This window comes from Marmoricola endophyticus (assembly GCF_014644415.1).
In the GTDB taxonomy this organism is placed as follows: Bacteria; Actinomycetota; Actinomycetes; order Propionibacteriales; family Nocardioidaceae; genus Marmoricola; species Marmoricola endophyticus.
In genome coordinates this window covers 1,822,559-1,878,663 of the sequence record NZ_BMKQ01000001.1, presented here as the reverse complement: position 1 = coordinate 1,878,663, position 56,105 = coordinate 1,822,559, and the positions used below count along the sequence as shown (strand labels likewise).

The following is a 56,105-nucleotide window of genomic DNA, read 5'->3' as shown; positions in this document are numbered from 1 at the left end:
TTCGACGATGTCGCCAGCAACCACAGGTTCACCGGCGGGTTGTACCGAGGGTTCGGCACGGCCGCCGGGCACACGTCGTCGTTCGGCATCAAGACCGGGACCGCGGCGTACGGCGCGGGGGGTGGCGAGTTTATCCGCCAGGTCACCGACGGCGACCCCGGTGTCGACTACGACAAGATCGGCGGCAAGGCGGCAGGTGGCGCGTTGTCCAAGCACATGGGGTCGGGCTGGTCCAGCCCGGCGGGCAAGGGCATCTCCAGCCTGATCGCCCACTAGTCGGCGCGGACCGCGCTCGCCGCTCACGCGGTCGAGCGCGGTCCGAACTTCGCGACGCTGCCGCGATGGAGGTGCCACGATGGGGTCAAGCGCCGGCTGGTGCACCGCACGAGCCGGCGACCGCACGCGGGACCAGGGGATTTCGTCATGATCGAGCGCGTCATCAAGGGTCTGATGGACAAGGGGGTCCTCAGGGAGCCCTCGGAGTTCGAGCAGGTCAGCAACGACCCCGTCGAGCCGCGCGCGACCCGGTCGCTGGCCTGCGACGTGCTGGTCGTCGGCCTCGACCCCGATCGTGGCCGCACCTCGGACGGGGCGGACTGGGCGGTCAGGGCGGCTCTGCTGGTGGAGCTGCGCCTGGAGGGACGCATCGCGGTCGAGGGCACGGGCAAGAAGGCCATGGTGAGCGTCGTCGACCCGCATGCGCTGGGGGACCACGAGCTGGATCGCGCGCTGCGCAGGCTGAACAAGGGCCGCGCCGCGAAGGTGGTGCGGGAGGCCGGACTCCTCCCGCGTGCGGAGGACCTGGTGGGGCGCCTGCTCGGAGAGGGCCTGCTCGTCGAGGAGTCGTCCACGCGGTTCGGCATGCTCACCAAGCGTCGCCTCGTGCCTGCTCCGACCGCCGGGAGGCAGGCGCTGCTCGACCGTGTGCACAGCACGCTGCGGACAGGCAGGGCGCCGGACGAGCGGACGGCACTGCTCGTCGCGGTGCTCGATGAGCTGGTGCCGTACCGCTGCTTCGTGGCTGCCTCCGACATCAAGGCCTCGCGCCGTGCCGGTGAAGCGGTGGTCGCGCAGACGCACGAGGACTACCGCGTCCTGATCGACGCCGTCAGGTCCGCGCGGGAGAAGGACGACTCGGGCGGAGACATCTCGGCCGTCTAGCCGAGAGGACTCTCCGCGGCCCGGTGTGCGGCATCCTCGGCTGACGCGAGCGACGTGCAACGCCTCCGACTACTGTCGCGGAGTCGGCTGGGGGTCGTCGGAGCAGGTGAGGCGCGCGTTCTTCTCCTTGCAGTCGTAGCGGGGATCCCCGTCGATGACGATGACTCGCTGCGACGTGCCGTTGACCCTGTTGTTGTCCATGAAGTCGATCTTCTCGACATATCGCTTGTTCAGCTCGGACTTGAGGTCCTGGGTGCCCTCGTTCGACCACCTCAACACCAGTACGAAGACGACGACGATGATGGCGAGGACGACGACCAGCAGAGGCCAGAAGAATCGCTCCAGCCAAGAGACCTGTCGAGCTTCTTCCACGTCCGGACCTCCACGCTCTGCGCTGCCCGGTCCGACCGACCGGTTCCGATCTGGTGCGACGACCGCGGTCGCCACCGTCTCGGTGGTCTACCGCCCGACCACGGCTGGGGCCCGTGCACCCTCGGCGACGACAAGGGCGTTGTCAAGTCCCCCGCCGGGAACGACCAGTCGGTCGCACTGCTTTCCGTCAAGCGCGAGACTAGCTAAGTTCCGGCGCACGTGGTGGGGCTCGCCATCAGCGGCGAGGTGCCAACCAGAGGGGGACGATCCACGATGTTCGACCGGTTTCGCAAGGCCAGGGAGTTCGCCGAGCAGCACGAGAAGGCCTTCGCCGACGCGCAAGCGCGTGGCGAGCCCTCGCTGGCACGCCAGGCGCTGGCGGTGGCGATCAACCCCGCGAACGGCACGGTGTGGAACGGGGGCAGGCTCGTCGCGCCCTGCGCCCTTCTCATCGAGCTGGTCTCAGAGGGGCGGCTCGGCGTGTCCGGCACCGGGACGAAGGCACGCGTCGAGATCATCGATCCCTCGCCGCTCGGCGACGAGGACCTCGACGAGGCGCTGGTGACGATCGGAACCGGGATCGAGTCGACGAAGGTCACCTCGCTGCTCGGTGTGCTCCCCCAGACGAAGGCCGTCCTGCAGCGCATGGTGCTCGCTGGTCAGCTCGCGGAGGACGAGCGCAAGCGACTGGGCCTCTTCACCGTGCGCCGCTACTTCCCGACTCCGCTCTCGCGACGCGACGAGCTGGCGGGGAGGGTGCGGGCAGCGCTGACGAGCGACTCGCCTCCCGATCAGCGGACCATCATGCTCGTGGGCTCTCTGGTGGGTGTTCACCCGAGGGTGTGCGTCGGCAGGGGTGAGGTGAACGAGGCCTATCGCCGGCTCCCGGAGGTCCGTGCGCTGCTGGGTGAGGGGGAGCGGGCGATCGTGTCGGCGGCAAGGGAAGCGCAGGCGAAGGCCAACTCGAGCTGAGCTGGACCGGTTGATGACGATCAGTGTGCGCTCGCCGCGTGTGCTCGTGGTCGCGCAAGACGGTGCTGCCCTGTCCACGTCACGGGCGTCCACGCTGGTGCGGGAGTCCCGGGCGCTGTCGAGGACCTGCTCGGCGAGCTCGGGAACGACGAGCGCCAGGACCGCGACGGCGACCGGCCAGGAGGAGCGTGCTGGAGAACGGCTGCTCGACCTGGGAATGACCGACCCTGGACCTCCGTTGTGTCCAGTGCGAACAGTTGAGTTGAAGCGACTCAAGTCCTTTGACACACTGGCAGCCGTGACGATGACATCGTCACTGACAGACCACAGACGCAACCCATCGGCTCCGCCCACGCCGCGGAGCCTGCACACGGAGGTAGCACCACATGGCACGTGCGGTCGGTATCGACCTGGGGACGACGAACTCCGTCGTCTCCGTACTCGAGGGTGGCGAGGCCACCGTCATCTCGAACGCCGAGGGCGCGCGCACGACGCCGTCCGTCGTCGCGTTCTCCAAGTCCGGCGAGGTGCTGGTCGGGGAGGTGGCCAAGCGTCAGGCGGTCACCAACGTCGACCGGACCATCCGCTCGGTCAAGCGCCACATGGGCACCGACTGGACCACCAAGGTCGACGACAAGTCGTTCAACGCCCAGCAGATCAGCGCGTTCATCCTGCAGAAGCTCAAGCGCGACGCGGAGTCGTACCTCGGCGAGGACGTCACCGACGCGGTGATCACCGTGCCGGCGTACTTCTCCGACTCCCAGCGCCAGGCGACCAAGGAGGCCGGCGAGATCGCGGGCCTGACCGTCAGCCGGATCGTCAACGAGCCGACCGCGGCGGCGCTCGCGTACGGCCTGGACAAGGGCGAGACCGACCAGACGATCCTCGTCTTCGACCTCGGCGGCGGCACGTTCGACGTGTCCCTGCTGGAGATCGGCGAGGGCGTCGTGGAGGTCAAGGCGACCAGCGGCGACAACCACCTCGGTGGTGACGACTGGGACGCCAAGATCGTCGACTGGATGGTCAAGAAGTTCCAGTCCAGCAACGGCGTCGACCTGAGCAAGGACAAGATCGCCCTGCAGCGGCTGCAGGAGGCCGCCGAGAAGGCGAAGATCGAGCTCTCCTCCTCGAGCGAGACCACGATCCACCTGCCCTACATCACCCACGGTGAGTCCGGGCCGCTGCACTTCGAGGAGAAGCTGACCCGCTCGGAGTTCCAGAAGGCCACCGCCGACCTGCTCGAGCGGACCAAGAAGCCGTTCCAGGCCGTCATCAAGGACGCCGGCGTCTCGCTGTCCGACATCGAGCACGTCGTGCTCGTCGGCGGCTCGACCCGGATGCCCGCCGTGACCGACCTGGTCAAGGAGCTGACCGGCAAGGAGCCCAACAAGGGCGTCAACCCCGACGAGGTCGTCGCCATCGGCGCGGCCCTGCAGGCCGGCGTGCTCAAGGGCGAGGTCAAGGACGTGCTCCTGCTCGACGTCACGCCGCTGAGCCTGGGCATCGAGACCAAGGGTGGGGTGATGACCACGCTGATCGAGCGGAACACCACCATCCCGACCAAGAAGTCCGAGGTCTTCTCGACCGCCGACGACAACCAGCCGTCGGTGGAGATCAAGGTCGCGCAGGGCGAGCGCCAGATGTGGGCGCAGAACCAGCCGCTGGGCAACTTCGAGCTGACCGGCCTGCCGCCGGCTCCGCGCGGGGTGCCGCAGATCGAGGTCACGTTCGACATCGACGCCAACGGCATCGTCAACGTCTCGGCCAAGGACCGCGGCACCGGCAAGGAGCAGTCCATGACGATCTCCGGCGGCTCCGCGCTGTCGAAGGACGAGATCGACCGGATGGTCGCCGACGCCGAGCAGTACGCCGACGAGGACCGCAAGCGCCGCGAGGCCGTCGAGGCCCGCAACCAGGCCGACGGGCTGGTCTACCAGACCGAGAAGTTCATCGCCGACAACGACGAGAAGCTCTCCGACGACCTCAAGACCGAGGTCCAGGGTGACGTCGACGCGTTGAAGAAGGTCCTCGAGGACGAGGAGGCCGACGTCGACACCATCAACGCGGCCGTCGCCAAGGTCGGCGAGTCCAGCCAGAAGCTCGGCGCGGCGCTGTACGCCGACGCCGGGGCCGAGGGTGCCGAGGGCGCTCCCGGTGCCGAGGGTGCCGCGGACGCGGCCGGTGACGACGACGACGTCGTCGACGCCGAGATCGTCGACGAGGACGCCGACGACAAGGGTGAGAGCAAGTGACCCAGGACCCGACCAACCCCGAGGGGGAGCCGCAGGACGCGGCTCCCCCCGCCGGGGAGGCGCCGGCGGACGCGGGCGCCGCGTCCGGCGAGGGCACCTCCGGTGTCGACAACTGGGTCGAGGAGGGTGGCCCGCTGGAGCCGCAGGACGTGACCGAGGCGCCCGACGGCGCCGAGGGGGCCGACCAGGCCACCACGCAGCTCGCCGAGCGGACCGCCGACCTGCAGCGCCTGCAGGCCGAGTACGTCAACTACAAGCGGCGGGTCGACCGGGACCGGGAGCTCGTCCGCGAGAACGCGACGTACACCGTCCTCTCCTCGATGCTCCCCGTGCTCGACGACATCGACCGGGCCCGCGAGCACGGCGAGGTGACCGGCGGATTCAAGGCCGTCGCCGACTCGCTCGACCGGGTGGTGACCGGGCTCGGCCTGGTCCGCTTCGGCGAGCCGGGCGAGGAGTTCGACCCCAACCAGCACGAGGCGCTGATGCAGCGCGAGGACGCCGAGGCGACGTCGACCACGGTCGAGAACGTCGCGCAGGCGGGCTACCGGATCGGCGAGCGCGTCGTCCGAGCCGCCAAGGTGACGGTGGTCGGACCTGCCTGAGCGCCTGGGTGCGGTGGACGAGCCGCGTGTCGGCGAGGAGCAACACGACTCAGCTGTACAGGGAGAGAGGAGGTGACCCGCGATGAGCAGTGCGGACTGGGCGACCAAGGACTTCTACGCCGTCCTGGGTGTGCCGAAGGACGCTGACGCGTCCGCGATCAAGAAGGCGTACCGCAAGCTGGCGCGGGAGAACCACCCCGACTCCCACCCCGACGACGCCAAGCGGCTCGACCGGTTCAAGGAGGTCGCCGAGGCGTACGACGTCGTCGGCGACAAGGCCAAGCGCAAGGAGTACGACGACCTGCGCGAGCAGGTCGCCTCGGGTGGCTTCGGGGGCGGTTTCGGCGGGGGAGCCGGCGGCGGCTTCCCCGGCGGGTTCGGTGGCGGCTACGGCCGCGGCGGGACCAGCGGCCAGGGCTTCCCCGGCGCCGACCAGGGCTTCGACATCTCCGACCTGTTCGGTGGGATGTTCGGCGGCGGCGCGGCCGGCGGCGGCGCCGGCCGTCGTACCCGTGCGGCGCAGCCTCGACGGGGCGCCGACCTGGAGACCGAGACGACCATCGCGTTCGCGGACTCGGTCGAGGGCACGACCCTGAAGCTGCGGCTGAGCAGCGACGCGCCGTGCACCACCTGCCGCGGGACCGGCGGCAAGCCGGGCACCAAGCCGCACGTCTGCCCGACGTGCGAGGGTGCGGGCTCGGTGGCCAGCGTCAGCGGCGGGTTCATGATGAACGAGCCGTGCCCGCAGTGCCACGGCCGCCAGCTGGTGTACGACGAGCCGTGCCCGACCTGCCACGGCACCGGCCGCGGGGTCTCCGACCGCACCGTGTCGGCCCGCATCCCGGCCGGGGTCAAGGACGGGCAGAAGATCCGGCTCAAGGGCAAGGGGACCGCCGGTGAGAACGGCGGTCCGGCCGGCGACCTGATGGTCACGGTCCACGTCCGCAGCCACGCGGTCTTCGCCCGCAAGGGCGACAACCTGACCGTCGAGGTGCCGATCACCTTCGACGAGGCGGTGCTCGGGGCCGAGGTCAAGGTGCCCACCCTGGGGGGCGCTCCGGTGACCCTCAAGGTCGCGCCCGGCACCCCGAGCGGGCGCACGATGCGGGTCCGCGGTCGCGGGGTCCACCGCAAGGACAACACCCGCGGCGACCTGCTGGTCACCGTCGAGGTGCAGGTCCCGGGCGCGCCGACCACTGCTCAGCGCGAGGCCGCCGAGGCCTTCCGGGCCGCGAGCGACGGCGCCGACCCGCGGGCCGCGCTGTTCGCCTCCGCCGGGACCGGTGCGTGATGGCCCGCGAGCCGCAGGCGCCCGGTCCGGGGGTGCCGGTCTACGTGATCAGCGTGGCCGCCGAGCTGACCGGGCTGCACCCGCAGACGCTGCGGACCTACGACCGGATCGGCCTGGTCAGCCCGGGCCGGTCCGGCGGCGGCGGCCGGCGCTACTCCCTGCGGGACATCGAGCTGCTGCGCGAGGTCGCGGAGCTGACCGCCACCGGCATCGGGCTCGAGGGCGTGAAGCGGATCCTCGAGCTCGAGCACCAGGTGGCGGCGCTGCAGTCGCGCAACGCGGAGCTGCGGCGCCGCGCCGACCGCCTCCAGCAGGCGCTGGACACCGCCGTCGGCGCCCTGCGCGAGCACCGTCCCAACCTGCCTGCGCTCCGCCCGAGCGCCCCGTCGCCCTTCGAGGACCGTCCGCCCCGTTGAGTGGTGCCCCCTACCGGGTCGAGTGGTGCCCCCTACCGGGTCGAGTGGTGCGTCGTGACCGTCAGCTGGAGCCGGCGCTGACCGACGCGGCCGTGGCTGCGGAGATCGCGGCGACGGTGGCCGCCATCGCGGCGTCGATGGAGTCCTTGACCGCCTTCGCGGCCCACTCGCCCTCGGCGATCTGCTTCGCCCGGCTGCGCACCTCGCGGTTCGACAGGCTCGGGTCGGTGACGACCCTCGGGGCGTGGTCGATGGCGGAGAGCAGCGCGATCAGCGCACCCGTACGCGGGTCGGTGACGTGCCCGGTGCCCAGTGCCGTCGTCAGGGTGCTGCGCAGGCTCTGCTCGTACGACGCATCGGCGGCTGGCCACGTCGGGTTGGGAATAGGCCGAGCACCTTCCCCTCGTGCTTCTCCACGAGCCCGCGGTCCGCGAGACGTTCGGCCACCCGCTCCTTCGAGCCCTTCCCGAGCCGCTCGACGAGGGCCTTCGGGCTGCGCGCCTTCTCCTCGACCACCGCGAGTGCCCCGCCGAGCAGCGGGTCCTCGACCGCGGTGCCCGTGGTGCGTACCGTCGCCGACCCGAGGAGGCCCTGCTTCGGCTCGAGCTGCACCGCCTCGGCGAGCACGAGGTCGACCAGGAGGGCGCCGCCCAGGGCGACGGGGAGGTGGCTGGCCTTCGCGGGCCGGCCGCTCTCGTCGTCGAGCAGCAGCAGGAGAAGGTCCTCGGCGATCAGCATGTCGCCATCCTGCGCCCGAGTCCGTCCGCTGCGCATCGGTCGTACGGCTCGTCCCCTCTCCGTCGCTCGGCGGAGCCAGTGAGTCCTGCCGTGTCCGGTCGGCGGGGGACGGCGGACGTCACGTCGCGGTAACCTCCGCCGAACGCGTGTGGCGAAAGGCGGTGCGCCGGGGTGGTTCCCGTCCTCGAGATCGACTGGTTCCTGCGCGACGCCGACTGGCTGCACGTCGCGACGATCCCGGTGTTCACCGGTGTCGTCGGCTACCTGATCAACTGGACCGGGCTGATCATGCTGTTCAACCCGATCCGCTTCCACGGCGTACGCATCCCCGGCATGCGCGAGCTGGCCAGCCTGCTGCCGCGCAAGGTGCAGGAGGTGCCAGGGCTCGCGCAGGGCGGCCTCGGCTGGCAGGGCATCATCCCCGCCCGCGCGGCGAAGATGGGCTCGATCGCGGTCGACAAGGCGATCTCCAAGCTCGGGACGCCGGCGGAGTTCTACCAGCAGCTCGAGCCGGACCGGATCGCCGAGCACATCGTGGAGACGTTCCGGCCCGACGTCCCGGGTCTGGTCGACCAGGTGATGCGCTCGGAGCGACCGCGCTTGTGGCGCGACCTGCCCAGGCCCATCAAGGAAGCCGTGTACGCCCGCGTGCAGGACCAGCTGCCGCGGATCATCGGCAAGGTCACCGACCAGATCGGCGTCCACATCGACCAGCTGCTGGACCCCAAGCTGATGGTCATCGACCACTTCGAGAAGAACCCGAAGCTCGTCGTCTCCATCTTCCGGGACTTCGGCCAGCGGGAGCTGAACCTGATGGTGCGCTTCGGCTTCGTGTTCGGCTTCCTGCTCGGTGTCCCGGTCGCCGTCGTCGACCACTGGTTCGGCCAGTGGTGGCTGCTGCCGGTGCTCGGCGTGGTCGTCGGCTGGGTCACCAACGCACTCGGCATGTGGCTGATCTTCGAGCCGCCGGAGCGCGAGCGCATCCTCGGCGTACCCGTGCAGGGGCTGTTCCCGCGCCGCCAGGACCAGGCCGCGGAGGTGTACGCGCAGATCATCGCCGACGACGTGATCACGCTGCAGAACATCGGTGACTTCCTGCTCAACGGGCCCTCCGGCGACCGCACCCGTCGGCTGCTCGCCGATGCGTTGCGCCCGGCGATCGACCGGGCGGCGGGACCGCTGCGCGGTGCCGTCCGCGTCGTCGTCGGCACCCGGGAGTACGACACCATCCGCGAGGCCGTCACCCGCGAGGCCGTCGGTCGGACGATCACGCCCTTCCAGGACCCCGAGTTCTCCAAGGAGCAGGGCGAGAAGGTCCGTACGCTGATCGCCCAGCGCACCAAGGAGCTCCCCGCCACCGACTTCGTGGAGATGATGCGAGCCGCGATCCGTGAGGACGAGTGGATGCTCTACGCCCACGGGGCCATCATGGGCCTGGCCGGTGGGTTCCTCCACCTGGCGATGTTCGGCGTCGGAGGGGCGTGATGAGTGCGAGCCAGGAGCGGCGCAACGGCCGCTACGACGAGTACCTCCCCGCGCTGCCGCCGATCGAGCTGGACAAGATCGCCGAGTCCGTCCCCGGGCTCGCCCGGCTGGCCGCCGGCGCCTGGTTCAACACCGGCAAGTGGGGTCTGGTCGCCGGGTTCCGGCTCAGCCGTCGCATCGCCCAGGCCGTGCGGGACCCGGACACCGCGGCCGAGCTGGCCCGCGAGCTCGGGGTCGGTGTCGGCGTCGTGGTCGAGGTCGGGCGCCAGCTCGCCGAGGGTGTCGCGCTGCCGCGTGCGCTGGCCCTGGCCACCCGACCGCTGGTGCAGGCCGAGGTGATGCCGGAGGACCCCGCAGCTGCGACGCCAGCGGTCGCGGCTCCCCGCGACGCGACCCGGGAGCGGCTGCGCGAGCGCGGCGAGGAGCTTCTGCTCCGCTCGCGCGACGTCGAGGCGGACGCCCAGGCGCACCCCGCGTACGACCGGATCCTGGACGAGCTGTCGCCCGACGAGGCGCGGGTGCTGGCCCACCTCTACCGCGCCGGCCCGCAGCCGGCCGTCGACGTACGCACCGGCGGGCCCGCGGGCATGATGTCGTCGCGGCTGATCGCACCCGGCCTGACGATGATCGGCTCGCGCGCGGGGCTGCGCTACGCCGACGACGTCCCCGCCTACCTCAACAACCTGTTCCGACTCGGGCTGGTGTGGTTCTCCCGCGAGAGCCTCTCGGACCCGGCGCCGTACCAGGTCCTCGAGGCGCAGCCCGACGTCCTCGAGGCGCTGCACTCGGTCAAGATGGCCAAGGTCGTGCGCCGCAGCATCCACCTCACGCCGTTCGGCGAGGACTTCTGCCGCACGGCGCTCGCCTCGGACGACGACCCCGTCGAGGTGCCTGCGCACGAGGCGCCGCCGGAGAAGTAGCGCGGCGCGCTCGGCGCATCTGGAGCGCACAGATCCTCAGACTTGAGTGGAACAGACTCAAGTTTCCTGACGTTGTCCTAGTGACGCGCCGGAGCCCCTGCGCGATCATCGACTTCTCGCACGAGCAAAGGACCCGCGCGCATGGACGCTTCCAAGTTCACCACCCGCAGCGTCGAGGCCATCAACGCTGCCCAGACCTCCGCCACCACCGCCGGCAACGTGCAGACCGAGCCGCAGCACCTGCTCGCGGCACTGATGCGCCAGGAGCGTGGCATCGCGCCGACGCTGCTGGACAAGGCCGGCGTCGACCCCGCCGCGGTCGGCCGCGCGGCCGAGGACGCGCTGTCCCGGCTGCCCAAGGCCTCCGGCTCCTCGGTGCAGACGCCCGGGGCCTCGGCCTCGCTGACCCGCGTGCTCGCCCAGGCGATCACTCTCGCCGAGTCGATGGGCGACGACTTCGCCGCGACCGAGCACCTGCTGCTCGCCCTGGTCGAGGTCGACAGCCCCGCCCGCACGCTGCTCACCGACGCCGGTGCCGGCGCCGAGGCCCTGCGCGCCGCGGTGACCGCGATGCGCGGGGACCGCAAGGTCACCAGCCAGGACGCGGAGGCGACGTACGAGGCGCTGGAGAAGTACGCCGTCGACCTCACCGCGCGTGCCGAGGAGGGCGGGCTCGACCCCGTCATCGGCCGCGACTCCGAGATCCGGCGCGTCATCCAGGTGCTCTCGCGCCGCACCAAGAACAACCCGGTGCTGATCGGCGAGCCCGGCGTCGGCAAGACCGCCGTCGTCGAGGGCCTCGCGCAGCGCGTGGTCGCCGGCGACGTGCCGGACAGCCTCAAGGGCCGCCGCGTGCTCAGCCTCGACCTGGCCGCGATGGTGGCCGGCGCGAAGTACCGCGGCGAGTTCGAGGAGCGGCTCAAGGCCGTCCTCGACGAGATCAAGTCCTCGGCCGGCCAGGTGATCACCTTCATCGACGAGCTGCACACCGTCGTCGGTGCGGGCGGCGGCTCCGAAGGGGCGATGGATGCGGGCAACATGCTCAAGCCGATGCTGGCCCGCGGCGAGCTGCGGATGATCGGCGCGACCACGCTGGACGAGTACCGCGAGAACATCGAGAAGGACCCGGCGCTCGAGCGCCGCTTCCAGCAGGTGTACGTCGGCGAGCCGTCCGTCGAGGACACCGTCGCGATCCTGCGCGGGCTGCAGGAGAAGTACGAGGCCCACCACGGCGTCACCATCACCGACGCGGCACTGGTCGCGGCGGCGATGCTCTCCGACCGCTACATCACCGGACGCCAGCTGCCCGACAAGGCGATCGACCTGATCGACGAGTCGGCCTCGCGGCTGCGCATGGAGATCGAGAGCTCGCCGGTCGAGATCGACGAGCTGCGCCGGCAGGTGGACCGGATGCGGATGGAGGAGCTGGCGCTGGAGCGCGAGACCGACGACGCCTCCCTGGACCGGCTCGAGCGGCTGCGTGGAGACCTCGCCGACCGCGAGGAGACGCTGCGCGCGCTCGAGGCGCGCTGGGAGACCGAGCGGGCCTCGCTCGAGGGCGCCGGCGAGCTGCGCAAGCAGCGCGACGCCCTGCGTACCCAGGCCGAGCGGATGCAGCGCGAGGGTGATCTCGGCGGTGCCTCGGAGATCCTCTACGGCCAGATCCCGGCCATCGAGCAGCAGATCGAGGCCGCCGAGTCGGCCGAGGCGGAGGTCACCGACCGGCTGGTCAACGAGAACGTCGGGCCGCAGGAGATCGCGGACGTCGTCGAGTCCTGGACCGGCATCCCCACCGGCCGGCTGCTGGAGGGGGAGACCGCGAAGCTGCTGCGGATGGAGGACATCATCGGCGAGCGGCTGATCGGCCAGCGCGCCGCGGTGAGCGCGGTCAGCGACGCCGTACGCCGCTCCCGCGCGGGCATCTCCGACCCGAACCGGCCCACCGGCTCGTTCCTCTTCCTCGGGCCGACCGGGGTCGGCAAGACGGAGCTGGCCAAGTCGCTCGCGGACTTCCTCTTCGACGACGAGCGGGCCGTCGTCCGCATCGACATGAGCGAGTACTCCGAGAAGCACTCGGTCTCGCGACTGGTCGGTGCACCTCCCGGGTACGTCGGCTACGACGAGGGCGGCCAGCTCACCGAGGCCGTACGCCGCCGGCCGTACTCCGTCGTCCTGCTCGACGAGGTCGAGAAGGCCCACCCCGAGGTCTTCGACATCCTGCTGCAGGTCCTCGACGACGGGCGCCTGACCGACGGTCAGGGTCGTACCGTCGACTTCCGCAACACGCTGCTGATCCTCACCTCCAACCTGGGCTCGCAGTTCCTCGTCGAGCCCGCGCTGGACGAGCAGGCCAAGCACGAGTCGGTGATGGGGGTCGTCCGCACCGCGTTCAAGCCGGAGTTCCTCAACCGGCTCGACGAGATCGTCATGTTCGACGCGCTGACGCCCGACGACCTGACCCACATCGTCGACCTGCAGCTCGCGGCGTTCGACGCGCGGCTCGCCCCGCGGCGGATCACCGTGAGCGTCACCGACGCGGCGAAGGCGTGGCTGGTCGAGACCGGCTACGACCCGCTGTACGGCGCCCGCCCCCTGCGCCGCCTGGTGCAGACCTCCATCGGCGACCCGCTCGCCCGGATGCTGATCGGCGCAGAGGTGGCCGACGGGCAGCACGTCGTCGTCGACCACCCCGAGGACGGTGACGAGCTGACGCTCTCGGTCGGCTGAGCGAGTCGTGTGCCTGAGTGGTCGCTGGAGCAGCCACTCAGGCACACGACCCACGGCATGGTTGCGGCGATCCGCGACAATGGCGCGGTGAGCGAGAAGCTGAAGCGCCCGCAGCAGGTGACGATGGCGGCGATCGTCGCTGGGACGGCGAGCCTGGTGATGCTGATCAGCATCGGCGACCGGCTCTCGCGGTGGAACTCCGTCGACCTGCGCGACGGGTTTGCGGACTTCCTCGCCCGGGACGACCTCGGTGAGCGCCTCGGCCTCTCGCTGGGGCAGGCGATGGGGCTGGCCCGGGTCGGCCTGTTCGTGGCCGCCGCGCTGGCCGCTGCGATCCTCGTCCTCGTCGTCTTCGCCGCCCGTCGCGACAAGGGCGCGCGCGTCGCCATGACCGTGCTCGCGGTGCCACTGATGCTGGTCGGGCTGCTGGTCGACGCGTTCCTGGCCGGCTTCGTGCTCGCCGGGGCCGTGCTGCTGTGGAGCGAGCCCGCCCGGGACTGGTACGCCGGGCGAGCGCCGCGCGAGCGGCCGACCCCGCCGACGGCACCGCCCCAGGGGCAGCAGCCGCCGAGTCCGTCGCCCTTCCAGGCCCCTCCGCCGAGCGCGCCTCCGTCCGCCCAGGGCGGGCCCGCGGCGTACGCCGGGACGTACGGCGCCCCGCCCGTGCCGCCGCAGGCCGTCCCCGCGCAGCCGCTCACCCGTCCCACCCAGGTCGTGATCGCCTGCGTGACCACCTGGGTGGTCTCCGGGCTGGTCGCGGTGTTCACGCTGGTCTCGCTGGTCAGCACGTTCGTGCCCGGCACTCGCGGCGAGGTCCGCGACCAGGTCGAGCAGGCGCTGGCCGACTCCGACCAGAAGCAGGCCATGGCGAGTGCCGGGATCACCGTCGACGAGCTGGTCACCGCGGCCCAGGTCGTGCTGGTGCTCGTGCTCCTGTGGGCGCTGGTCGCGGTGGTCCTGGCGGTGCTCGCCTTCGCCGGTCGGGGGTGGGCGCGGGTGACGCTGATCGTCTCCGCCTCGTGCGCGGCGCTGCTGGGGATCCTCGGCGCGCTGGGCGCCGTGCCGCTGATCCTGGTCAGCCTGGCCTGCGCCTTTGCGATCAGCCGGCTGATCAGCCGCCCGGCCGCGCAGTGGTACGCCGCCCCGAAGGGCCCCTGAGACGAAACGAGCCCGTGACCGACCGGCGCGGTCGGCCACGGGCTCGCCGGGGCTCAGCGTCTGAGGGCTACTTGATGAAGCCCTCCTTCTTCAAGAAGTCCTGGGCGACCTGGGCCGGGGGCAGACCCTCGGCGCTGACCTTCGTGTTGAGGTCCTGCATCACCTCGGTGGTGAGCTTCTCGGCCAGCGGCTTCATGACCTCCTGCACCTCCGGGTGCTCCTTGACGAAGTCTGCACGCTCCACGAGCACACCGTTGTAGAGCGGGAAGAACGTCTTGTCGTCGTCGAGCACCTGCAGCTTGAGGTTGCCGATCCGGCCGTCGGTGGTGAAGACCTCGCCGAAGTCGCACGCACCCTTCGCCGTCTGGGTGTAGACGACACCGGTGCCGAGGCTCTTCAGCGAGCCGCCGGTGATGCCGTACGCCTTCTTGAAGCCGGGGTAGCCGTCGGGCCGCGCGGCGAACTCCGACTCCACGCAGACCGTGGACTTCGGGTTCTTCGCGATGTACGCGGCCATGTCGGAGTCCGTCTTCACCCCGGTCTTCTTGGCGAAGTCCTCGGTCACGGCGAAGGCGTAGGTGTTGTTGAACGGCGCCGCCGGACCCCACACCAGGTTGTTCTTCGCGAGGTCCTCCTTGGCGGTGGCCTCGGTCTGCTTCGTCGAGTCCAGGATCGGCTTGTCGTGGCCGAGGTAGTTGATCCATCCCGTGCCGTTGTAGTCCCAGTAGACGTCGCTGCCGCCCCGGATCAGCTTCTCGCGCGCCTGCGTGCTGCCCTTGGTGTTGGTCTCGTCGACGGCGTCGGCGCCGGCCGCCTTCATCATGGCCAGCGTGAGCTGACCGAGCACGAGCTGCTCGTCGAACTCCTTGGAGCCGACCTTCACCGTGACGCCCTTGAGAGCGGTCGGGTCGACCGAGCCGGCCTCGACGTCGGAGGAGCCACCTCCCGAGCTCTCGTCGAGCGAGCCGCAGGCCGACAGGCCGGCGACGCTCAGCGTCGCGACGGCGAGTCCGGCGAGGACGTGCTTGCCTGGCTTGATCATCTTCTTGGTTCCCTTCGGTGGGTGGTGACGTGGTGCGGGGAGTGGGACCCGAGAGGGTCAGCGGATGCCACGCGGGGTCGAGGTGCGCTGGAGCAGGCCGGCCAGCCAGTCCATGGTCAGCGCGAGCAGCGCGATCATCACCGCGATGGTGAGCGTCGCGACCGGGCGGTTGGTCTTGATCGCGCTGAACAGCGGCAGCCCGAGCCCGCCGGCGTTGAGCGCGTAGCCGAGCGGAACGGTGCCGACCGCGAGGACCAGCGCCGTCCGTGCGCCGGCACCGATCACCGGCACCGCCAGCGGGAGCTCGACGCGCAGCAGGATCGCCAGCGGCGACATGCCCATCCCGCGGCACGCGTCGAGCACGCCGGGGTCGATGCCCTCGAGGCCGACGATCGTGTTGCGCAGCACCGAGAGCGCGGAGTACGCGGTGAGGATCCAGACCACGGCCCAGAAGCCGATCGCGTAGATCCCGACCAGGGCCAGCAGGCCGAGGCTGGGCGCCGACTGGCCGACGTTGCCGGCCGCCAGGACGAACGGCGCCAGCCAGCGGGTGCGGCGCCGCGTGACCAGGACGCCCAGGGGCACCGCGATCAGCATCACCAGCACGGCGATGGACAGGCTGATGTAGACGTGCTGGACGGTGTACTTCGTCAGCGTCTCGGTGTTCAGGATGTTGGACTCGATCGTGTCCAGCGACTGCTGGTGGACGTACACGAAGACGACCACGCCGACCAGCACGACGATCACGGGAACCACGAGGTCGGTCCAGGTGAGGACCGCCCTGCCCTCCCGGGTGCTCCGGCGGCTCATCTGCGCACCGGCCGCGCCCTTCGCGGAGTCGATGCTCGAGGCGGTGTCGAGGCTCATCGGGCCTCCACTGCGTCGGGGTCGCGGTGCGCCCGGGCGAGGATCGAGGCGACGTCGACGTGGCCTGCCGGGCGCCCGTCGCGGTGCACGCTCACCGACCGCAGGCCCTTGCCCACCATCAGGTCCAGCGCCGCGTGCAGCGAGGAGGACACGTCGACGCTGTCCGGGCCGTCCTCGCCGCCACCGCCGAGGTCGAGGGAGTCGACCCGCTCGAAGTGCAGCCGCTTGAGCGCCGCCCCCTCGCCAATGAAGCCGCGGACGAAGTCGTCGGCCGGGTTGGCCAGGATCGCCTCGGGGGTGTCGAACTGCGCGATGACCGAGCGCTGGCGGAGCACCGCGATCCGGTCGCCCAGCTTGAGGGCCTCGTCGAAGTCGTGGGTGACGAAGACGATCGTCTTCCCCAGCTGCTGCTGCAGTGAGAGGAACTCGTCCTGCAGCCGGCCGCGGGTGATCGGGTCGACGGCGCCGAACGGCTCGTCCATCAGCATGATCGGCGGGTCGGCGGCGAGCGCCCGGGCCACCCCGACGCGCTGCTGCTGACCGCCGGAGAGCTGGCGGGGGTAGCGGTTGCGGTACTGGCCCGGCTCGAGGCCGACGACCTCGAGCATCTCGTCGACCCGCTTGTCGATCCGCTTCTTGTCCCACTTCAGCAGCCGGGGCACCAGCGCCACGTTGGAGGCGATGCTCAGGTGCGGGATCAGGCCGATCTGCTGGATGACGTAGCCGATCCGGCGGCGCAGGGTGACGTCGTCGAGCCCGGCCACGTCCTCCCCGCCGATGGTGATCGTGCCCGAGGAGGGGCGGATCAGCCGGTTGATCATCCGCATGGTGGTGGTCTTGCCGCACCCGGACGGGCCGACGAAGGCCACCAGCTCCCCGGCGGGGATGTGCATGTCGATGGCCTCGACGGCCGGTGTGTCCTGACCGGGGTAGATCTTGGTGACCTGGGACAGCTCGATGGGGACGCCGGGCTGCGCGTCGGTCGCGGCGGATGCGGGCGGCTGGTTCTCAGGCACGGGACCCCCTGGGGGTGGTGAAGTAGCGGACGATCACGAAGAAGGCGTCGAAGACCAGGGCGACCAGGGCGACGAACACGATGCAGACGATGGCCTCGTTGCCGGTGTTGACCGACCCGAGGTTGTCCAGCGCCTCGAAGCCGTAGGTGCCGAGCCCGACGTCGACGACGAAGGCGCCGATGGCGAAGATGCCGACCGCCAGCTGGGCCGAGACGCGGATGCCGGCGAGGATCAGCGGCCAGGCGATGGGGAAGCGGATCTGCCACAGCATGCGCCACGGCCCGACCCCCATGCCGCGAGCGGCGTCGATGACGGCGGGGTCGGCGGACTGCAGGCCCACGATGCCGTTGCGGAGCACGGGCAGCAGGGCGTAGAGCACGACCGGCGGGTAGACGGCGCCGAACAGGCTCTGGCCGAAGACGGAGACCAGGAAGCCGAAGAGGGCGACCGCGGGGAGCGTGAACGCGATGGCCGCGGTGGAGATGGCGAAGTTGCCCCGGATGCCGGACTGGTAGGTGAGCACCGCGATCAGCAGGCCGATGACGACGGCACCGACGATGACGTAGGCCGAGAACTGGAAGTGCTGCTCGGTGCGCAGGATGATCTGGTCGCGGTAGGCGGACAGGTAGTCGAAGAAGGGCAGTCCGTTCACAGGCAACGCTTTCCATCGGGGGCAGGGATGGGTGTCGCTCGTGAGAACAACAGGGGCGAAGGTAACCCGGACGTGCGTCCGTCCGGGGCGGTATTGATCGGATCGTTACCCGGCCGGTGTACGTCGCGGGGGCGGTCGCCGGTCTTCTGACGCCGCCCGCCGCGCTCAGCCGGCCGGGCCGGAGTCGGCGACGCGGAGGAACGCCAGGTGCCGCTCGTACTGGTCGAGGACGTCGTCGATCAGCTGGGTGTGGGTGTAGCCCATCACGTCGTAGCCCTGTCCGCCGTCGAGCAGGAAGACCTCGAGCCGCGAGTAGACGTCGCCGGCGTGCGACACCCGACCCGAGTAGACCGGCACGGGTGCCTCCCGGTGCTGAACCCGGTAGACGAACGACCGCTCGACGTCGGAGCTGACCAGCTCGACGAAGGGCTCACCGTCCTCGTCGACGCCTCGGCGCACCTCGGCCCCGGTGTCGTGGGTGGACAGCTCGGAGCGGACCTCCGACAGCGCCGGCTCGACGACCTCGGCGAGGAAGGAGTCGGCCTTCTCGCGGGAGGGGAAGCTCAGCACCCGGCGCAGCCGGGACTGCCACGGGATGCGACCGCCGGACCCGGCCGGGGCGCCGCTGCGTCCCGACAGGACGCCGGGCATGACGCTGTCGCGCGACTCGGCGATCTGGACCTCGACCGAGAGCGCGCGGTGCAGCCCCCACATCACCCCGATCATCACGAACGCGAAGGGCAGCCCGACGATGATGGTGGCGTACTGGAGCGCGAAGATTCCGCCCGCAGCAAGGATGGCCAGGGTCAGGGCGCCGGTCGCCGCGGCCCAGAAGATCCGCAGCCCGGGCCGGGCGTCGGAGTCGGCGCTGGGCAGCCGCGAGGACAGGTTCGCCATCACCAGGGCGCCGGAGTCGGCCGAGGTCACGTAGAACAGCAGGCCGACGACGATCGCGAGGCCGGCGACGAAGGTGAAGGCGGGGTACTCCTGCAGGAGCGCCCACAGGCCCTGGTCGGGGCCGCCGGAGGAGGACACGACCTTGCCGAAGTCGACGTTGCCGTCGCGGCGGATCTCCTCCAGCGCGGCGTTGCCGAAGATCGAGACCCACATGATGATGTACGACAGCGGGATCAGCAGCGTGCCGGCCACGAACTGCTTGATCGTGCGCCCGCGCGAGATGCGCGCGAGGAACAGCCCGACGAAGGCGGCCCAGGCGATCCACCAGGCCCAGAAGAACAGCGTCCAGGTGCTCATCCAGTCGCTGATCCCGGAGCTGCCCGAGTAGGCGAAGGTCTGCATCGTCATGTCCGGGAAGAGCCGGACGTAGTCGCCGACGTTGAGCACGAGGGAGTTCAGCAGGTCCGCCGTGCGCCCGGTGACCAGGACGTACACGGCGAGCACGATGGCCAGCAGCACGTTGGCCTGGGAGATCACCTTGATGCCCCTGTCCACGCCGCTGACCGCGGACAGGGTGGCGATGACGACGGCGAGGACGATCAGCGCGGCCTGTGCGGCGAGGCCGTTGGGGATGCCGAAGATGAGGTTGAGCCCGACGTTGAGGCTGACCACCCCGATGCCCAGCGAGGTCGCGACGCCGAAGATCGTGCCGAGCACGGTCGCGGTGTCGACGGCGTGCCCGACCGGTCCGTCGACTTTCTTCCCGATCAGCGGGTAGAGAGCCGAGCGCACCGCCAGCGGCAGGTTCATCCGGTAGGCGAAGTACGCCAGCGCCATCCCCATCAGGGAGTACAGCCCCCACCCCGAGAGGCCGTAGTGGAACAGCGTCCACGCCGGGCCCTCGCGGGCGGCGTCGACCGTGCCGCCCTGCCCGGTCGGGGGCGTGAGGTACTGCGTCACGGGCTCGTAGACGGCGTAGAACATCAGGTCGGTGCCGATGCCGGCGGCGAAGAGCATCGCCGCCCAGGCGCCGGTGCTGAACTGCGGCCGGGAGTGCTCGGGCCCCAGCCGGATCCGCCCGAACTTCGAGACCGCCAGGTAGATCACGAAGACGAGGACGACGGTGGTCAGGGTGATGTAGTACCAGCCGAACCACGTGGTCACCCAGCCCACGACGGAGCCGAGGACCGACTCGGCGTTGTCGGGTGCGACGACGCACCACAGGGCGACCGCCACGGTGATGCTCGCGCTGGTGAGGAACACCGGGCGGTTGACCAGGGGGCGGGTGACGCCCTCGGGTCCGCGGTCGTCCGGTCCGTCGGTGAGGACGTCCGGGCCGGTCTCGAGATCGGTCATCGTCTTCGCTCCCGTCGTTGTTCAGCTGTGGTGCGTCGGCCCTCAGGCAGGCGGCGCGTCGTTGCGCGGGTCGCCCTCGGGCCAGAGTGGGCGCTCGCCCCGGTGGGTGTAGTAAGCCACGTCCGCCGGCGGGAGGGGAGTGTTGCCGGCGATCAGGTCGGCCGCCTTCTCGGCGACCATCATCGTCGGGGCGTAGATGTTGCCGTTGGTGACGTACGGGAACACCGACGCGTCGACGACCCGCAGGCCCTCCATGCCGTGCACCCGCATCGAGGTGGGGTCGGTGACGGCCATCTCGTCGCTGTCCGGGCCCATCTTGGCGGTGCAGGAGGGGTGCAGCGCGGTCTCGGCGTCCTTGCGGACCCACTCGAGGATCTGCTCGTCGGTCTCCACCGCGGCGCCCGGCGACAGCTCGCCGTCGTTGTACGGCGCGAACGCCGGCTGGTTGAGGATGTCGCGGGCCACGCGCACCGCCTCGACCCACTCGCGCTTGTCGTTGGGCGTCGAGAGGTAGTTGAACTGCATCGAGGGGTGGACCTTCGGGTCGCGCGACCTGATCCGGACCCAGCCGCGGGTGTCGGCGTACATCGGTCCGATGTGCACCTGGTAGCCGTGGCCCTCGGTGGGCGAGCTGCCGTCGTAGCGGATGGCGATCGGCAGGAAGTGGAACATCAGGTTCGGGTAGTCGACGTCGTCGTTGCTGCGCGCGAAGCCGCCGCCCTCGAAGTGGTTGGTCGCGCCGAGGCCCTTGCGCTGGAACAGCCACTGGAAGCCGACCTTGGGCCGCTGGCTCCAGCGCAGCCCGGGCGCGATGGAGACCGGCTGCTTCGAGGCGTACTGGATGTAGACCTCGAGGTGGTCCTGCAGGTTCTCCCCGACGCCGGGCAGGTGGTGCACGAGGGGTACGTCGTACGTCGAGAGCAGCGAGCGGTCCCCGATGCCGGAGAGCTGGAGCAGCTGCGGGGTCGCGATCGCGCCGCCGCAGAGGATCACCTCGCCGGCCCGGACCGTTCGACGCACGCGGCCGGCGCGGACGTAGTCGACGCCGACGGCGCGGTTGCCCTCGGTGAGCACCTTGGTGACCCGGGCGAGGGTCTCGATGGTGAGGTTCGACCGCTTCTCCACCGGGTGGAGGTAGGCGCGCGCGGCCGACCAGCGCCGTCCCCGCTTCACGTTGCGGTCGAAGCGCGCGAAGCCCTCCTGTCGGTAGCCGTTGACGTCGTCGGTCAGCGGGTAGCCCGCCTCCTGCGCAGCGGCGAAGAACGCGTCGAACAGCGGGTTCTCGGCCTTGCCCCGCTCGAGGTGCAGCGGGCCGTCGCCGCCGCGCCAGTCGTCGGCGCCGTTGGACCCGTCGGCGAGGTGCAGCGCCTCCATCCGCTTGAAGTACGGCAGGCAGTGCAGGTAGTCCCAGGTCTCCATGCCGGGGTCGGCCGCCCAGCGCTGGTAGTCCATCGGGTTGCCCCGCTGGAAGATCATCCCGTTGATCGAGCTGGACCCGCCGAGGACCTTGCCGCGCGCGTGGAAGACCTTCCGGCCGCCCATGAACGGCTCGGGGTCGGTCTCGTAGCGCCAGTCGTAGAGCCGGCTGCCGATCGGGAACGGCAGCGCCGCCGGCATGTGGATGAACGGGTCGAGGATCGTGTCGGAGCGACCGGCCTCGAGCACGAGCACGCTCGTCCCCGCGTCGGCGGAGAGCCGGTTGGCGATCGCGGCGCCGGCGGAGCCGCCGCCGACGACGACGTAGTCGTACTGCTTGTCCACGATGAGTCTCCTAACCCTGGAACCAGTGCTGCGGCTCGGGGGCGATGTTGTGCCAGATGTGCTTGGTCTCGCGGTACTCCTCCAGCCCGGCGAGACCGAGCTCGCGGCCGGTGCCGGACTGCTTGTAGCCGCCCCACTCGGCCTGGGCGACGTACGGGTGGAAGTCGTTGATCCAGACCGTCCCCATCCGCAGCCGCTGCGCCACGCGCTGGCCCTTGCCGGCGTCCTGGGTCCACACCGCGCCGGCCAGGCCGTAGATCGAGTCGTTGGCGATCCGCACCGCCTCGTCCTCGTCGCGGAAGGTCTCCACGGTGAGCACCGGCCCGAACGACTCCTCTTGAGTGACGCTCATGTCGCTGGTGCAGCCGTCGAGGATCGTGGGCAGGTAGTAGAACCCGTCGTCGTACGACGCCCCCTGCGGCCGAGCGCCGCCGCACCGCAGCGTCGCTCCCTCGGCGATCCCGGCGGCAACGTACGCCTCCACCTTGTCGCGGTGCGCGGCGCTGGTCAGCGGTCCGGTCTCGGCCGACTCGTCGAAGGGGCCTCCGATGCGGATCCGCTGCGCACGCTCGACGAGGTCGGCGACGAAGCGGTCGTGGATCGACTCCTCGACCACCAGCCGCGCCCCGGCGGAGCAGACCTGGCCGGAGTGCAGGAACACCGCGGTGAGGGCGAAGTCGAGCGCGGTCTCGTAGTCGGCGTCGGCGAACACGACGTTGGGGTTCTTGCCGCCCAGCTCGAGCGCGACCTTCTTCACGGTGCCGGCGGCCGCGGCCATCAGCTGCTTGCCGACCTTCAGGCTGCCGGTGAAGGACACCAGGTCGACGCGTGGGTCCTCACCCAGCGCCGCGCCGGCCTCGGGGCCGGTGCCGAGGACGAGGTTGCCGACCCCGGCCGGCAGCCCGGCCTCCTCGAGGACGCGCATCAGCAGGATCGAGGTGTGCGGGGTGATCTCGCTGGGCTTGAGGACGAAGGTGTTGCCGGCGGCCAGGCAGGGCGCGACCTTCCACGAGGTCTGCAGCAGCGGGTAGTTCCACGGGCTGATCAGCCCGCAGACGCCCAGCGGCTCGTGGACGACGCGGCTGACCACACCCGGGTTGCCGGTGTCGACGACCCGGCCCGCGTCGGCGTCGGCGATCCGGCCGAAGTGCCGGAAGACGGTGACGACGTCGTCGACGTCGTACTCGCCCTCGACGAGGCGTTTGCCGGTGTCCAGCGCCTCGGCGCGGGCGAGCTCCGCCTTGTCCCGCTCGAGCAGGTCGGCGACCCGCAGCAGCAGCGCCCCGCGCTCGGAGGCGGGGACGGCCGCCCAGGTGCCGTCGTCGAAGGTGCGCCGTGCCGCGGCGATCGCCGCGTCGGTGTCGGCCGGACCGGACTCGTCGACCGTGCCGACGAGGGCGCCGTCCGCGGGGCAGTGGATCTCGCGGGTACGACCCTCTGCCGCGGCCACCCACTGCCCGTCGATGTAGTTCGTCGGCACCGGCGCCCACCTCCCGTACGTCTGTGTCAGTCGCTGATCCTGCCAGCGCCGGACGCTCGTGAGCCAACTGTGACCACAATGGCCGGGTGAGCAGCGCCGCCCGGGACCTCGTGCTCACCCTCGTCTGCCCGGACCGGCCCGGGATCGTGCACGACGTCTCCGGCTCCCTGGTCGCCCAGGGCGGCAACATCGTCGAGAGCCAGCAGCTCAGCGACCCCGAGACCGGGCTGTTCTTCCTGCGCGTCGCGGTGTCTGTGGCCGAGCCGCGCGAGGTGTCCGTGGTCCGTGCGGCGCTCGAGCCGGTGGTGCGTCGTCACCGGATGACCGTCTCGCTGCGGGCCGCGGCGACCCGGTGCCGGGTGCTGGTGCTGGTGTCGAGGCAGCTGCACTGCCTCAACGACCTGCTCTTCCGCGCCTCGACCGGATCGCTGCCGGTCGAGGTGGCCGGGGTCGCCTCGAACCACCCCGACGCCGCGCGGCTGTGCGCGTCCTACGACGTCGGGTTCCACCACGTGCCCGTCCCGCCGGACGGCAAGGCCGAGGCCGAGGCCGCGCTGGTCCGGCTCGTCGACGAGCTCGGCGTCGACCTGGTCGTGCTGGCGCGCTACATGCAGGTGCTCTCCGACGGCCTGTGCCGCCGACTGGAGGGGCGGGTGATCAACATCCACCACTCCTTCCTGCCCAGCTTCAAGGGCGCGAAGCCCTACCACCAGGCGTACGAGCGCGGCGTGAAGCTGGTCGGTGCGACGGCGCACTACGTGACCGCCGACCTGGACGAGGGGCCGATCATCGAGCAGGACGTGGTGCGCGTGGACCACTCGTACACCCAGGCCGACCTGGTCGCCGCCGGCCGCGACGTCGAGGCCCAGGTGCTCGCCCGTGCGGTCCGCTGGCACGCCGACTCCCGCGTCCTCCTCAACGGCGGCCGGACCGTCGTCCTGCGCTGACCACCGCTCCCGTCGCTCGGGACGTCATACGAGGTGGTCGCCCTGACAGTCAGGTCGTATGACGTCGTGGCCGATGAGGCTTTCGTTGGGCGGAAGCTGCGCCATCGTGAGCGAGGAGGCGCAGTCGTAGCGTCGGCTCTGTGACCGCGACCACTCCCGCCCTCGACTCCCAGGCACAGGTCAGCGAGGAGATCGCCACCCTCGACGGTGCGGCCGGCAGGCAGCCGCGGCTGGACTACCCGGCGTACCGCTCCTCCGTGCTGCGCCACCCGACGAAGGACCCCGAGCCGGCCGACCCGGAGGCGGCCGAGCTGCTCGGGCCGGTCTTCGGGCACTCCGACGTCGGTCCGATGGAGGCCGACCTGACCATCCAGGCGGGAGGCGAGCCCGTCGGCGAGCGGACGGTCGTCACCGGGCGGGTGCTCGACGGCGAGGGCCGGCCCGTCCGCCGCCAGCTCGTCGAGATCTGGCAGGCCAACGCCGGCGGTCGGTACGCCCACCAGCGCGACCAGCACCCCGCGGCGCTCGACCCGCACTTCACCGGGGTCGGTCGCTGCCTGACCGACGACGAGGGGACCTACCGGTTCACCACGATCAAGCCGGGCCCGTACCCGTGGCGCAACCACCGCAACGCCTGGCGCCCGGCCCACATCCACTTCTCGATGTTCGGTCGTGAGTTCACCCAGCGGCTGATCACGCAGATGTACTTCCCCGGCGACCCGCTGTTCGCGCTGGACCCGATCTACCAGTCGGTCACCGACCCGGCCGCCCGCGCGCGGCTGGTGGCGTCGTACGACCACGACGTGACCACGCACGAGTGGGCCACCGGCTACCGCTGGGACATCGTGCTCACGGGCTCGCACGCGACGCCGCTCGAGGAGGACGACCGTGCCTGAGCCGCTGCCGCCCACGCCCGGCCAGACCGTCGGCCCGTTCTTCGGCTACGCCCTGCCGTACGACGACGACCACCGCCTGGTGCCGCCCGCCACCCCAGGAGCGGTACGCCTGCACGGGTGGGTGCTCGACGGCGCGGGCGAACCGGTGCCCGACGCGCTGCTCGAGATCCGTCAGGCGGACGCCGCCGGGCGGGTGCCGCAGGTCGAGGGCGCGCTGCGACGCGACGGGTCGGTGTTCACCGGCTGGGGTCGCTGCGCGACCGATCCCGGAGGGCACTACTCCTTCACCACCGTCGAACCCGGACCGGTCGACGGGAGGGCGCCGGTGCTCGCGGTCGCGGTCTTCGCGCGCGGCCTGCTCGACGTGCTGTTCACGCGGATCTACCTGCCCGGGGCGCAGGACCCCTTCCTCGACGGGCTGGCGCCCGACCGCCGCGCCACGCTGCTCGCCGAGCGCGAGGAGGACGGGTCGCTGCGGTTCGACGTACGCCTCCAGGGGCCCGACGAGACCGTCTTCCTGACCCGATGAGCGAGCGGACCCAGGTCGGCATCCTCGGCGCCGGGCCCGCCGGGCTGCTGCTCTCCCACCTGCTGCACCGCGCGGGCATCGAGTCCGTCGTGGTCGACACCCGCACGCGGGAGGAGATCGAGCAGACCCACCGCGCGGGGATCCTCGAGCAGGGCAGTGTCGACGTGCTCGTCGAGTCCGGCGTCTCCGACCGCGTGCTGCGCGAGGGACGCGTGCACGAGGGGATCGACCTGCGCTTCGGCGGGACCAGCCACCGGATCGACTTCGCAGGACTGGTCGGCGCGACGACGACGCTCTACCCGCAGACCGAGGTGTTCGTCGACCTCGCCGACGCCCGCGAGCGCGACGGCGGCGACGTGCGCTTCGGGGTGCGCGAGGGCCGGGTCGCCGATGTGACGGGCGACCGGCCGGTGCTGTCGTACGTCGACGGTGCAGGTACGGCGCACACGGTCGGGTGCGACGTGGTCGTCGGCGCCGACGGCTCCCGCAGCGAGACCCGACGGGCGATCCCCGGCCTGCGGCGCTACTCGCGGGAGTACCCGTTCGCCTGGTTCGGGATCCTCACCGAGGCCCCGCCGAGCGCCGAGGAGCTGATCTACGCGCGCTCGCCGCACGGCTTCGCGCTGATCTCCCAGCGCACCGACGACCTGCAGCGGATGTACTTCCAGTGCGACGCCGACGAGGACCCGAGCGCCTGGTCCGACGACCGGATCTGGTCCGAGCTGCAGGCGCGGGTCGCGGGCGACGACGGCCTCGAGCTGCGGCAGGGGCCGATCGTCGAGCGCACCGTCCTGCCGTTCCGGTCCACCGTCTCCGAGCCGATGCGGCACGGCAGCCTCCTGCTGGCTGGCGACGCCGCGCACACCGTCCCGCCGACCGGCGCGAAGGGCCTCAACCTCGCCCTGGCCGACGTCCGCGTGCTCGCCGAGGTGCTGGAGCGTGCCCTCGGACCCGCCGGTCGCGACGCTCTCGACGACTACACGCCCCGCGCCCTGGGCCGGGTGTGGAAGGCCCAGCACTTCTCGTACTGGATGACCACGATGCTGCACACCGCGCCGCAGGACACCGACTTCGACGAGCGGCGTCGGCTGGGGGAGCTGGCCATGGTCACCGGCTCGACGGCCGGCTCGACGTATCTCGCCGAGGCGTACACCGGCTGGCCGGGCCTGCGGTGACGACGACTGCTCAGTAGGTCGTCGACACGTACAGGTTCTGCAGGAACTGCTCGATCTGATCGATGTTGGCTTTCCACTGGTTCTTGCCGCAGGCTGCGAAGAGCTGGAGCGCGAAGTCGCCGGAGATGTAGCCCATCGCATAGGTGTGGATGGTCGAACCGAAAGTCTGCTCGAGCGTGGCCACCTTCACCTTGCCCCTCAGCGCGCCGTCGTTGACGATCTGCGGCTGCAGGAAGGTGCCGCGCTTGGTGCTGGTGGCGGCGGGGAAGGAGGAGGCCTTCGCGAACTTCTGCGCGAACCTCGCCGCGGCGTCGGCCGAGGTCTCCTTCGAGGTGCCCACGCCTGCGGGCTGCTCGGTGGCGACGATGCACGCCGACCGGCCGATCTGCCATTGCTCGCTGCCTTGCGGCGTGGAGATCGTGCGCCAGCTCGACGGGACCTCGGCGTGACGCCAGACCAGGTCCTTCGCCGGCGCATCGACGAGGATCTTGGCCTGCAGGCGCCGCTGCTCCGCGCGCGAGACGGTCGGGGACGCGACGGGCTCGGTCGGGCTCGCCGACGGCGAGGCTGCCCGGCTCGCCCCTGATCGGTCAGCAGCGGGCGTGCTGCCCGAACTGCCGCACCCGACGAGAGCGAGTGCTGTGGCCGGTACGGCGAGCAGCGTGGTGAGGGTTCTCCCGAGAGCGAGATTCACTACAGGACCATAACTGACAAATCGCTGGCACCAGGCTGATCCGGGCTTATGCCGACAGGTCGGTCCCGGCCAGCCGCTCGAGCGCCTCCTCGAGCACGGGTCGCCGCTTGCAGAACGCCCAGCGCACCTTGTGCCGGCCCTCGCCGGCGCGGTGCTCCTCGCCGTAGAACACCGGGCACGGGATGACCACGACGCCCGCGCGCTCGACCAGGGCGTCGGCGAACGCGACGGCGTCGGGCCAGCCGAGGTCGGCGACGTCGCTCATCACGAAGTACGTCCCCTGCGGGTCGTTCGCGTCCAGCCCGAGTGAGCGCAGCCCGCCGACCAGCAGGTCGCGCTTGGCCTCGAGCTCGGCGGCGAGGGTGCCGGTCCAGGCGACCCGCTCGTCGAGGGCGTACGCCGCGGCCGGCTGCAGCGGTGCGCCGGAGGTGTAGGTCAGCCAGTTCTTCGCCGACTCCACCGCGGCCACGAGCGCGGCCGGCCCGGTCGCCCAGCCGACCTTCCACCCGGTCAGGGAGAACGACTTCCCGATGCTGGAGATGGTCAGCGTCCGCTCGGCCATCCCGGGCAGCGTCGAGATCGGGACGTGCTCGGCGCCGGTGAACGTCAGGTGCTCGTACACCTCGTCGGTCACCACCGTCAGGTCGTGCTCGAGCGCCAGGGCCGCGATCTGCTCCAGCTCGGTGCGGGTGAGGACGGTCCCGGTCGGGTTGTGCGGGGAGTTCAGCAGCAGCAGGCGGGTGCGCGGGGTGATCGCCGCAGCCAGCTCCGCGGGGTCGGGTCGGTACGACGGTCCGCGCAGCGGCACCCCACGACGTACGCCTCCGGCCATCGCGACCATCGCGGCGTACGAGTCGTAGTACGGCTCGAGGGTCAGCACCTCGTCGCCCGGCTCGACCAGCCCGAGGATCGCCGCCGCGACCGCCTCCGTGGCGCCCGTGGTGGCCACGACCTGCTCGGGCGCCAGGTCGATGCCGTAGTGCGCGCGCTGGTGGGCGCGCACCGCCGCGACCAGCTCGGGGGTGCCGCGGCCCGGGGCGTACTGGTTGCGCCCCTCGTGCATCGCTTGCGCGGCCCGCTCGATCACGTCGCTCGGCCCGTCCTCGTCGGGGAACCCCTGCCCGAGGTTGACCGACCCGGTCGCCACCGCGAGCTTCGAGCGCTCGGCGAAGATCGTGGTCTCGAAGCCGGTCAGCCGGGCTGCGTGCGCGCGTGCCATGCCCGCCAACCTAGGGCGTCCAGCGGACGCGTGACCTGCTGCACGACGCCCGGCACGCACGCTGGCAGCGTTGCGGTCGCTCGACGGGCACCGGCCCGCCTTCACGTCCGCGCCTCGCCACCGCACGCACCGGACGCCGCTCGCGACGGCCACGCGTTCCGCGGCACGCCCTAGGGTTCGTCGCATGAGCGACCCCACCCTGGCCCGCGACATCGACGCCTGCTGCCGGTTGACCGGCGAGTTCACGCTGCGCTCGGGGCAGACCTCGCACGAGTACTTCGACAAGTACCTCTTCGAGTCCGACCCGGCGCTCCTCGCCCGGGTCGCCGACGCGATGGTCGACCTCGTGCCCGAGGGCACCGAGCTGCTCGGTGGGCTCGAGATGGGGGGCATCCCGATCGCCACGACGCTGGCCGCGCGGGTCGGGCTGCCGGCGCTGTTCGTACGCAAGAGGGCCAAGGAGTACGGCACCTGCAAGCTCGCGGAGGGGCCGTCCGTCGAGGGCCGCCGGATCACGCTGGTCGAGGACGTCGTCACCACCGGCGGTGCCGTCCGCGACGCGACGAACGCGCTGCGCGAGGCCGGCGCGGTCGTCGAGACCGTCGTCTGCGCGATCGACCGCAGCCCGGCCGGGGAGAACCCGCTGGCGGACGTACGGCTCGAGGTGCGCCCGGTGCTCACCAGGGCCGACCTGGCCTCCGCCCGCGCCTGAACCCCGAAACGTCGCGTAGACGCGACGTCTCGGGGTGAGGCGGCGCGTAGACGCGACGTCTCGCGGTGAGGCGGCGCGTACACGCGACGTCTCGCGGTGGGGTCAGCGCGCCTCGGCGCTGCTCGGCTCCTCGGCGGGAGCGGGCTCACTGTCGTCGTCGCCGTGCGTGGCCTTGTGCCGGATCGCCTCGATGATCAGGGGAACGACGGTGAACAGGGCGATCGCGATCATCGCGTAGTCGAGGTTCTCGCCGATCCAGGAGACCTGGCCGAGGAAGAAGCCGAGCAGGGTGATCGAGACGACCCAGGCGACGGCGCCGACCGCGCTCCAGACGAAGAACCGACGACGCTGCATCTGCGTGATGCCGGCGACGAGGGTGATGTAGGTGCGGACGAACGGCACGAACCGGCCGATCACCAGCGCCTTGTTGCCGTGCCGCTCGAAGAAGTACCGCGTGTTGTCGAGGTACTTCCGCTTGAGGATGCGTCCGTCGTGGCGGTACAGCGGCGGGCCGAGCTTGCGCCCGATCTCGTAGCCCGCGACGTTGCCGAGGAAGCCGGCAACCATCAGCAGCACCATCGCGCTGATCAGCTCGACCAGGTGCGACTCGACGCCGAACACGTGGATCTGGTCGCCGGCGATGAACAGCCCGAGCGCGAACAGCAGCGTGTCACCGGGCAGGAACGGGAAGAACAGTCCGCACTCCACGAAGACGATCGCCAGGCTGAACCAGATCAGTGCGCCGCCGAACGTGTCGAGCAGGTAGTCCGGCTCCATCCAGGAGATCCCCAGCAGCAGCGGGGTGAGCACGACGGTGAACGGAGCAGCCACCCCCCAAGGGTAGGCGAGTCGGCCCAGCGTGGCGCGGTCATAGCCTGCGGTCGTGACCGAACGCACGCCCGGCGACCGCGAGGAGCCCGCCGCCGAGGAGAGCGCGCCGTACGACCCGATGCCGCACGGCCCTCCGGAGGTCGGGGTCGGACCGTGGGTCGGGGCGTGGCCGACGGACGAGCGGTACGACGAGCGCCTGCTCCGTGAGGGCGACCGCCGCAACGTGGTCGACCGCTACCGGTACTGGACGCTCGAGGCGATCGTGGCCGACCTGGACACCCGCCGGCACGACTTCCACGTGGCCATCGAGAACTGGCAGCACGACTTCAACATCGGCACCGTGGTGCGGACCGCCAACGCGTTCCTCGCCGCCGAGGTGCACATCGTCGGCAACCGCCGCTGGAACCGGCGCGGCGCCATGGTCACCGACCGCTATCAGCACCTGCGCCACCACCGTGACGCCGCGGCGCTGGCGTCGTACCTCGCGGAGCGTGGGGTCGCCCTGTGGGGGATCGACAACCTCCCCGGCTCGGTCCCGCTGGAGACCGCCGCGCTGCCCCGCTCGGTCTGCCTGCTGCTGGGCCAGGAGGGGCCGGGACTCTCCCCGCAGGCCCGCGACGCGTGCGAGGCGACGTTCTCGATCGCGCAGTTCGGGTCGACGCGGTCGATCAACGCCTCCGCCGCCGCGGCGGTCGCCATGCATGCCTGGATCCGGACGTACGCCGACCTGCCCGGCTGAGGTGGGTGCGCCCCTCACGGTGAGTGGTCTCGACGTCCTCCCTCGCTGCGCTCGGTTCGGGCTCGACCACCGTGGGTGGTCGAGCAGCGAGCGCCAGCGAGCGCGTCGAGACCCGGTGAGGTGCTCACGGACGGTGAGCGGGCAGCGGGCCGACCTACCCGATCAGCTCGCGCCTGGTGCGGGAGTGGAGCAGCTGGATCAGCACCTCCCGCGCGGGGAGGTCGGCGAGCAGGTAGCCGACCCCGAGCGGGCCGCCGGGGTGGAAGCTCACCTCCTGGCGGAAGCGGGTGCCGCCCTTCTCGGGCGTCAGCTCGCACCCGATCCGTACGCTGCCAGGCGCCTTGACCCGGGCGACCATCAGCAGGCAGCCGTCCTCGGCGTGCTCGACGGTCCAGAAGCCGGCGCGGTCCCCGGTGGTGAGGACGCCGTCGGGCGGCCGGACCAGCGGCTCGCCGCCGAGGAGCCGGTCGAGGGTGGCGCGGAACATCAGCGGAAGGGCGTCGAGGTACCAGTGCGCGCCCGGCCCGCCGGCCACCAGCCGTCCCCACGCGAGGTCCGGCGAGACGTCGAGGCTCGAGGCCCGCGCGCTCGTGAAGACGTCCACGCGCTCGAGGCTAGCCTCGGGCTGTGCCCAGCCGAGCCGACATCGTCGCCTTCCCCGCCATCGCCGTCCCTGAGGGTGAGTCGCCGTGGGTGAGAGGGCAGGAGACGCAGGAGACCCCCGTCGTCGTGACGTACGACGACGCCTGGCCCGGTGAGTTCGACCGGCTGGCCGCGCGCCTCGACGCCGCGCTCGGTCCACGGGTCCTGCTGCTTCAGCACGTGGGGTCCACCTCGGTGCCGGGACTGGCCGCGAAGCCGATCATCGACGCCGACCTCGTGGTCGCCGACCCCGAGGCCGAGCCGGGCTACCTCCCGGCGCTGGAGGCCCTCGGCTTCGAGCTGCGGGTGCGCGAGCCGTGGTGGTTCGGCCACCGCTGCCTGCGTGGGCAGGACCCGCGCAGCAACCTGCACGTGTTCGGCCCCGAGTCGCCGGAGCCGTGGAAGCACCGGGTCTTCCGCGACCACCTGCGCCGCGACACCGAGGACCGCGACCGCTACGCCGCGCTCAAGCGGGAGGCTGCCGACGACTCGGCCGCGGCGGGGGAGTCGACGATGGCCTACAACGCCCGCAAGGAGCGCCTGATCCACGAGATCTACGCTCGTGCGTTCGCCGCCGCCGGACTGACCTGAGACCGACCGGCCGGTAGCCACTAGGCTCGAATCCGCAGACGCACCCGACCTCGCAGGAGCCACCCGCATGCCGCTCGCCACGCCCGAGACGTACGCCCAGATGCTCGACAACGCCAAGGAGAAGGGCTTCGCCTACCCGGCGATCAACGTCTCCTCCTCGCAGACCCTCAACGCCGCCCTGGCCGGCTTCGCCGAGGCCGGCTCGGACGGGATCCTGCAGGTCTCCACCGGTGGTGCGGAGTACTTCTCCGGCCCGACGATCAAGAACATGGTCACCGGGGCGTCGGCGTTCGCGGCGTACGCCGCCGAGGTGGCGAAGTCGTACCCCGTCAACGTCGCGCTGCACACCGACCACTGCCCCAAGGACAAGCTCGACGGCTTCGTGCGCCCGCTGCTCGACATCTCCGTCGAGCGGGTGCGCAACGGGCAGCTGCCGCTGTTCCAGTCGCACATGTGGGACGGCTCGGCCGTGCCGCTGGAGGAGAACCTCCAGATCGCCCAGGAGCTGCTCGAGAAGGCGGCCGCCGCGCACATCGTGCTCGAGGTGGAGATCGGCGTCGTCGGCGGCGAGGAGGACGGCGTCGAGGGCGGGGCGGGCGACAAGCTCTACTCGACGCCCGAGGACGCGATCGCCACCATCGAGGCGCTCGGTGCCGGCGACAAGGGGCGCTACCTGACCGCGCTCACCTTCGGCAACGTGCACGGCGTCTACAAGCCCGGCAACGTCAAGCTGCGTCCGGAGATCTTGAAGAAGGCCCAGGAGGTCGCCGCCGAGAAGCTCGGCCAGGGCCCTGACGGGCGCCCCTTCGACCTGGTCTTCCACGGCGGCTCGGGTTCCAGCGCGGAGGACATCGCCGCGGCGGTGTCGTACGGCGTGATCAAGATGAACGTCGACACCGACACGCAGTACGCCTTCACCCGCCCGGTCGCGGGCCACATGTTCGACAACTACGACGGCGTGCTGAAGATCGACGGCGAGGTGGGCGACAAGAAGGCCTACGACCCGCGTGCCTGGGGCAAGGCCGCCGAGGCCGGGATGGCCGCGCGCGTCGTCGAGGCGTGCGAGCACCTGTCCTCCAGCGGGCACACGCTCGGCGCCTGAGCCGGGCTCAGCCGCTCTCGCGACCCGTCGAGCCCTGCAGCCGGTCGATCTCCTCCGAGGCCTCGGCCTTGGTGAGGTCGCCGCGCAGGGTCTCGCCGGCGTCGCGCGCCAGCGTGTCGAGGTACGACTTCTGCGCGCCGGTCATCGGCTCGTCGCCGGTGACCCACTGCTCGGGGTCCTTCTCGGTGGTGCCGGTGCCCTGCTCGGCCTGGGAGGTCGCGCCGATCGCGTCGGTGTCCTCGGGGCTGGTGTGCCGGTCGTCGGCGGGGACGTCGCTCGAATCTGTGTTCGACATGTCGGCCACCGTACGACACCTCTCCGACACCGCCCAAGACCCTGCGAGGTGGGGTGTGGACAATCGTTGACGTGAGCACCTCCGCCCCGCCTCCCGAGCGCCCCGACCTGTCCCACCCGAGCCAGCCCGACCTGCTGTCCGGGCCGCCGGCGACCCTGCTGCCCGAGGACCCTGCCGCCGCCGAGCTGGCCGGCGGGGCCGTGGCGACCGACGTCGTACGCCGCCACCCGGAGTCGCCGGTCGCCTGGGCGACGCTCGCCGAGGCGGCCCTCGCCGACGAGGCGGTCGACGACGTGACCGCGTACGCCTACGCCCGCGTCGGCTACCACCGCTCGCTGGACCAGCTGCGCCGCAACGGCTGGAAGGGGCACGGCCCCGTCCCGTGGTCGCACGGGCCGAACCGCGGGTTCCTCCGTGCGCTGGCCGCGCTGACGCTCGCCGCGGGTCGCATCGGCGAGGCGCCCGAGGAGGCGCGCTGCCGGCAGTTCCTGCGCGACTCCAGCGCCGAGGCGGCCGACGCGCTGCTGTGACCGACCGTCTGCTGCTCGGTACCTGGCCGACACCGCTCGAGCCGCTGCCGCGGCTCGCGGCGCACCTCGGCACGGAGCCCGACGCACTGCTGCTCAAGCGCGACGACCTGACCGGCCTCGGCGCCGGCGGCAACAAGGTCCGCAAGCTCGAGCCGCTGCTGGCCGAGGCGACCGCGCAGGGCGCGGACCTGCTGGTCACCTCCGGTGCGGCGCAGAGCAACCACGCCCGGATCACCGCGGCCGCCGCAGCCCGCCTCGGCCTGGACTGCGTGCTCGTGCTGTGGGGCGACCCGCCCGCCGAGGCGCGCGGCAACCTGCTGCTGGACGCGCTCGCCGGCGCGGAGCTCGTCTGGGTGGGCGACGGCGACACCGAGGCGGTCGTCGCGCAGGTCGCCGCCGAGCGCCGGACCGCCGGACGGAGCCCGTACGTCGTCCCGTACGGCGGCTCGAGCCCGCTCTCCGCGACCGGGTACGTCCGCTGCGCCGAGGAGCTGCAGGCGCAGGTCCCCGACCTCGACCTGGTCGTCACCGCCGTCGGCTCCGGCGGCACGATGGCCGGGCTGGTCGCCGGCCTCGGTGCCGACCGCGTGCTGGGCGTCGACACGGGTGCCGTGCCGGACGCGGCCGCCGCGGTGGAGGGGCTCCTCGCCGGGATGGGTGTCGCGCACGGCGCGCTGCGCATCGACGGCGACCGGGTCGGCGACGGCTACTCGACCGTGGGCGACGAGGTCCGCTCCGCGCTGCGGCTCGTCGCGCGCACCGAGGGCGTGTTCCTCGACCCGATCTACACCGGCCGCGCCGCCGCGGGGCTGGTGGCCGCCCTGAACGGCCCGGACGGCGTGCCCGGTCGCCGGGTCGTGCTCCTCCACTCCGGCGGCCTGCCCGGCCTCCTTGCCCGCGACGACGTGCTGTAGGGGTCTCGACATGCTCGACCGCCGTGGCGGCGGTCCGCGGTCTCCGAAAGCAGTGGCCGGGCACAATACCCGGCCCGTCCAAAGCGTTGTAACCTCCGCCACATGAGCACCACGCCCCCGGGAGCCGACAGCCCCGGCTCCGACAGCCCGCCCGTGCCGCGCACCGACCGGACCAAGATGGTCCTCGCCGGGATCTGCCTGCTGATCCCCATCGTGGCGCTGATGTGGGTGCCGTCGTACGCCAAGGACGACCCGGAGCTGTGGGGCTTCCCGTTCTTCTTCTGGTACCAGTTCCTCTGGGTGTTCCTGTGCTCCGGGCTCACCTGGACGGCGTACAAGCTGACGCTGGCCGCGCGCCGCGCGCCGAAGGGTGGCGCGCGATGACGCCGCTGGTGACCGACTCCTCGATCAACGGCGTCGCCCTCGCTGTCCTCGTCGTGCTGTTCCTGCTGGTGGCCGTCGCCGGCTTCATGGCCGCGCGGTTCAAGCGGGCCGACTCGCTGGACTCCCTCGACGAGTGGGGTCTGGGCGGGCGCAAGTTCGGCACCTGGATCACCTGGTTCCTGCTCGGTGGTGACCTCTACACGGCGTACACGTTCGTCGCCGTGCCCGCCGCGATGTTCGCCACCGGCGCCGTCGCGGGGTTCTTCGCCGTGCCGTACACGATCGTGCTCTACCCGATCATCTTCGTCTTCATGGCCCGGCTGTGGTCGGTCAGCCACCGCCACGGCTACGTCACCACCGCGGACTTCGTCCGGGGCCGGTACGACGACCGTGGCCTCAGCCTGGCCGTCGCCGTGACCGGCTTCGTGGCGACGATGCCCTACATCGCGCTGCAGCTCGTCGGGATCCAGGCGGTGCTCGAGGTGGCCGGGATCGGCGGCGGCGACAACTGGTTCGCCAAGGACGCGCCGCTGTTCGTGGCCTTCGCGGTGCTCGCGGCGTACACGTACACCTCGGGCCTGCGCGCGCCGGCGGTGATCGCGTTCGTCAAGGACATCCTCATCTACCTGGTCATCATCGTGGCCGTGATCTACCTGCCCTCGCAGGTCGGCGGCTGGCACGAGATCTTCGGTGCGGCCAAGGAGAAGATGGACTCGGTCAACCAGGCGACCGGCAAGCCGACGGGCGCGTTCCTCCCCGGCGAGGGTCAGGGCTGGGCGTACGCCACCCTCGGCCTCGGCTCGGCGCTCGCGCTGTTCATGTACCCCCACTCGGTGACGGCGAGCCTGTCCTCCTCGAGCCGGAACACGATCCGGCGCAACGCCGCGATCCTGCCGGCGTACTCCTTCGTGCTGGGGCTGCTCGCGCTGCTCGGCTGGGTGGCCATCGCGGCCAAGACCGACGTGACCGGCCTGGACGGGAACCCCAACCCGCAGCTGGTGGTCCCGCAGCTGTTCGAGGACTTCTTCCCCGACTGGTTCGCCGGCGTCGCGTTCGCCGCGATCGCGATCGGGGCGCTCGTTCCCGCCGCGATCATGTCGATCGCCGCGGCCAACACCTTCTCCCGCAACATCTACAAGGAGTGGCTGAACAAGAAGGCGACGCCGAAGCAGGAGGCCCAGGTCTCCAAGGTCGTCTCGCTGCTGGTCAAGGCGTTCGCGCTGGTCTTCGTGCTCACCCTGGACAAGGCCAACGCGATCAACTTCCAGCTGCTCGGCGGGATCTGGATCCTGCAGATCTTCCCGGCCGTCGTGTTCAGCCTCTACACCCGCTGGTTCCACCGGTGGGCGCTGCTGGCGGGCTGGGCCGTCGGGATGGTGTACGGCACCGTGAAGGCGTACCAGGTGATCAACCCGGCCACCGGCAAGCACTTCGGCGGCTCGCTGGCCGAGATCCCCGGGCTGGGCGACATGGGCTACATCGCGATGACGGCCTTCGCCCTCAACCTGGTCGTCACCGTCGTCCTCAGTCTCGTGCTCAACGCCGCCAAGGTCGGCAACGGCAGGGACCGCACCCGGCCGGGTGACTACTACGCCGACGCCGACGACCCGCGGGTGGCCGCCGACCTGAGTGACGACCCCGCCGACCCGACGAGGCCGGACCCGGTCTGAGGCCGACGGGCAGACTGGGGTCATGGACCTGGGACTGACGGGCAGGGTGGCGCTGGTCGCCGGCGGCACGGGACTGATCGGCCGTGCCGTCGCGGCGGCGCTGGTCGCCGAGGGCGCGACCGTCGTGATCGGCGCGCGCGACGAGCTCCGGCTGGCCGAGGTCGCCGAGGGCCTCGGTGTCGGGACCGTCGTGCTCGACACGACGGAACCCGGCTCGGTCGACGCGGCCGTGCTCAGCGTCCGTGAGTCGTACGGCCCGGTCGAGGTCCTGGTCAACACCGCGGCTCCGCCGGCCGACACCCTCGACCCCGACCGGGCGAACGACCCCGAGCAGGTGCTGCAGGCGACCTCGGACAAGGCGATGGGCTACCTGCGGATGACCAACGCGGTCCTGCCCGGGATGCGTACCGCAGGGTGGGGACGCGTCGTCCAGCTCGGTGGGATGCACAGCTACCTGACGGCCTCGGCGACCGCTGCGACCCGCAACGCCGCCGTGGTCACGACGGCGACGGCCCTCGCCGACGGCCTCGCCGGGACCGGGGTCACCGTCAACGTCGTCCACCCCGGCCCCGTCGTCGAGGAGCCCTCGGGCGAGGTGGCGACCGGGATGACCGGGGACTCCACGCCCGCGCAGGTCGCGGCCCTCGTGGTGTTCCTGTGCTCCGAGGCCGCGGGCGCGATCTCCGCGGAGTCGGTCACCGTGGGGCACAAGCAGCGCGGCCTCATCGCCTGGTGAGCGAGTCGTGTGCTCAGGTGGTCGCCACAGCGACCGCTCGGGCACACGAGGCGCACCGAACGCCTCAGCGCGGCGGCAGCACCATCGAGTACGCCGCCTTCTCCACCCTCCAGGCGCGGTGCCGCTCGGGACCGTAGACCTCGCCGTCGGCCGAGCACCAGAACGGCTCGCCCGAGATCGTGACCCGGCTCCCGGTCCGGTGCAGCACGTCGTCGCGCTCGGTCTGGCGGGTACGGAGCAGGTCGGTGACGTACCCGAACCGCGCCAGCGGGCCCGTGGCGAGCGAGAGCACGATGTCCACCACCCCGTCCTCGGTGGTCGCGTCGGGGTTGACCTCCGCGCCGCCGCCCACGGTCGAGCCGTTGCCCACGGCCACCATGAGGACGTGCCGGTCCACGTCGCACAGCACGTCGCCGTCGACCTCGACCCGGAGCCGGACGAACGGCGGCCGCACCGCGGCCAGCACCACGCCGATCGGGTAGCCGAGCTTGCCGAGGTTGACGCGGCCGACGCCGACCCGGCCGAGACGGTGCTTCCAGCGCGCGCCTCGGCGGCTGGCCTGCGCGCTGGCGCCGGCGTGCACGTTGTTGACCACCACCTCGCCGACCTCGTCGACCAGCAGGTCGACGGGTCGTACGTCGCCGACGAGGACCAGTCGGGCGGCCTCGGCCGGGTCGAGCGGGATCTGGTTGCCGCGGGCGAAGTCGTTGCCGGTACCCATCGGGAGCAGCGCCAGCGTCGAGCGGCCGAGGTCGTGGCGGCGGTGCAGCGCGGCGACCACCGCGTGCAGGCTGCCGTCGCCGCCGGCGACCACGATCGTCCGGCTGGCGGCCCGGTGCAGCACGCCGTCGAGGTCCCCCGGCGAGCTCGTACGGGCCACCTCGACGTCGGTCTCGGCGCGCAGGACGGCCAGGGCCTGCTCCAGCGCCTCCCGCTCGGCCGACCCGGCGCCGGCGTTGGCGATCAGCAGCAGCGGGTCCACGCGGGCGAACCTACCGACTCCGCCAGCGCGGCGGACGAGCCCGGAGGGGTGACCCGGTCTTGGTAGCGTGAGCCCGCACGAGCCCCGGCGCCGATGCGCACCGGGGCTTCGACGCGTCCGGGTCGTCCCGGCACGCACCACCAGGGGAGCACCACATGCCGGCCACCGCGATCATCGGCGCCCAGTGGGGCGACGAGGGCAAGGGCAAGGCCACCGACCTGCTCGGGTCCAGCGTCGACTACGTCGTGAAGTTCAACGGCGGCAACAACGCGGGTCACACCGTCGTCATCGACACCGGCGAGACGCAGGAGAAGTACGCCCTCCACCTGCTGCCCTCCGGCATCCTCACCCCCGGCTGCACCCCGGTGATCGGCAACGGCGTCGTGGTCGACCTGGCCGTGCTGTTCGAGGAGATCGACGGGCTCGAGGCGCGCGGCGTGGACACCTCGTCGCTGCGGGTCAGCGCAAGCGCCCACGTCATCGCCGACTACAACCGCACCGTCGACAAGGTCACCGAGCGCTTCCTCGGCTCCCGCCGGCTGGGGACGACGGGGCGGGGGATCGGGCCGACGTACGCCGACAAGATCAACCGCATCGGCATCCGCGTGCAGGACCTGTTCGACGAGGGGATCCTGCGGCAGAAGGTCGAGGGGGTCCTCGACCTGAAGGCGCAGATCCTCACCAAGGTCTACAACCGTCGGGCGCCCGAGGTGGAGCAGACCGTCGAGGAGCTGCTGGCCTTCGCCGACCGCCTCGCGCCGATGGTCTGCGACACCGGCCTGCTGCTCAACCAGGCGCTCGACCGCGGCGAGCGGGTGCTGCTCGAGGCGGGGCAGGCGACGCTGCTGGACATCGACCACGGGACGTACCCCTTCGTCACCTCGTCCTCGGCGACCTCGGGCGGGGCGTGCACCGGCTCGGGGATCCCGCCGACCCGGCTCGAGCAGGTGATCGGGATCGTCAAGGCGTACACCACCCGCGTCGGCGAGGGGCCGTTCCCCACCGAACTGTTCGACACCGACCCCGAGGAGAAGGGCGGCGAGTTCCTGCGGACGACCGGCGCGGAGTTCGGCGTCACCACCGGTCGTCCCCGCCGCTGCGGCTGGTACGACGCCGTCATCGCGCGCTACGCGGCCCGGGTCAACGGCGTCACCGACTTCGTGCTGACCAAGCTCGACGTGCTGACCGGGCTGGCGGAGGTGCCGGTCTGCGTGGCGTACGACGTCGACGGCGTGCGGCACGACGAGATGCCGGTCAACCAGTCCGACTTCCACCACGCGACGCCGGTCTACGAGATGCTCCCGGGCTGGAGCGAGGACATCAGCCGGGCGCGCACCTGGGACGACCTGCCCGCCAACGCGAAGTCGTACGTCGAGACGGTCGAGGCGATGTCCGGGGCACGGATCTCCGTGGTCGGCGTCGGCCCGTCGCGCGCGGCCAGCATCGTGCGCCACGAGCTGGTGCGCTGAGTCGTGGGTCGCCGGCTCGCCTACTACGTCGCGGTCTCCGCAGACGGGTTCATCGCGGATCCGAGCGGGGACTTCTCGATGTTCCCGCAGGACCCGCAGACGCTGGCGGCGCTGTTCGCCGACTACCCGGAGACCTGCCCCGCGCACGTCCGCGACGCGCTCGGCGTCACCGGCGCGGCCCGGCGCTTCGACACCGTGGTGATGGGCGCGCGCACCCACGAGCCGGCGCTGGACGCCGGCCTGACCAGCGCGTACCCGCACCTGCGCCAGTACGTCGCCACCACGCGCTCCCTTCCCGAGGACCCGACGGTCACCGCCACCACGGACCCGCTGGCGACGGTGCGCGCGCTGAAGGCGGAGGACTCGGACCTCGACGTGTGGCTGTGCGGCGGCGGCCACCTCGCCGCCCAGCTCGTCGACGAGATCGACGAGCTGCACCTCAAGGTCAACCCGGTCCTGCTCGGCGCCGGGATCCCGCTGCTCGGCGGGGCCGCGCTGCCGCTGACCCTCGTCGGCAGCCGGGAGCTGCCCGGCGGCGTCGTGCTCTCGAGGTACGCCAGGGCCCAGGCAATGTCCTAGGGTCGCTGACCGTGAAGGTCCTCGTCGTCGGTCCCGGAGGGCGCGAGCACGCCCTAGCCCTCGCGCTCGTCCGCGATCCCGCGGTGAGCGAGGTGCACGCCGCGCCCGGCAACCCCGGCATCGCGTCGGTCGCCACGCTGCACGAGGTCGACCCGCTCGACGGCGCCGCCGTCGCCGCGCTGGCCACGGGGCTGGGCGTGGACCTGGTCGTCATCGGACCGGAGGCGCCACTGGTCGCCGGGGTCGCCGATGCCGTGCGCGACGCGGGCGTCGCCTGCTTCGGCCCGTCGCGCGAGGCGGCCCGGCTCGAGGGGTCCAAGGCGTTCGCGAAGGAGGTCATGGCCGCCGCGGGCGTCCCGACCGCCGAGGCGCGGGCCTGCACGACACCCGAGGAGGTGGCCGACGCGCTCGACGCGCTCGGGGCGCCGTACGTCGTGAAGGACGACGGGCTCGCCGCCGGCAAGGGCGTCGTCGTCACGAACCGCCGGGAGGAGGCGGTCGCGCACGCGGCGGCGTGCGAGCGGGTGGTCGTCGAGGAGTTCCTCGACGGGGCCGAGGTGTCGCTGTTCGCGCTGACCGACGGGCGCACCGTCTACCCGCTGCAGCCCGCGCAGGACTTCAAGCGGATCCACGACCACGACGAGGGTCCCAACACCGGCGGCATGGGTGCGTACACGCCGCTGGACTGGGCGCCGGCCGACCTCGTCGACGACGTGCTCGACACCGTGCTGCAGCCGACCGTGGACGAGATGGCGCGTCGGGGCACGCCGTTCGCCGGGCTGCTGTACGCCGGCCTCGCCCTCACCGGGCGCGGCGTACGGGTGGTCGAGTTCAACGCCCGCTTCGGCGACCCCGAGACGCAGCCGCTGCTGGCGCTGCTGGACTCCCCTCTCGGGGGGCTGCTCCACGCCGCCGCGACCGGGACCCTCGCCTCGGTCGAGCCGCCCCGGTTCCGCGACGGTGCCGCGGTCGCGGTGGTGATGGCCTCGGCCGGCTACCCGGAGTCGTCCTCGAAGGGCGACGTCATCGTGGGCACCGACGCCGTCTCCGAGCGTCCCGACGTCGACGTCGTGCACGCCGGGACGGCGCTCGACGGCGACGCGCTGGTCACCGCGGGCGGCCGTGTCCTCGCGGTCACCGCCACCGGGGCCGACCTCGCCGCCGCGCGCGAGGCGGCCTACGCCGGGGTCGGCGGCATCTCCTTCCCCGGCGCCCAGTGGCGTACGGACATCGCCGCCGCCCGCTGACCCGCCGATAGACTCGGCGCACGTGAGCCTCCCCAACGTCCTCGCCAGCCGGTACGCCGGCGCCGACCTCGCGCAGGTCTGGTCCCCCGAGCACAAGGTCGTCCTCGAGCGCCGGCTGTGGATCGCGGTGCTCCGTGCACAGCGCGACCTCGGGGTGGAGGTGCCCGACGGCGTGGTCGAGGACTACGAGGCCGTCGTCGACGAGGTCGACCTGGCCTCGATCGCGCAGCGCGAGCGGGTCACCCGCCACGACGTGAAGGCTCGGATCGAGGAGTTCTGCGCGCTGGCCGGCCACGAGCACATCCACAAGGGGATGACCTCTCGCGACCTGACCGAGAACGTCGAGCAGCTCCAGGTCCGCCAGTCGCTGGTGCTCGTACGCACCCGCGTGGTCGCCACGCTGGCCCGCCTGGCCCGGCTGGCGGCCGAGCACGAGTCCACCGTGATGGCGGGTCGCTCGCACAACGTGGCCGCGCAGGCGACCACCCTGGGCAAGCGCTTCGCCACGGTCGCCGACGAGCTGCTGGTCGCGCTGGCCCGCGTCGACGACCTGCTGGCGCGCTACCCGCTGCGCGGCATCAAGGGTCCGATGGGCACCTCCCAGGACATGCTCGACCTGCTCGGCGATCCAGAGAAGCTCGCGGAGCTGGAGCGCCGCGTGGCCGAGCACCTCGGTTTCGAGGCGGTGCTGACGAGCGTCGGCCAGGTCTACCCGCGCTCCCTGGACTTCGACGTCGTCTCCGCGCTGGTGCAGACGGTGGCCGCACCGTCGAACCTGGCCACCACGATCCGGCTGATGGCGGGCAACGAGCTGGTCACCGAGGGGTTCGCGGAGGGCCAGGTCGGCTCGTCGGCGATGCCGCACAAGATGAACACCCGCTCGTGCGAGCGGGTCAACGGCCTCGCCGTCGTCCTGCGCGGCAACCTGGCGATGCTCGGCGAGCTCGCCGGCGACCAGTGGAACGAGGGTGACGTCTCCGACTCCGTCGTACGACGCGTGGCCCTGCCGGACGCCTTCTTCGCCTGTGACGGGCTGTTCCAGACCTTCCTCACCGTGCTCGACGAGTTCGGTGCGTTCCCGGCGGTGGTGCAGCGGGAGCTGGACCGGTACCTGCCCTTCCTGACGACGACGAAGGTGCTCATGGCGGCTGTCCGCGCGGGGGTGGGTCGCGAGTCCGCGCACGAGGCGATCAAGGAGCACGCGGTCGCGGTCGCGCTGGAGATGCGCCAGGGCCGCCCGGACAACGACCTGCTGGCGCGCCTCGGTGCCGACGAGCGGCTCGGCCTCGACGAGGCGGCGCTGGAGCGGCTGGTCGCCGAGCCGATCGAGTTCACCGGCGCCGCCCGGGCCCAGGTCGAGCAGGTGTGCCGCAGCGTCGAGGCCGTGACCGACGCCGACCCCGAGGCCGCGCGCTACACCCCCGCCGCGATCCTCTAGTCGCGCCCCCTTCCCGTTGAGCTGCGCCTCCTGCAGGCGTGAGTTGCGGGTTCTGCCGGCGCGAGTGGTGCCTCGTGTCGTACGACCAGCAGGTCGGGCACGCGGCCCCGCAGCTAGACCCCGCAGAACCCACAACTCGACCCTGCAGAACCCGCAACTCGACCCTGCAGAACCCGCAACTCGACCCTGCAGAACCCGCAACTCGACCCGGCGGGTGCGAGCCGTGATGTGCTGGGTCGATGAGCGAGTACGCCGTCGACCTGCGGATCACCGGCCGGGTGCAGGGGGTGTCCTACCGCTACTCCTGCCAGCAGCAGGCGCAGCGGCTGGGCGTCGCCGGGTGGGTGCGCAACGAGCCGGACGGCGCGGTGACCGCCCGCGCCGAGGGCGAGCGCGACGCCGTCGGCGCGCTGGTGGAGTGGTGCCGGGGCGGGCCGAGCGGAGCACGGGTGGACGACGTCCAGGTCGCAGAGGTGCCGGCGAGCGGTGCCAGGGAGTTCCGGGTCGAGCAGTGACGTGGGGCCGTTCGCCTCGGTAGCGTCGCGGTCATGGCCATCTCTCTCGTCAACGTCGGGATCGCGGTCCGTGACATCGAGGAGACGGTCGCCTTCTTCACCGACCTCGGGCTCACGGTGGTCGGCCGGGACGAGATCTCGGGGGAGTGGGCCGACACGGCGGTGGGCCTCGACGGCAACCACGCCAGGATCGCGATGCTGCAGACGCCGGACGGCTCCGGCACGCTCGAGCTGTTCGAGTACCTCCACCCCGACGCGATCGAGACCGAGCCGACGCGGCCGCACGAGATCGGGATGCACCGCGTGGCGTTCGCCGTCGACGACATCGACGCCGCGCTGGAGGTCGCGGCCCGGCACGGCTGCCACCCGCTGCGCGGCGTGGCGAACTACCAGGACGTCTACCGGCTGAGCTACCTGCGTGGCCCCAGCGGCATCATCGTGATGCTCGCCGAGGAGCTCTAGGCCTGCTCGACCGGGCACCAGTACGTCGTGCGCCCGCCGACGGTGCCCCGCGCCATCTCCGCACCGCAGCGGGGGCAGTGCCCGTCACGGGCCCGGTGCGGCACCACCTCGCCGGTGTGCACACCGCCGTGGCGCACCGCCGAGCGGATCGAGGACCGCAACCGCCGGCGCAGACCGTCCAGCTCGTCGGCCGAGAGGGAGCCCGCGGGTCGGCGCGGGTCCAGCCGGCTCTGCCAGAGCACCTCGTCGGCCAGCAGGTTGCCGATGCCGGCGAGCGTCGACTGGTCCAGCAGCCGGGCCTTGAGCGGTGCGGTGCCGCGACCGACGAGTGAGCGGAAGTCCTCCCGGTCCACCTCGGCCGCGTCAGGACCGAGGTCGGACAGGTCGGGGTCGAGCCGGACGCGTCCGAGCCGTCGCTTGTCGAGCAGGCGCAGGCGGCTGCCGCCCTCGAAGGTCAGCGAGAAGCGGTACCACTCCTCCTTGCGGGCCGTCCCGCGCTGAGGGTCGCCGCCCTCCTGGTCCTCGATGACGATCCGGCCGCTCATCCCGAGGTGGATGCCCAGGTCGGGCCCGCCGCGGGAGGTGGTGCACCACATCGTCTTGCCACGCCGGTGCGCCGCCGAGAGCTGACGTCCGACCAGCGCGCTCGCGATCTCGCCCGGCTCGTGCGGGCGGCACTCGTACGTGTCGGTGTCGTCCACCGCCTCGATCGCGCGGTGCAGCGCGTACGCCTCGATCACCGCCCGTGCGGACTCGACCTCGGGCAGCTCGGGCACCCGCACAGTCTCCTCACCCGGGTGGAGGACCACCTCACCCCGGGGAAGCCGAAATGTGCAGTCGGAGGGTCGACTATCCTGGTCACGTGCCCACCCACACGCTCCCGCTGCCGACGTACGACGGCGCCACCGTCGTGGTGCCCGCCCCCGGTGTCGGGCCGGGCAACTGGGCCGGCGCAGCGTCGGCGGTCCTGGTCGACGGGGTGTTCTGGCTGACCTGGCGCGACCGCCGTCCGCTGACCGTCGGCCGTGGCGTCACGGTCCGGGTCGCGCGGTCCGCGGACGGCGTCCGCTTCGAGGTCGTCGCGGAGGTGCACCGCGACGAGTTCGGCGCCGAGTCCTTCGAGCGCCCGGTCCTGGTGCCGGTGCCCGGCGTGGGGTGGCGGCTCTACCTCTCCTGCGCGACGCCCGGCTCCAAGCACTGGTGGGTCGACTCGCTGACCGCGCCCACGCCCGAGGCGCTGCCGACCGGCGAGCGGCGCATCGTCCTGCCGGGCAGCGCGAGCGTGGCGGTGAAGGATCCCGTCGTGCGACGGCGAGCGGACGGTACGTGGGAGATGTGGCTGTGCTGCCACCCCCTCGACGTCGCCGACGCCGAGGACCGGATGACCACCCGCCTGCTCACCAGCCCCGACGGCCTGGTCTGGGACGACGCCGGTGACGTGCTCGTGCCCCGCGCCGGCCGCTGGGACGCCCGCGGGGCAAGGGTGACGACCGTGGTCGCCGAGGACCCGCTCGTCGTGCTGTACGACGGTCGTCCCGACGCCGCCTCGAACTGGTACGAGACGACCGGCGTCGCCCGCTGGGACGGCGAGCGTCTGGTGCCCGACGACGCCGAGCCGCTGCGCTCGCCGTACGCCGACGGGGCGCTGCGCTACGCCGCGGCCGTGCGGCTGCCCGACGGGCGCACCCGGTTCTACGTCGAGGCGGCTCGCCCGGACGGTGCGCACGACCTGGTCACGATGCTGCGCTGACCGGCGCCGCCGCACCGACGCGGTCGGCGTAGGACCCGCGGCTCCGGGCGGAGACCCAGTCCGAGAAGTCCTCGCCGGTCAGCTGCTCGAGCAGGTGCACGTCGTCCTCGAACGCCGGCACGAGCCGCGCCCGCTGCTCGACGCTCAGCCTCGGCCTGGCCGCCTCGCCGGAGCCGGCGAGCGCACGGACCAGCGGCTCGTGACCGCGTCGCCACACCTGCGGCGGCGCGAACTGGCCCAGCCAGGCGCCGCCGCGCACGAGGGCACCGAGGGCGCGGGTCCGGGGCCCGTCGGCCACGAACGAGCGCGCGTTGTCCCGCGGGATGCTCGCCACCCGGCCCTCGTCGATCCCGAGGAAGCGGCACACCCGGTCGACCGTGGCGCCGGGAGAGTCGACGATCTCGCGGTAGCGCAGCACCAGCACGCGCTCGGGATCGACGTGGCGGTAGAGGTGGGCGAGCTGGTCGCCGTACAGCCCGAGGTCGCGGTAGCGCCAGAACGGCGCCCAGCCGGCAGCCACCCGCTCGTCCTGCCGGGCGAAGGCCGCCTCGAAGTCGGCGACGGGCTCCAGCCCGTCGGACCACAGGTGCATCCAGTTGGAGTACGCCCGGTCGACCGGGTCGCGGACCACCGCGACGACCCGGACTCCGGGCAGCTGCTCACCGATGCGGCGGTGGGCGCCGCGGCTCCACAGGTAGAACGGCGTCGACTCCCCTCGCACCTGGTCCTCGCGCGCCGGGCGGAACAGGTCGTCGTACTCCTGCCGTCGCCAGACCCACTCCTGCTGGGAGTGCGCGTCGCCGGGCCCGCGCCAGGCGGGCGGGGGAGCGTCGTCGCACAGCCAGTACTTCGGCTCCTTGGGGTCGCTCACGAAGACCTGCGGGTGCTGGCGCAGGGCGGCGTGCAGCGCGGTCGTCCCGGCCTTGGGGGCGCCGACCAGCAGGAAGTCGGGGCGGGGGAGGGGCCTCATCACTTCAGCATAAACAGCAATGCCGATAGACAAACAGTCTGAACGAGCATCTCGTTAGGCTCGGTCGCGTGGCTCCGACCAGCATCCCGCCCGCGCCCGACGTCCCCGGCGCCGAGCACGTCCACTCCGGCAAGGTCCGCGACCTCTACCGGCTGACCGAGGGCCCGTACGCCGGCCACCTGCTGATGGTGGCCAGCGACCGGATCTCCGCCTTCGACTTCATGCTGGAGCCGGCCATCCCCGGGAAGGGCACGATCCTCACCCGGATGTCGCTGTGGTGGTTCGAGCAGCTCGTGGACCTCGTCCCCGCCCACGTCGTCTCGCTCGACGTGCCCGCCGGGCTGGAGGGCCGGGCAGTGGTCTGCGAGCCGCTGGAGATGCTGCCGGTCGAGTGCGTGGCCCGCGGCTACCTGACCGGCTCCGGGCTGCTGGAGTACGACGCCGACGGCACGGTCTGCGGTATCGACCTCCCCGCCGGCCTGGTCGACGGCAGCCGCCTGGAGCAGCCGATCTTCACGCCCGCCACCAAGGCCGAGCTCGGCGACCACGACGAGAACGTCTCCTTCGAGGCGGTCGTCGAGACCGTGGGTCGAGCGACGGCGGAGACGCTGCGTGAGCTGACGCTCGCCGTCTACGCGCGCGCCGAGGCGATGGCGCGCGCGCGGGGCATCATCCTGGCCGACACGAAGCTGGAGTTCGGCCGGCGCCCGGACGGGACGATCGTGCTCGCCGACGAGGTGCTGACGCCGGACTCCAGCCGCTTCTGGCCGGCCACCGAGTGGCAGCCCGGCCGCACGCAGCCGTCGTACGACAAGCAGATCGTGCGCAACTGGCTGCTCTCGCCCGCCTCCGGCTGGGACAAGGACTCCGGGACGGCGCCCCCGGTCCTGCCCGCGGAGGTCGTCGAGCGCACCCGCGAGCGCTACGCCGAGGCCGGGCGGCTGCTGACCGGCGAGTCGTACTGATGGCTGCTCCCCGGCCGAGGACCGTGACCTTCGCCGCGCCGCCGGAGGAGGTCTTCGACTACCTCGCCGACCCGCGCAACCGGCCTGCGTGGCAGACCAGCCTCCGTGCGGTGAAGATGCTCGACGAGGACGGGCCGCGCGTCGGCCAGCGCTGGCGCGACCTGACCTGGGCGGGAGTACGCCCGCACATGCGGATCACCCAGCTGCAGCGCCCGACGCTGTGGGCCGAGACCGGGAGCTGGTTCGGCGTGTCCGCGGACCTCACGCTCCGCTTCGAGCCGGAGGGGGCCGGGACGGCGGTGTCGGTCGAGATGGACGTCCGGGGGACCGGCCCGTGGCGGTGGCCGGCGGGTCTGGCCGACCGCCTCGCCGACGGTGCGGTCGCGGGCGACCTGCGCCGGGCCGCGGACCTGCTGGGCGGGTCGTCGGCCCGGTGAAGAGCCGGTCGCTGCTGCTGCACGAGGTGCGCCGCCGCGCGGAGGGGACGCCGTACGTCGTCACCGAGACCGAGAGCGGCTTCGACGTCTCGCTCGCCGTCGAGGACGAGCAGTGGTGGCCGCTGCTGCGTCGCGCGGACGCCTCGGCCATGACCCACCACGTCGCCGTCGACGAGGGTCAGGAGACGGTCCGGATCACCGACGTCGTCCGTACCCTCACCTGGCGCCCCGACCCGCGACGCCGCGGGGAGATGGAGCCGGTGCTCTCCGCCGGGGTCGCGGCAGGTCGCCTCACCGGCAGGAGCGTCTCCCGCACGTACCAGCTGGAGGGCTGGCGCCTGCACCAGGTCGCCGAGGAGACCACCGACCTGTCCGGGGGCCGGACGATCGTGCGCGAGGTGGCGCGGGACCAGGGCTGGCTCGAGCGGCGGGGTGCCGCGGAGCGGATCGGGCTCGTCGTCGGGCTGGTCGGGGCGGTCGGCGCCGTGGTGACGGTCGTTGCCCTGCTGGTGGTCTGGTGGAGCGGCGGCTTCGGCTGACTCGCACGCGCGCCGGCGTGTGGTCTCGACGTCCTCCCTCCGACAGGCTCCGGACATCGCCCTCGCTGGCGCCCGGTCGGGCTCGACCACCTGGTGGGCGGGCGCTGCCGGTGCGCCTCGAGCACGGGTGACCTGGGCCACCTACCTCCGGGTAGGTTTCGACCATGACGACGTACAACCTCGCTGCCCTCCTCGACGACACCGCCGACCGGCACCCGGACCGCGAGGCGATCGTCCTCGGGGACACCCACCTGAGCTACGCGCAGGTCCAGGGGGCGGCGAACCAGGTCGCGAACCTGCTGGCCTCCCGCGGGATCCAGCCGGGCGACAAGGTGGCGCTGAGCTGCCCGAACCTGCCGTACTTCACCATCGCCTACTACGGGATCATCAAGGCCGGCGGCACCGTCGTCCCCCTCAACGTCCTGCTCAAGGCGCGCGAGGTCGCCTACCACCTCGACGACTCCGACGCGAAGGCGTACTTCTGCTTCCAGGGCACCGAGGACCTGCCGATCGGCGCCGAGGGCCACCAGGGGTTCGAGCAGACCGACACCTGCACCGAGTTCTTCCTCATCACCGCCGACCCCGGGGCGGAGACCACGATCGAGGGCACCGAGACGATGGGCCGGGCGATGGCCGACCAGCCGGCCACCTTCGAGGCCGTGGCCACCGACGAGGACGACACCGCGGTCATCCTCTACACCTCGGGCACCACCGGCCAGCCCAAGGGCGCGGAGCTGCGCCACCGCAACATGCGCGACAACGCGCTGTCGGGCAAGGACCTCTTCGCCGCCGACATCGACAACCCCGACACCTACCTCTGCGTGCTGCCGCTGTTCCACTCGTTCGGGCAGACCGTCATCCAGAACGGCGCGTTCGCCTTCGGCGGCACCGTGGTGATGCTGCCGCGCTTCGAGGCCAAGGCAGCGCTCGGCCTGATGCTCTCCGAGTCGGTGTCGTTCTTCGCCGGCGTGCCGACGATGTACTGGGGCCTGCTCGGCGCGCTGGCCGACGACGACTCGATCGACGTCAGCTCCCTGGCCCAGAACCTGCGGGTCGCCGCGGCGGGCGGGTCGGCCCTGCCGGTCGAGGTGCACAAGCGGTTCCAGGAGAAGTTCGGCGTGACGATCCTCGAGGGCTACGGCCTGTCGGAGACCTCGCCGGTCGCCAGCTTCTCGCCCTACGGCGAGGACGTACGACCCGGTTCGATCGGCATCCCGATCCCCGGGGTCGAGATGGCGCTGCTCGAGGGCGACAGCTGGGACCAGGTCGAGTGGACCCCCGAGGCGGTCGGCGAGATCGCGATCAAGGGCCACAACGTGATGAAGGGCTACTACGACCGCCCCGAGGCCACCGCCGAGGTGATCGAGGACGGGTGGTTCCGCTCCGGCGACCTCGGCCGCCGCGACGAGGACGGCTGGTACTACATCGTCGACCGCTCGAAGGACATGATCATCCGCGGCGGCTACAACGTGTACCCCCGCGAGATCGAGGAGGTGCTGATGACGCACCCCGACGTCTCCCTCGCCGCGGTCATCGGTGTGCCGCACGAGAGCCACGGCGAGGAGATCAAGGCGTTCGTCATCCTGCAGAAGGGTGCCTCGGTGTCGGGCGACGACCTCGTCGCCTGGGGCAAGGAGCAGATGGCCAACTACAAGTACCCGCGCGTGGTCGAGGTCGTCGACGAGCTGCCGATGACCTCCACGGGGAAGATCCTGAAGCGCGAGCTGTCGTAGGCGCCTACACTTCGCTTTCGTGACGGCCCAACGGGCGCGGACCGGGGTCCCGGGCTCGCGTCGCGCTCAGCGTGTCTCGGGGTTCGGGCGCAGTGTGCGCTGGACGCTCGGGGCGTTCGTGGTGCCCGTGGTCGTCTTCGCGGTGGTGGGGTACGCCTACGTCCACGCCAAGGGTGGCGAGCTGGCGCAGATCGCCGTGGTCCCGCGCCAGCTCGTGGCGATCGCCGTGGTCTGCGCGGTGCTGCTCGTCGTCTGGCTCGGCGTCCTGGTCTCGACGTACCTCTCGACCCGGCCCGCGCGGCCCACGACCGGGCAGCGCATCGGCGGCAACCTGCTGACGATGGCGCTGGCCGTGGCGATCACCGCACCGTTGGCGACCACCGGCTACTACGCGACGGTGCAGGCGGGCACGATCCGGACCATCGCCGGCGACCCGCAGTCGGCGACGGTCCCCACGATCTCCGGCAGCGGTGACAACCCCTGGGGCGGCAAGCGGCGGGTCAACCTGCTGCTGCTCGGCGGCGACGGCGGGGTCGGGCGGACCGGCATCCGTACCGACAGCGTCATCCTCGCCTCGATGGACACCCACACGGGTCGGACGGTGCTGTTCAGCCTCCCGCGGAACCTGCGCGACGTCCCGTTCCCGGACGGCACCGAGCTGCACGACCTCTACCCCGACGGGTTCGACCTCGGCACCGACCCCGGCGAGTCGATGCTGAACGCGATCTACCGCAACGTCCCGGCCACGAACCCCGACGCGATCCGGGGCTCGGACAACGAGGGCGCCGACGCGCTCAAGCTCGGTGTCTCCGGCGCGCTCGGCATCTCGGTCGACTACTACCTCCTGGTCAACCTGCAGGGCTTCCAGCAGATCGTCGACGCGATGGGCGGCATCACGGTCAACGTCAACGAGAAGGTCCCGATCAACGGCAACACCAGTGCCGGGATCCCGCCGACCGGCTACATCCAGCCCGGGCCGCACAAGCGGCTCGACGGGTTCAAGGCGCTGTGGTTCACGCGCGGCCGCTACGGCTCCACCGACTACAAGCGGATGGAGCGGCAGCGCTGCGCGATCAACGCGATCGTCGACGAGGCCGACCCGGCCAAGCTGCTGCTGCGCTACACCAAGCTCGCGAGCGTGGGGAAGAAGATCCTGCGCACCGACATCCCCCAGGACGTGCTCCCCGCGTTCGTCGACACCGCGCTGAAGATGAAGGACCAGCAGCTGACCTCGGTGGTCTTCCAGCGCTCGTCGGACTTCGACCCGAACGACCCCGACTACGACGTCGTGCACGAGACCGTGCAGCGGGCCCTCCGCACCGCAGAGAAGGCCACCACCTCGGGCCGGCGCGCACCGGCGAAGGCGGCGACCCCCCACCAGCGTGCGCTGGTCGGTGCCCGCGTCGCCGTACGCGCCGCCACGGACGCACTGCCATCCAGGTCCGAGGCGCGCGACCTGCTCGCCCAGCGTCGCCAGGCCCGCGAGGACGCGCGGCAGGCGGCGTCGGACGACGCGCAGGACTCGCTGCAGGCGACGACCGCCAAGGACGACTGCGCGTACCACCCGGAGACCGGCGACGAGTCCGACGACGACGGCTCGGACGGCGCCGACGTCAGCGCCGCGGCCACCCTGCCCGCGCGTACCGACTGACCCGGCACGTGTGGGCGCCCGGACGCGCCGGGTCGGCGGCCGTCCTAGACTGCGTGGCGTCGTTCTCACTCCCGAAGGAGCGCCCGTGCCCCGAGTCGTCGTCGACGTGATGCCCAAGCCGGAGATCCTCGACCCCCAGGGCAAGGCGGTGCACGGAGCGCTGCCCCGGCTCGGCTTCGCCGACGTGGTCGACGTGCGCCAGGGCAAGAGGTTCGAGATCGAGCTCGAGGGCGAGGTCGACGAGGACCGGCTCGCCGAGGTGCACCGGATGGCCGAGACGCTGCTGTCCAACCCGGTGATCGAGAACTTCACGGTGCACGTCGAGGAGACGGTGTCGTGAAGGTCGGGGTCGTCACCTTCCCAGGGACCCTCGACGACGTCGACGCGGCCCGTGCCGTACGCCTGGCCGGCGGCGAGGCGGTCTCGCTGTGGCACGGCGACGCCGACCTGCGCGGGGTCGACGCGGTGGTGCTGCCGGGCGGGTTCTCCTACGGTGACTACCTGCGCTGCGGCGCGATCAGCCGGTTCGCGCCGGTGATGGAGAAGGTCGTCGAGGGGGCCGGCGCCGGGATGCCGGTGCTCGGCATCTGCAACGGCTTTCAGGTGCTCTGCGAGTCGCACCTGCTGCCGGGTGCGCTGATCCGCAACGCGAGCCGCCGCTTCGGCTGCGTCGACCAGCGGCTGCGCATCGAGAGCGCCGCCACCGCCTGGACGTCGTCGTACGAGACGGGCCAGGAGGTGACGATCGTGCTGAAGAACGGCGAGGGCTGCTACGTGGCCGACCCGGCCACCCTGGACCGCCTGGAGGGGGAGGGCCAGGTCGTCGCGAGGTACGTCGGCAACCCGAACGGCTCCCAGCGCGACATCGCCGGCGTGGCGAACGAGCGCGGCAACGTCGTCGGGCTGATGCCGCACCCCGAGCACGCGGTCGAGGACCTCTGCGGTCCCGGCACCGACGGGCTCGGCTTCTTCACCTCGGTGCTGAGCGCGCTGGTCTGACCGCGTCGCCCGGCTCGGCCGAGGCCGCGACCGGCTGCTCGGCGTCGCTCGCCTGACGGCGCAGCTCCTCCACGAACCGCTCGACCGCCGGTGCCGGCTGCGGGCCGTGGACCACACTGATCGTCCGACCGCCGGGGTCGAGCGCCCCCGAGTAGACGGCGAAGCGCGCCCTCGGGTGGTTGGAGAGCGTCAGCTGCGGGCTGATCGCGGCGCCGAGGCCGGCGGCGACCAGCGCGAGCACGGTGCCGGCGTCGTAGCCGACGTGCCGGGCGTCGAGCGTCACGCCGCGGCCGATCGCGACCCGTTCGAGGGTACGGCGCGAGTCGTCGTCGGCGAGGATCCACGGCCCGCGCAGGATCTCCTCGTCGCTGGACCCGGCGGCCTCGGCGGGCAGCACGATGCGCAGCGGGTCGTGCATCAGCTCGGTGACCACCGCGCCGCGGTGCCGGGCGGTGATCTCGGCAGGGGGGCGGTCGGTGACGAGGAGGTCCAGCTGGTTGCCCACGAGCCGGTCCAGGCCGCCGCCGGTCACCTCGACGACGCGCGGGTCGATGGCCGGCTCGGTCAGCGACAGCGAGACGACCGCGGGAGCGACCAGCAGTGCCAGCGCGCTGGCGAAGGAGCCGATCCGGACGACGCCGCCGCGCTGTCCGCGGTAGCGGTCGGCCTCTCGCTCCACGCTGGCCATGGCGGCGGTCAGCTGTGCGGTCTGCTCGGCGAGGGCCCGCCCGGCCGCGGTCAGCGTCACCGGTCTGCCCCCGCCGCGACGGGTCCGGTCCACAAGCTCCAGCCCGGCCTCGCGCTCGAGCTTGGCGAGGTGCTGGGAGACGCCCGAGGGCGTGAGGTGGAGGACCCTGCTCGCGCTCAGCACGCCGCCGGTGCGGTGGACCGCCTGGAGCACGAGCAGGCGGGACGGATCCATCGGCATTCAGTCATTATGAATCACAGAACGAGAAAGAATCACTTTTCTGACGTCACCGACGTCGCGATGCTTGGGAGGTGACGACGACCGAGACCCCGAGGACCCAGACCCGCGCCACCCGACCGGACCGGACGATGGCCGGACCCGTGCCGACCGGAGTCCTCCTGCTGCTCGCGGTCGTCGCGGAGGTGACCGGCACGGCCGGCCTGAGCGCCTCCGAGGGGCTGACCCGACCCGGCCCGCTGCTCGTCGCCCTCCTCGCGTACGCCGCCACCACCGCGCTGATCGGCAGGGTCTTCGCGCGGGGCGCGCGGGTCGGCGCGGCGTACGGGCTGCTCACCGGCTGCGGGCTCCTGGCCGCGACGCTGCTCAGCGTCGTCGTCGACGGGGACGTCCTGACGACGGCGCAGCTGGCCGGCGTGTTGGCGCTCGGTGTGGGCGTGCTGATGGTCCAGGTCGGCCGGCGGTGAGTGCGTGGGTCTGGATCGGCGTCGCCGTGGTCACCCAGTTCTGCGGCTTGGTCGCACTGCGGCTCGCCGCGGGTCCTGCTGCCGCTCGCGGCCGACGGGTGGTGCTGGTGGTCCTGGCGAACATCGGCCTGTCCGGCTCCGTCCTCCCGGTGGGGCGGGCGGTCGCCGAGGGCATGCCCCTCGCCGTGGCGTACGCCGCCTGGACCGGCGCGGCGATCGCCTTCGCGGCCCTCGGCGGCCTCGTGCTCTTCGGCGAGCGTCCCTCGCGGCGTCAGGCCCTCGGTCTGCTCGTGCTCGTCCTCGGCGTCGTGCTCCTCGAGGGCGGTGGCTGAGCGCCGCTCAGCGCCGACCGCGGGTCAGGGCCGCCCAGGTGGTCGCGTTCACGACGCCGGAGGGGCTGATCCCCACCTTGCGCTGGTAGTCCTGCACGGCGGCGGGTGTGGACACCGTGAACACGCCGCTGATCGGGATCTTGCGGCTCACGCCCGAGGCGTTCAGCGCGCGCTGCACGCGACGCACCTCGTCGCCGGCCGAGCCGTACTTCACGACCGGCGTCGCTCCGCGCGTCATCAGCTGCATCCACTGGGTGCTGGTCCAGTCCCACGTGCCGGCGAGGCCGTGCTCCTTGCGGAACGTGCCCACGGCCGCGGACAGCGGACGGGTCCAGACGCCGTCGACGGCGCCCTTGTAGTAGCCGGCGCTGCTCAGCATGCTCTGCAGCAGCCGGATCTGGCCGGTGTTGGTGGCCTTCTCGTTGAGGGCGATGTAGGTGTTGGCGGCCCAGCCGATCCCGCCGGGGTGGGCCGGCTCGGCGGTGAGGTACGCCCCGCGGCCGAGGTCGGCGTGGTTGGAGTCGATGTTGATGGTGACGCCGGCGTACGTCTCGTTGTGCCCGCCCTGGAACTGGTGGATGCGCTTGTGCGGGGTCCATCCGTCGCTGCGGACGTACGCCGAGCTGGTCGTCGCCTGCCCGTTCCAGTCCGCGATCCACAGCTGGTCGGGCATGGCGAACTTGCCGGGCGTCCGCACGCGTGCGTCGTCGAGCATCCGGATGCCGGACGCGCCGGAGGAGTAGAAGCCGGACTTCCAGCCCGTGGCGCGCAGCTGGGTGCTCCAGGCCGAGACGAAGTACTTCGCCGACTCGGTGCAGGCGGTCGACCGGCCGGTGTCGAAGGCCTCGAGGTCGTAGAACATCGTGCTGCC

Annotated in this window: 58 protein-coding genes and 1 pseudogene (2 of these 59 running past the window's edge); 40 read left to right on the top strand and 19 right to left on the bottom strand. The window is 71.9% G+C overall.

Annotated elements, in window-relative coordinates:
• Together IEX42_RS09190 and IEX42_RS09185 are read left to right on the top strand one after the other, a co-directional pair.
• Positions 1–276, top strand: the final stretch of a protein-coding gene (locus IEX42_RS09190) for a DUF6531 domain-containing protein (protein ID WP_188779501.1). Its footprint begins 5,046 nt before the window's first position; only the last 276 of its 5,322 coding nucleotides appear in the window; its start codon lies off the left edge, out of view; the stop codon is at positions 274–276.
• 147 nt (positions 277–423) lie between these two features.
• On the top strand, positions 424–1,161 hold the full coding sequence (locus IEX42_RS09185; protein WP_188779500.1) for a GOLPH3/VPS74 family protein: 738 nt from the start codon (positions 424–426) through the stop codon (positions 1,159–1,161).
• A gap of 69 nt (positions 1,162–1,230) precedes the next feature.
• On the opposite strand, the gene IEX42_RS09180 is transcribed toward IEX42_RS09185, so the two are convergent.
• A complete protein-coding gene (locus tag IEX42_RS09180) occupies positions 1,231–1,608 on the bottom strand; it encodes a hypothetical protein (protein ID WP_188779499.1) in 378 nt (125 codons plus the stop codon).
• 144 nt (positions 1,609–1,752) lie between these two features.
• Here IEX42_RS09180 and IEX42_RS09175 point away from each other — a divergent pair, with 144 nt between their 5' ends.
• The 5 genes from IEX42_RS09175 (at position 1,753) to IEX42_RS09155 (ending at position 7,069) form a co-directional block, all read left to right on the top strand.
• The gene (locus IEX42_RS09175; protein WP_188779498.1) at positions 1,753–2,505 is read left to right on the top strand and encodes a GOLPH3/VPS74 family protein; all 753 of its coding nucleotides are present in this window, start codon (positions 1,753–1,755) and stop codon (positions 2,503–2,505) included.
• A 386-nt stretch (positions 2,506–2,891) separates the two neighbouring features.
• Complete coding sequence (gene dnaK, locus IEX42_RS09170; protein WP_188779497.1) at positions 2,892–4,757, top strand: molecular chaperone DnaK; 1,866 nt, start codon at positions 2,892–2,894, stop codon at positions 4,755–4,757.
• Positions 4,754–5,362 carry a nucleotide exchange factor GrpE gene (gene grpE / locus IEX42_RS09165; protein ID WP_188779496.1) on the top strand — a complete coding sequence of 203 codons (609 nt, stop codon included), beginning with the start codon at positions 4,754–4,756 and terminating at the stop codon, positions 5,360–5,362. The genes dnaK and grpE overlap by 4 nt, the downstream gene beginning before the upstream one ends.
• An 82-nt stretch (positions 5,363–5,444) precedes the next feature.
• Positions 5,445–6,653, top strand: coding sequence for a molecular chaperone DnaJ (dnaJ, locus tag IEX42_RS09160; RefSeq protein WP_188779495.1), 1,209 nt, complete (start codon positions 5,445–5,447; stop codon positions 6,651–6,653).
• A complete protein-coding gene (locus tag IEX42_RS09155; RefSeq protein ID WP_188779494.1) occupies positions 6,653–7,069 on the top strand; it encodes a heat shock protein transcriptional repressor HspR in 417 nt (138 codons plus the stop codon). The genes dnaJ and IEX42_RS09155 overlap by 1 nt, the downstream gene beginning before the upstream one ends.
• 61 nt (positions 7,070–7,130) lie before the next feature.
• Here the strand turns inward: IEX42_RS09155 and IEX42_RS09150 are convergent.
• Positions 7,131–7,807, bottom strand: a pseudogene (locus IEX42_RS09150) (GOLPH3/VPS74 family protein).
• 171 nt (positions 7,808–7,978) lie between these two features.
• Here IEX42_RS09150 and IEX42_RS09145 point away from each other — a divergent pair.
• The 4 genes from IEX42_RS09145 to IEX42_RS09130 all read left to right on the top strand — a co-directional run bounded on the left by IEX42_RS09145 (position 7,979) and on the right by IEX42_RS09130 (position 14,097).
• A complete protein-coding gene (locus tag IEX42_RS09145; RefSeq protein WP_188779493.1) occupies positions 7,979–9,292 on the top strand; it encodes a DUF445 domain-containing protein in 1,314 nt (437 codons plus the stop codon).
• The gene (locus IEX42_RS18140; RefSeq protein WP_229660737.1) at positions 9,292–10,212 is read left to right on the top strand and encodes an Abi-alpha family protein; all 921 of its coding nucleotides are present in this window, start codon (positions 9,292–9,294) and stop codon (positions 10,210–10,212) included. Before IEX42_RS09145 ends, IEX42_RS18140 begins: the two co-directional genes overlap by 1 nt.
• 141 nt (positions 10,213–10,353) lie before the next feature.
• Positions 10,354–12,939, top strand: a complete 2,586-nt coding sequence (gene clpB, locus IEX42_RS09135; protein ID WP_188779492.1) for an ATP-dependent chaperone ClpB — start codon at positions 10,354–10,356, stop codon at positions 12,937–12,939.
• 87 nt (positions 12,940–13,026) lie between these two features.
• A complete protein-coding gene (locus IEX42_RS09130) occupies positions 13,027–14,097 on the top strand; it encodes a hypothetical protein (protein ID WP_188779491.1) in 1,071 nt (356 codons plus the stop codon).
• Positions 14,098–14,164: 67 nt separating this feature from the next.
• Here IEX42_RS09130 and IEX42_RS09125 read toward each other — a convergent pair whose 3' ends face one another.
• The 7 genes from IEX42_RS09125 to IEX42_RS09095 all read right to left on the bottom strand — a co-directional run bounded on the left by IEX42_RS09125 (position 14,165) and on the right by IEX42_RS09095 (position 23,168).
• On the bottom strand, positions 14,165–15,139 hold the full coding sequence (locus IEX42_RS09125) for a glycine betaine ABC transporter substrate-binding protein (RefSeq protein WP_188779490.1): 975 nt from the start codon (positions 15,137–15,139) through the stop codon (positions 14,165–14,167).
• A 57-nt stretch (positions 15,140–15,196) separates the two neighbouring features.
• The gene (locus IEX42_RS09120; protein ID WP_188779489.1) at positions 15,197–16,006 is read right to left on the bottom strand and encodes an ABC transporter permease; all 810 of its coding nucleotides are present in this window, start codon (positions 16,004–16,006) and stop codon (positions 15,197–15,199) included.
• Positions 16,003–17,022 carry an ABC transporter ATP-binding protein gene (locus IEX42_RS09115; protein ID WP_229660736.1) on the bottom strand — a complete coding sequence of 340 codons (1,020 nt, stop codon included), beginning with the start codon at positions 17,020–17,022 and terminating at the stop codon, positions 16,003–16,005. Before IEX42_RS09115 ends, IEX42_RS09120 begins: the two co-directional genes overlap by 4 nt.
• Positions 17,015–17,674: an ABC transporter permease gene (locus IEX42_RS09110; RefSeq protein ID WP_188779488.1), complete on the bottom strand. Its 660-nt coding sequence runs from the start codon at positions 17,672–17,674 to the stop codon at positions 17,015–17,017. Before IEX42_RS09110 ends, IEX42_RS09115 begins: the two co-directional genes overlap by 8 nt.
• 165 nt (positions 17,675–17,839) lie before the next feature.
• Positions 17,840–19,927 (bottom strand): choline BCCT transporter BetT, encoded by a 2,088-nt coding sequence (betT, locus tag IEX42_RS09105; RefSeq protein ID WP_188779487.1) that lies wholly within the window; start codon positions 19,925–19,927, stop codon positions 17,840–17,842.
• Positions 19,928–19,969: 42 nt separating this feature from the next.
• On the bottom strand, positions 19,970–21,688 hold the full coding sequence (gene betA, locus IEX42_RS09100) for a choline dehydrogenase (RefSeq protein WP_188779486.1): 1,719 nt from the start codon (positions 21,686–21,688) through the stop codon (positions 19,970–19,972).
• 10 nt (positions 21,689–21,698) lie between these two features.
• Positions 21,699–23,168 carry an aldehyde dehydrogenase family protein gene (locus tag IEX42_RS09095; RefSeq protein WP_188779485.1) on the bottom strand — a complete coding sequence of 490 codons (1,470 nt, stop codon included), beginning with the start codon at positions 23,166–23,168 and terminating at the stop codon, positions 21,699–21,701.
• 86 nt (positions 23,169–23,254) lie between these two features.
• Here IEX42_RS09095 and purU point away from each other — a divergent pair, with 86 nt between their 5' ends.
• The 4 genes from purU (at position 23,255) to IEX42_RS09075 (ending at position 26,715) form a co-directional block, all read left to right on the top strand.
• Positions 23,255–24,115: a formyltetrahydrofolate deformylase gene (gene purU / locus IEX42_RS09090; RefSeq protein ID WP_188779484.1), complete on the top strand. Its 861-nt coding sequence runs from the start codon at positions 23,255–23,257 to the stop codon at positions 24,113–24,115.
• 140 nt (positions 24,116–24,255) lie between these two features.
• The gene (pcaH, locus tag IEX42_RS09085) at positions 24,256–25,011 is read left to right on the top strand and encodes a protocatechuate 3,4-dioxygenase subunit beta (RefSeq protein WP_188779483.1); all 756 of its coding nucleotides are present in this window, start codon (positions 24,256–24,258) and stop codon (positions 25,009–25,011) included.
• Positions 25,004–25,540, top strand: a complete 537-nt coding sequence (pcaG, locus tag IEX42_RS09080) for a protocatechuate 3,4-dioxygenase subunit alpha (RefSeq protein WP_188779482.1) — start codon at positions 25,004–25,006, stop codon at positions 25,538–25,540. The genes pcaH and pcaG overlap by 8 nt, the downstream gene beginning before the upstream one ends.
• Entirely contained in the window at positions 25,537–26,715 is a 1,179-nt protein-coding gene (locus IEX42_RS09075; protein WP_188779481.1) for a 4-hydroxybenzoate 3-monooxygenase, read from the top strand. Before pcaG ends, IEX42_RS09075 begins: the two co-directional genes overlap by 4 nt.
• Positions 26,716–26,725: 10 nt before the next feature.
• Here the strand turns inward: IEX42_RS09075 and IEX42_RS09070 are convergent, their stop codons facing one another.
• Together IEX42_RS09070 and IEX42_RS09065 are read right to left on the bottom strand one after the other, a co-directional pair.
• Positions 26,726–27,409 (bottom strand): hypothetical protein, encoded by a 684-nt coding sequence (locus IEX42_RS09070; protein ID WP_188779480.1) that lies wholly within the window; start codon positions 27,407–27,409, stop codon positions 26,726–26,728.
• 46 nt (positions 27,410–27,455) lie between these two features.
• Positions 27,456–28,628 carry an aminotransferase class I/II-fold pyridoxal phosphate-dependent enzyme gene (locus IEX42_RS09065; RefSeq protein WP_188779479.1) on the bottom strand — a complete coding sequence of 391 codons (1,173 nt, stop codon included), beginning with the start codon at positions 28,626–28,628 and terminating at the stop codon, positions 27,456–27,458.
• 184 nt (positions 28,629–28,812) lie between these two features.
• On the opposite strand from IEX42_RS09065, the gene pyrE reads away from it, so the two are divergent.
• A complete protein-coding gene (gene pyrE / locus IEX42_RS09060) occupies positions 28,813–29,340 on the top strand; it encodes an orotate phosphoribosyltransferase (protein ID WP_188779478.1) in 528 nt (175 codons plus the stop codon).
• A gap of 102 nt (positions 29,341–29,442) precedes the next feature.
• On the opposite strand, the gene IEX42_RS09055 is transcribed toward pyrE, so the two are convergent.
• Positions 29,443–30,171, bottom strand: coding sequence for a DedA family protein (locus IEX42_RS09055; RefSeq protein WP_229660735.1), 729 nt, complete (start codon positions 30,169–30,171; stop codon positions 29,443–29,445).
• A gap of 118 nt (positions 30,172–30,289) precedes the next feature.
• Here IEX42_RS09055 and IEX42_RS09050 point away from each other — a divergent pair, with 118 nt between their 5' ends.
• Positions 30,290–30,910, top strand: coding sequence for a TrmH family RNA methyltransferase (locus IEX42_RS09050; RefSeq protein ID WP_188781028.1), 621 nt, complete (start codon positions 30,290–30,292; stop codon positions 30,908–30,910).
• 154 nt (positions 30,911–31,064) lie between these two features.
• Here the strand turns inward: IEX42_RS09050 and IEX42_RS09045 are convergent, their stop codons facing one another.
• Entirely contained in the window at positions 31,065–31,514 is a 450-nt protein-coding gene (locus tag IEX42_RS09045; RefSeq protein WP_188779477.1) for a DUF2867 domain-containing protein, read from the bottom strand.
• 23 nt (positions 31,515–31,537) lie between these two features.
• Between IEX42_RS09045 and IEX42_RS09040 the strand changes: the two genes are divergently transcribed.
• The gene (locus IEX42_RS09040; RefSeq protein ID WP_229660734.1) at positions 31,538–32,143 is read left to right on the top strand and encodes a GrpB family protein; all 606 of its coding nucleotides are present in this window, start codon (positions 31,538–31,540) and stop codon (positions 32,141–32,143) included.
• Positions 32,144–32,210: 67 nt separating this feature from the next.
• Positions 32,211–33,245, top strand: a complete 1,035-nt coding sequence (fbaA, locus tag IEX42_RS09035; protein ID WP_188779476.1) for a class II fructose-bisphosphate aldolase — start codon at positions 32,211–32,213, stop codon at positions 33,243–33,245.
• Between the two features lie 7 nt (positions 33,246–33,252).
• On the opposite strand, the gene IEX42_RS09030 is transcribed toward fbaA, so the two are convergent.
• Positions 33,253–33,540 (bottom strand): DUF3072 domain-containing protein, encoded by a 288-nt coding sequence (locus IEX42_RS09030; RefSeq protein WP_188779475.1) that lies wholly within the window; start codon positions 33,538–33,540, stop codon positions 33,253–33,255.
• A 71-nt stretch (positions 33,541–33,611) separates the two neighbouring features.
• Here IEX42_RS09030 and IEX42_RS09025 point away from each other — a divergent pair, with 71 nt between their 5' ends.
• The 5 genes from IEX42_RS09025 to IEX42_RS09005 all read left to right on the top strand — a co-directional run bounded on the left by IEX42_RS09025 (position 33,612) and on the right by IEX42_RS09005 (position 37,774).
• Positions 33,612–34,070, top strand: coding sequence for a DUF3151 domain-containing protein (locus IEX42_RS09025; protein WP_229660733.1), 459 nt, complete (start codon positions 33,612–33,614; stop codon positions 34,068–34,070).
• The gene (locus IEX42_RS09020) at positions 34,067–34,984 is read left to right on the top strand and encodes a D-cysteine desulfhydrase family protein (RefSeq protein WP_188779474.1); all 918 of its coding nucleotides are present in this window, start codon (positions 34,067–34,069) and stop codon (positions 34,982–34,984) included. The genes IEX42_RS09025 and IEX42_RS09020 overlap by 4 nt, the downstream gene beginning before the upstream one ends.
• A 102-nt stretch (positions 34,985–35,086) precedes the next feature.
• Positions 35,087–35,368: a DUF3311 domain-containing protein gene (locus tag IEX42_RS09015; protein ID WP_188779473.1), complete on the top strand. Its 282-nt coding sequence runs from the start codon at positions 35,087–35,089 to the stop codon at positions 35,366–35,368.
• Positions 35,365–37,038: a monocarboxylate uptake permease MctP gene (gene mctP / locus IEX42_RS09010; protein ID WP_308422212.1), complete on the top strand. Its 1,674-nt coding sequence runs from the start codon at positions 35,365–35,367 to the stop codon at positions 37,036–37,038. Before IEX42_RS09015 ends, mctP begins: the two co-directional genes overlap by 4 nt.
• Before the next feature lie 22 nt (positions 37,039–37,060).
• Entirely contained in the window at positions 37,061–37,774 is a 714-nt protein-coding gene (locus IEX42_RS09005; RefSeq protein ID WP_188779472.1) for an SDR family NAD(P)-dependent oxidoreductase, read from the top strand.
• Between the two features lie 64 nt (positions 37,775–37,838).
• On the opposite strand, the gene IEX42_RS09000 is transcribed toward IEX42_RS09005, so the two are convergent.
• Positions 37,839–38,756: a diacylglycerol/lipid kinase family protein gene (locus IEX42_RS09000; RefSeq protein WP_229660732.1), complete on the bottom strand. Its 918-nt coding sequence runs from the start codon at positions 38,754–38,756 to the stop codon at positions 37,839–37,841.
• 155 nt (positions 38,757–38,911) lie between these two features.
• Here IEX42_RS09000 and IEX42_RS08995 point away from each other — a divergent pair, with 155 nt between their 5' ends.
• From IEX42_RS08995 to IEX42_RS08970, 6 genes are all read left to right on the top strand, one after another.
• Entirely contained in the window at positions 38,912–40,225 is a 1,314-nt protein-coding gene (locus tag IEX42_RS08995; protein ID WP_188779471.1) for an adenylosuccinate synthase, read from the top strand.
• Between the two features lie 3 nt (positions 40,226–40,228).
• On the top strand, positions 40,229–40,804 hold the full coding sequence (locus tag IEX42_RS08990) for a dihydrofolate reductase family protein (RefSeq protein ID WP_188779470.1): 576 nt from the start codon (positions 40,229–40,231) through the stop codon (positions 40,802–40,804).
• An 11-nt stretch (positions 40,805–40,815) separates the two neighbouring features.
• The gene (gene purD / locus IEX42_RS08985; protein WP_188779469.1) at positions 40,816–42,051 is read left to right on the top strand and encodes a phosphoribosylamine--glycine ligase; all 1,236 of its coding nucleotides are present in this window, start codon (positions 40,816–40,818) and stop codon (positions 42,049–42,051) included.
• Positions 42,052–42,073: 22 nt separating this feature from the next.
• The gene (gene purB / locus IEX42_RS08980; RefSeq protein ID WP_188779468.1) at positions 42,074–43,489 is read left to right on the top strand and encodes an adenylosuccinate lyase; all 1,416 of its coding nucleotides are present in this window, start codon (positions 42,074–42,076) and stop codon (positions 43,487–43,489) included.
• A 239-nt stretch (positions 43,490–43,728) separates the two neighbouring features.
• A complete protein-coding gene (locus tag IEX42_RS08975; protein ID WP_188779467.1) occupies positions 43,729–44,004 on the top strand; it encodes an acylphosphatase in 276 nt (91 codons plus the stop codon).
• Between the two features lie 33 nt (positions 44,005–44,037).
• Positions 44,038–44,466: a VOC family protein gene (locus IEX42_RS08970; RefSeq protein ID WP_188779466.1), complete on the top strand. Its 429-nt coding sequence runs from the start codon at positions 44,038–44,040 to the stop codon at positions 44,464–44,466.
• Here the strand turns inward: IEX42_RS08970 and IEX42_RS08965 are convergent.
• Positions 44,463–45,242, bottom strand: coding sequence for a DNA-formamidopyrimidine glycosylase family protein (locus IEX42_RS08965; RefSeq protein ID WP_188779465.1), 780 nt, complete (start codon positions 45,240–45,242; stop codon positions 44,463–44,465). The genes IEX42_RS08970 and IEX42_RS08965 overlap by 4 nt on opposite strands.
• An 86-nt stretch (positions 45,243–45,328) precedes the next feature.
• Between IEX42_RS08965 and IEX42_RS08960 the strand changes: the two genes are divergently transcribed.
• A complete protein-coding gene (locus IEX42_RS08960; RefSeq protein ID WP_229660731.1) occupies positions 45,329–46,216 on the top strand; it encodes a hypothetical protein in 888 nt (295 codons plus the stop codon).
• Here the strand turns inward: IEX42_RS08960 and IEX42_RS08955 are convergent.
• Positions 46,200–47,186 (bottom strand): sulfotransferase family protein, encoded by a 987-nt coding sequence (locus IEX42_RS08955; protein WP_188779463.1) that lies wholly within the window; start codon positions 47,184–47,186, stop codon positions 46,200–46,202. The two genes, IEX42_RS08960 and IEX42_RS08955, sit on opposite strands and share 17 nt — an antisense overlap.
• A gap of 68 nt (positions 47,187–47,254) precedes the next feature.
• Here IEX42_RS08955 and IEX42_RS08950 point away from each other — a divergent pair, with 68 nt between their 5' ends.
• The 7 genes from IEX42_RS08950 to purQ all read left to right on the top strand — a co-directional run bounded on the left by IEX42_RS08950 (position 47,255) and on the right by purQ (position 53,510).
• The gene (locus tag IEX42_RS08950; RefSeq protein ID WP_188779462.1) at positions 47,255–48,151 is read left to right on the top strand and encodes a phosphoribosylaminoimidazolesuccinocarboxamide synthase; all 897 of its coding nucleotides are present in this window, start codon (positions 47,255–47,257) and stop codon (positions 48,149–48,151) included.
• Positions 48,151–48,588, top strand: a complete 438-nt coding sequence (locus IEX42_RS08945; protein ID WP_188779461.1) for an SRPBCC family protein — start codon at positions 48,151–48,153, stop codon at positions 48,586–48,588. Before IEX42_RS08950 ends, IEX42_RS08945 begins: the two co-directional genes overlap by 1 nt.
• On the top strand, positions 48,585–49,127 hold the full coding sequence (locus tag IEX42_RS08940; RefSeq protein ID WP_188779460.1) for a hypothetical protein: 543 nt from the start codon (positions 48,585–48,587) through the stop codon (positions 49,125–49,127). Before IEX42_RS08945 ends, IEX42_RS08940 begins: the two co-directional genes overlap by 4 nt.
• 164 nt (positions 49,128–49,291) lie before the next feature.
• The gene (locus IEX42_RS08935; RefSeq protein ID WP_188779459.1) at positions 49,292–50,860 is read left to right on the top strand and encodes a long-chain-fatty-acid--CoA ligase; all 1,569 of its coding nucleotides are present in this window, start codon (positions 49,292–49,294) and stop codon (positions 50,858–50,860) included.
• A gap of 19 nt (positions 50,861–50,879) precedes the next feature.
• Positions 50,880–52,511, top strand: a complete 1,632-nt coding sequence (locus IEX42_RS08930; RefSeq protein WP_188779458.1) for an LCP family protein — start codon at positions 50,880–50,882, stop codon at positions 52,509–52,511.
• A gap of 85 nt (positions 52,512–52,596) precedes the next feature.
• Positions 52,597–52,851 (top strand): phosphoribosylformylglycinamidine synthase subunit PurS, encoded by a 255-nt coding sequence (gene purS, locus IEX42_RS08925; protein WP_188779457.1) that lies wholly within the window; start codon positions 52,597–52,599, stop codon positions 52,849–52,851.
• A complete protein-coding gene (purQ, locus tag IEX42_RS08920; protein ID WP_188779456.1) occupies positions 52,848–53,510 on the top strand; it encodes a phosphoribosylformylglycinamidine synthase subunit PurQ in 663 nt (220 codons plus the stop codon). The genes purS and purQ overlap by 4 nt, the downstream gene beginning before the upstream one ends.
• Here the strand turns inward: purQ and IEX42_RS08915 are convergent.
• Complete coding sequence (locus IEX42_RS08915) at positions 53,482–54,438, bottom strand: LysR family transcriptional regulator (RefSeq protein ID WP_188779455.1); 957 nt, start codon at positions 54,436–54,438, stop codon at positions 53,482–53,484. The genes purQ and IEX42_RS08915 overlap by 29 nt on opposite strands.
• Before the next feature lie 71 nt (positions 54,439–54,509).
• Here IEX42_RS08915 and IEX42_RS08910 point away from each other — a divergent pair, with 71 nt between their 5' ends.
• Complete coding sequence (locus tag IEX42_RS08910) at positions 54,510–54,902, top strand: DMT family transporter (RefSeq protein ID WP_188779454.1); 393 nt, start codon at positions 54,510–54,512, stop codon at positions 54,900–54,902.
• Positions 54,899–55,234 (top strand): SMR family transporter, encoded by a 336-nt coding sequence (locus IEX42_RS08905; protein WP_188779453.1) that lies wholly within the window; start codon positions 54,899–54,901, stop codon positions 55,232–55,234. Before IEX42_RS08910 ends, IEX42_RS08905 begins: the two co-directional genes overlap by 4 nt.
• A 7-nt stretch (positions 55,235–55,241) precedes the next feature.
• Here the strand turns inward: IEX42_RS08905 and IEX42_RS08900 are convergent, their stop codons facing one another.
• Positions 55,242–56,105 carry the 3' portion of a glycoside hydrolase domain-containing protein gene (locus IEX42_RS08900; protein ID WP_188779452.1) on the bottom strand. The gene runs 489 nt beyond the window's last position, so only the last 864 of its 1,353 coding nucleotides appear in the window; its start codon lies off the right edge, out of view; the stop codon is at positions 55,242–55,244.

Coding starts and splice junctions, on each gene's coding strand:
- IEX42_RS09185 (WP_188779500.1), top strand. CDS start 424: ATGATCGAGCGCGTCATCAAGGGTCTGATGGACAAGGGGGTCCTCAGG.
- dnaK (WP_188779497.1), top strand. CDS start 2,892: ATGGCACGTGCGGTCGGTATCGACCTGGGGACGACGAACTCCGTCGTC.
- dnaJ (WP_188779495.1), top strand. CDS start 5,445: ATGAGCAGTGCGGACTGGGCGACCAAGGACTTCTACGCCGTCCTGGGT.
- IEX42_RS09155 (WP_188779494.1), top strand. CDS start 6,653: ATGGCCCGCGAGCCGCAGGCGCCCGGTCCGGGGGTGCCGGTCTACGTG.
- IEX42_RS18140 (WP_229660737.1), top strand. CDS start 9,292: ATGAGTGCGAGCCAGGAGCGGCGCAACGGCCGCTACGACGAGTACCTC.
- clpB (WP_188779492.1), top strand. CDS start 10,354: ATGGACGCTTCCAAGTTCACCACCCGCAGCGTCGAGGCCATCAACGCT.
- IEX42_RS09125 (WP_188779490.1), bottom strand. CDS start 15,139: ATGATCAAGCCAGGCAAGCACGTCCTCGCCGGACTCGCCGTCGCGACG.
- IEX42_RS09120 (WP_188779489.1), bottom strand. CDS start 16,006: ATGAGCCTCGACACCGCCTCGAGCATCGACTCCGCGAAGGGCGCGGCC.
- betT (WP_188779487.1), bottom strand. CDS start 19,927: ATGACCGATCTCGAGACCGGCCCGGACGTCCTCACCGACGGACCGGAC.
- IEX42_RS09075 (WP_188779481.1), top strand. CDS start 25,537: ATGAGCGAGCGGACCCAGGTCGGCATCCTCGGCGCCGGGCCCGCCGGG.
- IEX42_RS09065 (WP_188779479.1), bottom strand. CDS start 28,628: ATGGCACGCGCGCACGCAGCCCGGCTGACCGGCTTCGAGACCACGATC.
- pyrE (WP_188779478.1), top strand. CDS start 28,813: ATGAGCGACCCCACCCTGGCCCGCGACATCGACGCCTGCTGCCGGTTG.
- IEX42_RS09050 (WP_188781028.1), top strand. CDS start 30,290: ATGCCGCACGGCCCTCCGGAGGTCGGGGTCGGACCGTGGGTCGGGGCG.
- fbaA (WP_188779476.1), top strand. CDS start 32,211: ATGCCGCTCGCCACGCCCGAGACGTACGCCCAGATGCTCGACAACGCC.
- IEX42_RS09030 (WP_188779475.1), bottom strand. CDS start 33,540: ATGTCGAACACAGATTCGAGCGACGTCCCCGCCGACGACCGGCACACC.
- IEX42_RS09015 (WP_188779473.1), top strand. CDS start 35,087: ATGAGCACCACGCCCCCGGGAGCCGACAGCCCCGGCTCCGACAGCCCG.
- mctP (WP_308422212.1), top strand. CDS start 35,365: ATGACGCCGCTGGTGACCGACTCCTCGATCAACGGCGTCGCCCTCGCT.
- IEX42_RS09005 (WP_188779472.1), top strand. CDS start 37,061: ATGGACCTGGGACTGACGGGCAGGGTGGCGCTGGTCGCCGGCGGCACG.
- IEX42_RS08995 (WP_188779471.1), top strand. CDS start 38,912: ATGCCGGCCACCGCGATCATCGGCGCCCAGTGGGGCGACGAGGGCAAG.
- IEX42_RS08975 (WP_188779467.1), top strand. CDS start 43,729: ATGAGCGAGTACGCCGTCGACCTGCGGATCACCGGCCGGGTGCAGGGG.
- IEX42_RS08970 (WP_188779466.1), top strand. CDS start 44,038: ATGGCCATCTCTCTCGTCAACGTCGGGATCGCGGTCCGTGACATCGAG.
- IEX42_RS08955 (WP_188779463.1), bottom strand. CDS start 47,186: ATGAGGCCCCTCCCCCGCCCCGACTTCCTGCTGGTCGGCGCCCCCAAG.
- IEX42_RS08945 (WP_188779461.1), top strand. CDS start 48,151: ATGGCTGCTCCCCGGCCGAGGACCGTGACCTTCGCCGCGCCGCCGGAG.
- IEX42_RS08935 (WP_188779459.1), top strand. CDS start 49,292: ATGACGACGTACAACCTCGCTGCCCTCCTCGACGACACCGCCGACCGG.
- IEX42_RS08915 (WP_188779455.1), bottom strand. CDS start 54,438: ATGCCGATGGATCCGTCCCGCCTGCTCGTGCTCCAGGCGGTCCACCGC.